The sequence below is a fragment of the Alteraquisediminimonas sediminicola genome (assembly GCF_019740335.1).
GTDB classification, from domain to species: Bacteria; Pseudomonadota; Alphaproteobacteria; order Sphingomonadales; family Sphingomonadaceae; genus Alteraquisediminimonas; species Alteraquisediminimonas sediminicola.
The window spans coordinates 1-57,144 of record NZ_JAHXZS010000007.1; the positions used below are offsets into that span (position 1 = coordinate 1).

The 57,144-nt window shown below is 58.9% G+C and carries 58 protein-coding genes and 1 tRNA gene (1 of these 59 only partly in view); 23 read left to right on the top strand and 36 right to left on the bottom strand.

Features of this window, described 5'->3' with window-relative positions:
- Nucleotides 1-387 precede the first annotated feature (387 nt).
- Nucleotides 388-1,419 carry a glycosyltransferase family 2 protein gene (locus K6117_RS12475; protein WP_221795653.1) on the top strand — a complete coding sequence of 344 codons (1,032 nt, stop codon included), beginning with the start codon at nt 388-390 and terminating at the stop codon, nt 1,417-1,419.
- A 40-nt stretch (nt 1,420-1,459) separates the two neighbouring features.
- Nucleotides 1,460-2,941, top strand: coding sequence for an oligosaccharide flippase family protein (locus tag K6117_RS12480; RefSeq protein ID WP_221795655.1), 1,482 nt, complete (start codon nt 1,460-1,462; stop codon nt 2,939-2,941).
- Between the two features lie 15 nt (nt 2,942-2,956).
- Here the strand turns inward: K6117_RS12480 and K6117_RS12485 are convergent, their stop codons facing one another.
- Nucleotides 2,957-3,385 (bottom strand): CBS domain-containing protein, encoded by a 429-nt coding sequence (locus K6117_RS12485; RefSeq protein WP_221795658.1) that lies wholly within the window; start codon nt 3,383-3,385, stop codon nt 2,957-2,959.
- Nucleotides 3,386-3,475: 90 nt separating this feature from the next.
- Between K6117_RS12485 and K6117_RS12490 the strand changes: the two genes are divergently transcribed.
- Nucleotides 3,476-3,742 carry a hypothetical protein gene (locus tag K6117_RS12490; protein ID WP_221795661.1) on the top strand — a complete coding sequence of 89 codons (267 nt, stop codon included), beginning with the start codon at nt 3,476-3,478 and terminating at the stop codon, nt 3,740-3,742.
- A 95-nt stretch (nt 3,743-3,837) separates the two neighbouring features.
- Nucleotides 3,838-3,911 (top strand) — tRNA-Gln (locus tag K6117_RS12495).
- Between the two features lie 156 nt (nt 3,912-4,067).
- On the opposite strand, the gene K6117_RS12500 is transcribed toward K6117_RS12495, so the two are convergent.
- From K6117_RS12500 to K6117_RS12520, 5 genes are all read right to left on the bottom strand, one after another.
- Entirely contained in the window at nt 4,068-5,213 is a 1,146-nt protein-coding gene (locus K6117_RS12500) for a phage portal protein (protein ID WP_221795664.1), read from the bottom strand.
- Nucleotides 5,200-5,745: an HK97 family phage prohead protease gene (locus K6117_RS12505; RefSeq protein WP_221795665.1), complete on the bottom strand. Its 546-nt coding sequence runs from the start codon at nt 5,743-5,745 to the stop codon at nt 5,200-5,202. Before K6117_RS12505 ends, K6117_RS12500 begins: the two co-directional genes overlap by 14 nt.
- The gene (locus tag K6117_RS12510) at nt 5,745-6,965 is read right to left on the bottom strand and encodes a phage major capsid protein (protein WP_221795668.1); all 1,221 of its coding nucleotides are present in this window, start codon (nt 6,963-6,965) and stop codon (nt 5,745-5,747) included. Before K6117_RS12510 ends, K6117_RS12505 begins: the two co-directional genes overlap by 1 nt.
- 167 nt (nt 6,966-7,132) lie before the next feature.
- The gene (locus tag K6117_RS12515; RefSeq protein ID WP_221795671.1) at nt 7,133-7,924 is read right to left on the bottom strand and encodes a hypothetical protein; all 792 of its coding nucleotides are present in this window, start codon (nt 7,922-7,924) and stop codon (nt 7,133-7,135) included.
- 112 nt (nt 7,925-8,036) lie between these two features.
- Complete coding sequence (locus tag K6117_RS12520; protein ID WP_221795674.1) at nt 8,037-8,387, bottom strand: hypothetical protein; 351 nt, start codon at nt 8,385-8,387, stop codon at nt 8,037-8,039.
- Nucleotides 8,388-8,425: 38 nt separating this feature from the next.
- Between K6117_RS12520 and K6117_RS12525 the strand changes: the two genes are divergently transcribed.
- Nucleotides 8,426-8,704: a hypothetical protein gene (locus K6117_RS12525; RefSeq protein ID WP_221795677.1), complete on the top strand. Its 279-nt coding sequence runs from the start codon at nt 8,426-8,428 to the stop codon at nt 8,702-8,704.
- A 2-nt stretch (nt 8,705-8,706) separates the two neighbouring features.
- Here the strand turns inward: K6117_RS12525 and K6117_RS12530 are convergent, their stop codons facing one another.
- From K6117_RS12530 to K6117_RS12555, 6 genes are all read right to left on the bottom strand, one after another.
- Nucleotides 8,707-10,296 carry a terminase large subunit gene (locus tag K6117_RS12530; protein WP_221795680.1) on the bottom strand — a complete coding sequence of 530 codons (1,590 nt, stop codon included), beginning with the start codon at nt 10,294-10,296 and terminating at the stop codon, nt 8,707-8,709.
- Entirely contained in the window at nt 10,296-10,676 is a 381-nt protein-coding gene (locus tag K6117_RS14665) for an HNH endonuclease signature motif containing protein (RefSeq protein ID WP_425514716.1), read from the bottom strand. Before K6117_RS14665 ends, K6117_RS12530 begins: the two co-directional genes overlap by 1 nt.
- The gene (locus K6117_RS12540; protein WP_221795685.1) at nt 10,669-10,881 is read right to left on the bottom strand and encodes a hypothetical protein; all 213 of its coding nucleotides are present in this window, start codon (nt 10,879-10,881) and stop codon (nt 10,669-10,671) included. The genes K6117_RS14665 and K6117_RS12540 overlap by 8 nt, the downstream gene beginning before the upstream one ends.
- A gap of 58 nt (nt 10,882-10,939) precedes the next feature.
- Entirely contained in the window at nt 10,940-11,896 is a 957-nt protein-coding gene (locus tag K6117_RS12545) for a hypothetical protein (RefSeq protein WP_221795688.1), read from the bottom strand.
- Between the two features lie 170 nt (nt 11,897-12,066).
- On the bottom strand, nt 12,067-12,342 hold the full coding sequence (locus tag K6117_RS12550; RefSeq protein WP_221795692.1) for a hypothetical protein: 276 nt from the start codon (nt 12,340-12,342) through the stop codon (nt 12,067-12,069).
- Nucleotides 12,339-12,518: a helix-turn-helix domain-containing protein gene (locus tag K6117_RS12555; RefSeq protein WP_221795695.1), complete on the bottom strand. Its 180-nt coding sequence runs from the start codon at nt 12,516-12,518 to the stop codon at nt 12,339-12,341. Before K6117_RS12555 ends, K6117_RS12550 begins: the two co-directional genes overlap by 4 nt.
- Before the next feature lie 106 nt (nt 12,519-12,624).
- On the opposite strand from K6117_RS12555, the gene K6117_RS12560 reads away from it, so the two are divergent.
- Complete coding sequence (locus K6117_RS12560; RefSeq protein ID WP_221795699.1) at nt 12,625-13,248, top strand: hypothetical protein; 624 nt, start codon at nt 12,625-12,627, stop codon at nt 13,246-13,248.
- Nucleotides 13,232-14,398: a tyrosine-type recombinase/integrase gene (locus K6117_RS12565; protein ID WP_221795704.1), complete on the top strand. Its 1,167-nt coding sequence runs from the start codon at nt 13,232-13,234 to the stop codon at nt 14,396-14,398. Before K6117_RS12560 ends, K6117_RS12565 begins: the two co-directional genes overlap by 17 nt.
- A 131-nt stretch (nt 14,399-14,529) precedes the next feature.
- On the opposite strand, the gene K6117_RS12570 is transcribed toward K6117_RS12565, so the two are convergent.
- From K6117_RS12570 to K6117_RS12605, 8 genes are all read right to left on the bottom strand, one after another.
- Nucleotides 14,530-16,908 carry a TonB-dependent receptor gene (locus K6117_RS12570; RefSeq protein WP_221795707.1) on the bottom strand — a complete coding sequence of 793 codons (2,379 nt, stop codon included), beginning with the start codon at nt 16,906-16,908 and terminating at the stop codon, nt 14,530-14,532.
- Nucleotides 16,862-17,848, bottom strand: a complete 987-nt coding sequence (locus tag K6117_RS12575; protein WP_221795711.1) for a FecR family protein — start codon at nt 17,846-17,848, stop codon at nt 16,862-16,864. The genes K6117_RS12570 and K6117_RS12575 overlap by 47 nt, the downstream gene beginning before the upstream one ends.
- A gap of 64 nt (nt 17,849-17,912) precedes the next feature.
- Entirely contained in the window at nt 17,913-18,494 is a 582-nt protein-coding gene (locus K6117_RS12580) for an RNA polymerase sigma factor (RefSeq protein ID WP_221795714.1), read from the bottom strand.
- A gap of 63 nt (nt 18,495-18,557) precedes the next feature.
- Nucleotides 18,558-19,229: a class I SAM-dependent methyltransferase gene (locus tag K6117_RS12585; RefSeq protein ID WP_221795717.1), complete on the bottom strand. Its 672-nt coding sequence runs from the start codon at nt 19,227-19,229 to the stop codon at nt 18,558-18,560.
- A gap of 6 nt (nt 19,230-19,235) precedes the next feature.
- Nucleotides 19,236-19,895, bottom strand: a complete 660-nt coding sequence (locus tag K6117_RS12590) for a hypothetical protein (protein ID WP_246605085.1) — start codon at nt 19,893-19,895, stop codon at nt 19,236-19,238.
- Nucleotides 19,896-19,908: 13 nt separating this feature from the next.
- Nucleotides 19,909-20,676 (bottom strand): SDR family NAD(P)-dependent oxidoreductase, encoded by a 768-nt coding sequence (locus tag K6117_RS12595; protein ID WP_246605086.1) that lies wholly within the window; start codon nt 20,674-20,676, stop codon nt 19,909-19,911.
- Nucleotides 20,660-22,741, bottom strand: coding sequence for an AMP-binding protein (locus K6117_RS12600; RefSeq protein ID WP_221795720.1), 2,082 nt, complete (start codon nt 22,739-22,741; stop codon nt 20,660-20,662). Before K6117_RS12600 ends, K6117_RS12595 begins: the two co-directional genes overlap by 17 nt.
- Nucleotides 22,738-23,307, bottom strand: coding sequence for a thermostable hemolysin (locus K6117_RS12605; RefSeq protein ID WP_221795723.1), 570 nt, complete (start codon nt 23,305-23,307; stop codon nt 22,738-22,740). The genes K6117_RS12600 and K6117_RS12605 overlap by 4 nt, the downstream gene beginning before the upstream one ends.
- 176 nt (nt 23,308-23,483) lie before the next feature.
- Between K6117_RS12605 and K6117_RS12610 the strand changes: the two genes are divergently transcribed.
- Both K6117_RS12610 and K6117_RS12615 read left to right on the top strand, forming a co-directional pair.
- Nucleotides 23,484-25,058, top strand: coding sequence for a CYTH and CHAD domain-containing protein (locus tag K6117_RS12610; protein ID WP_221795726.1), 1,575 nt, complete (start codon nt 23,484-23,486; stop codon nt 25,056-25,058).
- A 162-nt stretch (nt 25,059-25,220) separates the two neighbouring features.
- Nucleotides 25,221-25,763, top strand: coding sequence for an OmpA family protein (locus K6117_RS12615; protein ID WP_221795729.1), 543 nt, complete (start codon nt 25,221-25,223; stop codon nt 25,761-25,763).
- Nucleotides 25,764-25,950: 187 nt separating this feature from the next.
- Here K6117_RS12615 and K6117_RS12620 read toward each other — a convergent pair whose 3' ends face one another.
- The gene (locus K6117_RS12620) at nt 25,951-26,235 is read right to left on the bottom strand and encodes a hypothetical protein (protein ID WP_221795732.1); all 285 of its coding nucleotides are present in this window, start codon (nt 26,233-26,235) and stop codon (nt 25,951-25,953) included.
- Between the two features lie 439 nt (nt 26,236-26,674).
- On the opposite strand from K6117_RS12620, the gene galU reads away from it, so the two are divergent.
- Complete coding sequence (gene galU, locus K6117_RS12625; protein WP_221795735.1) at nt 26,675-27,541, top strand: UTP--glucose-1-phosphate uridylyltransferase GalU; 867 nt, start codon at nt 26,675-26,677, stop codon at nt 27,539-27,541.
- 6 nt (nt 27,542-27,547) lie between these two features.
- Here the strand turns inward: galU and ribA are convergent, their stop codons facing one another.
- On the bottom strand, nt 27,548-28,618 hold the full coding sequence (gene ribA / locus K6117_RS12630) for a GTP cyclohydrolase II (protein ID WP_425514718.1): 1,071 nt from the start codon (nt 28,616-28,618) through the stop codon (nt 27,548-27,550).
- Nucleotides 28,615-29,412 carry an exodeoxyribonuclease III gene (locus K6117_RS12635; RefSeq protein WP_221795740.1) on the bottom strand — a complete coding sequence of 266 codons (798 nt, stop codon included), beginning with the start codon at nt 29,410-29,412 and terminating at the stop codon, nt 28,615-28,617. Before K6117_RS12635 ends, ribA begins: the two co-directional genes overlap by 4 nt.
- Before the next feature lie 137 nt (nt 29,413-29,549).
- Here K6117_RS12635 and K6117_RS12640 point away from each other — a divergent pair, with 137 nt between their 5' ends.
- On the top strand, nt 29,550-30,185 hold the full coding sequence (locus K6117_RS12640; RefSeq protein WP_246605087.1) for an ankyrin repeat domain-containing protein: 636 nt from the start codon (nt 29,550-29,552) through the stop codon (nt 30,183-30,185).
- Nucleotides 30,186-30,214: 29 nt separating this feature from the next.
- Nucleotides 30,215-31,489, top strand: coding sequence for a L,D-transpeptidase family protein (locus K6117_RS12645; protein ID WP_221795743.1), 1,275 nt, complete (start codon nt 30,215-30,217; stop codon nt 31,487-31,489).
- A 63-nt stretch (nt 31,490-31,552) separates the two neighbouring features.
- Here the strand turns inward: K6117_RS12645 and K6117_RS12650 are convergent, their stop codons facing one another.
- The 6 genes from K6117_RS12650 to K6117_RS12675 all read right to left on the bottom strand — a co-directional run bounded on the left by K6117_RS12650 (nt 31,553) and on the right by K6117_RS12675 (nt 36,730).
- Nucleotides 31,553-32,164: a murein L,D-transpeptidase catalytic domain family protein gene (locus tag K6117_RS12650; RefSeq protein ID WP_221795746.1), complete on the bottom strand. Its 612-nt coding sequence runs from the start codon at nt 32,162-32,164 to the stop codon at nt 31,553-31,555.
- A 118-nt stretch (nt 32,165-32,282) separates the two neighbouring features.
- Nucleotides 32,283-33,596 (bottom strand): methyltransferase family protein, encoded by a 1,314-nt coding sequence (locus tag K6117_RS12655; RefSeq protein ID WP_343211791.1) that lies wholly within the window; start codon nt 33,594-33,596, stop codon nt 32,283-32,285.
- A gap of 75 nt (nt 33,597-33,671) precedes the next feature.
- Entirely contained in the window at nt 33,672-35,024 is a 1,353-nt protein-coding gene (gene accC / locus K6117_RS12660) for an acetyl-CoA carboxylase biotin carboxylase subunit (protein ID WP_221795752.1), read from the bottom strand.
- A gap of 13 nt (nt 35,025-35,037) precedes the next feature.
- Nucleotides 35,038-35,505, bottom strand: coding sequence for an acetyl-CoA carboxylase biotin carboxyl carrier protein (gene accB, locus K6117_RS12665; protein ID WP_221795754.1), 468 nt, complete (start codon nt 35,503-35,505; stop codon nt 35,038-35,040).
- Nucleotides 35,506-35,549: 44 nt separating this feature from the next.
- Nucleotides 35,550-35,990, bottom strand: coding sequence for a type II 3-dehydroquinate dehydratase (gene aroQ / locus K6117_RS12670; RefSeq protein WP_221795757.1), 441 nt, complete (start codon nt 35,988-35,990; stop codon nt 35,550-35,552).
- A gap of 77 nt (nt 35,991-36,067) precedes the next feature.
- Entirely contained in the window at nt 36,068-36,730 is a 663-nt protein-coding gene (locus K6117_RS12675) for an HAD family hydrolase (protein WP_221795760.1), read from the bottom strand.
- A 166-nt stretch (nt 36,731-36,896) separates the two neighbouring features.
- Between K6117_RS12675 and K6117_RS12680 the strand changes: the two genes are divergently transcribed.
- Nucleotides 36,897-37,085 (top strand): YnbE family lipoprotein, encoded by a 189-nt coding sequence (locus K6117_RS12680; RefSeq protein ID WP_221796115.1) that lies wholly within the window; start codon nt 36,897-36,899, stop codon nt 37,083-37,085.
- Between the two features lie 8 nt (nt 37,086-37,093).
- The gene (locus K6117_RS12685; protein ID WP_221795763.1) at nt 37,094-37,498 is read left to right on the top strand and encodes a DUF1318 domain-containing protein; all 405 of its coding nucleotides are present in this window, start codon (nt 37,094-37,096) and stop codon (nt 37,496-37,498) included.
- Nucleotides 37,499-37,610: 112 nt separating this feature from the next.
- On the opposite strand, the gene K6117_RS12690 is transcribed toward K6117_RS12685, so the two are convergent.
- The gene (locus K6117_RS12690) at nt 37,611-38,330 is read right to left on the bottom strand and encodes a TorF family putative porin (protein ID WP_221795766.1); all 720 of its coding nucleotides are present in this window, start codon (nt 38,328-38,330) and stop codon (nt 37,611-37,613) included.
- A gap of 430 nt (nt 38,331-38,760) precedes the next feature.
- On the opposite strand from K6117_RS12690, the gene gltX reads away from it, so the two are divergent.
- The 4 genes from gltX (at nt 38,761) to K6117_RS12710 (ending at nt 45,314) form a co-directional block, all read left to right on the top strand.
- A complete protein-coding gene (gene gltX / locus K6117_RS12695) occupies nt 38,761-40,098 on the top strand; it encodes a glutamate--tRNA ligase (RefSeq protein ID WP_221795770.1) in 1,338 nt (445 codons plus the stop codon).
- A 97-nt stretch (nt 40,099-40,195) separates the two neighbouring features.
- On the top strand, nt 40,196-42,721 hold the full coding sequence (locus tag K6117_RS12700) for an SPOR domain-containing protein (RefSeq protein ID WP_221795773.1): 2,526 nt from the start codon (nt 40,196-40,198) through the stop codon (nt 42,719-42,721).
- Nucleotides 42,718-43,890 carry a deoxyguanosinetriphosphate triphosphohydrolase gene (locus tag K6117_RS12705; RefSeq protein WP_221795775.1) on the top strand — a complete coding sequence of 391 codons (1,173 nt, stop codon included), beginning with the start codon at nt 42,718-42,720 and terminating at the stop codon, nt 43,888-43,890. Before K6117_RS12700 ends, K6117_RS12705 begins: the two co-directional genes overlap by 4 nt.
- Nucleotides 43,891-43,970: 80 nt before the next feature.
- The gene (locus tag K6117_RS12710) at nt 43,971-45,314 is read left to right on the top strand and encodes a hemolysin family protein (protein ID WP_221795778.1); all 1,344 of its coding nucleotides are present in this window, start codon (nt 43,971-43,973) and stop codon (nt 45,312-45,314) included.
- Nucleotides 45,315-45,364: 50 nt separating this feature from the next.
- Here the strand turns inward: K6117_RS12710 and phaR are convergent, their stop codons facing one another.
- The gene (gene phaR, locus K6117_RS12715) at nt 45,365-45,946 is read right to left on the bottom strand and encodes a polyhydroxyalkanoate synthesis repressor PhaR (RefSeq protein WP_221795781.1); all 582 of its coding nucleotides are present in this window, start codon (nt 45,944-45,946) and stop codon (nt 45,365-45,367) included.
- Nucleotides 45,947-46,049: 103 nt separating this feature from the next.
- Between phaR and K6117_RS12720 the strand changes: the two genes are divergently transcribed.
- The 3 genes from K6117_RS12720 (at nt 46,050) to K6117_RS12730 (ending at nt 50,798) form a co-directional block, all read left to right on the top strand.
- Nucleotides 46,050-47,105, top strand: a complete 1,056-nt coding sequence (locus K6117_RS12720) for an alpha/beta fold hydrolase (protein WP_221795785.1) — start codon at nt 46,050-46,052, stop codon at nt 47,103-47,105.
- 39 nt (nt 47,106-47,144) lie between these two features.
- A complete protein-coding gene (locus tag K6117_RS12725) occupies nt 47,145-48,320 on the top strand; it encodes an acetyl-CoA C-acetyltransferase (protein ID WP_221795788.1) in 1,176 nt (391 codons plus the stop codon).
- Nucleotides 48,321-48,449: 129 nt separating this feature from the next.
- On the top strand, nt 48,450-50,798 hold the full coding sequence (locus K6117_RS12730; RefSeq protein ID WP_221795791.1) for a putative bifunctional diguanylate cyclase/phosphodiesterase: 2,349 nt from the start codon (nt 48,450-48,452) through the stop codon (nt 50,796-50,798).
- A gap of 3 nt (nt 50,799-50,801) precedes the next feature.
- On the opposite strand, the gene K6117_RS12735 is transcribed toward K6117_RS12730, so the two are convergent.
- Genes K6117_RS12735 through K6117_RS12745 form a run of 3 tightly spaced genes read right to left on the bottom strand, consistent with a single transcriptional unit; the run spans nt 50,802 to nt 53,182 of the window.
- Nucleotides 50,802-52,112 (bottom strand): sensor histidine kinase, encoded by a 1,311-nt coding sequence (locus K6117_RS12735; RefSeq protein ID WP_221796118.1) that lies wholly within the window; start codon nt 52,110-52,112, stop codon nt 50,802-50,804.
- A gap of 46 nt (nt 52,113-52,158) precedes the next feature.
- A complete protein-coding gene (locus tag K6117_RS12740; protein WP_221795794.1) occupies nt 52,159-52,827 on the bottom strand; it encodes a response regulator transcription factor in 669 nt (222 codons plus the stop codon).
- Between the two features lie 25 nt (nt 52,828-52,852).
- Entirely contained in the window at nt 52,853-53,182 is a 330-nt protein-coding gene (locus K6117_RS12745) for a hypothetical protein (protein WP_246605088.1), read from the bottom strand.
- A gap of 110 nt (nt 53,183-53,292) precedes the next feature.
- Between K6117_RS12745 and K6117_RS12750 the strand changes: the two genes are divergently transcribed.
- A complete protein-coding gene (locus K6117_RS12750; RefSeq protein WP_221795797.1) occupies nt 53,293-55,083 on the top strand; it encodes an ABC-F family ATP-binding cassette domain-containing protein in 1,791 nt (596 codons plus the stop codon).
- Between the two features lie 53 nt (nt 55,084-55,136).
- Here K6117_RS12750 and K6117_RS12755 read toward each other — a convergent pair whose 3' ends face one another.
- On the bottom strand, nt 55,137-55,820 hold the full coding sequence (locus K6117_RS12755; protein WP_221795801.1) for an EF-hand domain-containing protein: 684 nt from the start codon (nt 55,818-55,820) through the stop codon (nt 55,137-55,139).
- A complete protein-coding gene (locus tag K6117_RS12760; RefSeq protein WP_221795805.1) occupies nt 55,817-56,002 on the bottom strand; it encodes a hypothetical protein in 186 nt (61 codons plus the stop codon). Before K6117_RS12760 ends, K6117_RS12755 begins: the two co-directional genes overlap by 4 nt.
- Here K6117_RS12760 and K6117_RS12765 point away from each other — a divergent pair.
- Nucleotides 55,986-57,144 carry the 5' portion of an argininosuccinate synthase gene (locus K6117_RS12765; protein WP_221795809.1) on the top strand. The gene runs 59 nt beyond the window's last position, so the window shows 1,159 of its 1,218 coding nt (coding positions 1-1,159); the start codon lies at nt 55,986-55,988; the stop codon falls past the right edge of the window. The genes K6117_RS12760 and K6117_RS12765 overlap by 17 nt on opposite strands.

The window sequence follows — 57,144 nt, forward strand, 5'->3', positions numbered from 1 at the left end:
GTTTCCCGTCGTTTCGTTGCCGATCCGTGGGCCGTTCCGTGCAGTCCGTCGCTGCGGTGAACAGGCCTCTAAGACCACCCTCGATTCGGGTCAACCTCTTTGTTGCATATTTTTGACGAGAATTGACTTTGTTGAGTAAAAACAATAGCTTCATTATATGCTGTCACCCACTGCCGCACCGATGCGCATGCAAAGGGACATTACATCTCATGCGGGGTACTTCATGACGTTCGCGCTGATATATGGCTGATTTCCGGGCTTTCCCACGATATTACCCCACAGAACGGGACAAAAGACTCACCTCTTTTCTCCCCGCTGATATGATTCTTACCGACAGATGGGACGGCATAGACCGATGTTTAACCACCGATCAGTATCAATGATCTCATGTCCATAGTTGCACCGCTTACCCAATCCGGCCGCACACCGCGTGTTTGCGTTATCGTGCCTGCCTTTGGTGTTGCCCATTTATTGGCAGATGCGCTTGATTCGATGCTGGGTCAGCACTTCACCCAATGGGAGTGCATTGTCATTGATGATGGCGCACCCGATGATGTGGCAGGCGCCGTCCGCCCTTATCTGGCAGATCCGCGCATTCGCTTCCTTACCACCCCGAACCATGGCGTATCGGCTGCGCGCAATGCCGCCATCGCCGCCAGCCACGCGCCATTGATTGCGTTACTGGATGGCGACGACCTGTTCCGCCCTGCATATCTGGCGACCATGGTACCTTTATTGGAAGCCGATCCGGCGATCCGGTTCGCGACTTGTAATGCGATGATGTTTGGCGCTGTGTCTCAGCCGCGTTTATGCCTTCATAAGCCACAAGGCAGCAGCGATGGCGTACGGGGCAGTCTGACCGATGTACTGGATCGCAGCTTTGGCGTCTATATCGGCACCTGCTTTCGCCGGGTGGATTTCGATCGTATCGGCGGGTTCGACACCAGCATGACCCAAGCCGAAGATTTGGACCTGTGGGTTCGACTGATGCAATTGGGTGGCCATGCCTATTTCGTAGATCAGATATTGGGGGATTATCGCGTTCGCGCCAATTCCGCTTCGGCCCATGCCGGACGGATGTTGATCGGCAATATGCGTGTGTATGAAAAGGCCCGCGCCACGCTGCCCGTGGACCATGTGGCGCAGCCACTGATCACGCAGCTGATCAACCATACCCAGTGCGCGATTAGTTTCGAACATGCGATGGACCGTGTCATCGATGGCGAAATCCAACGCGGATTGAACGAGCTCCGCCAAGTACGGACACTGGTCAATGGTCCGGTCTGGGCATGCTCATTCGCATTGTGGCGGATATTCCCGCAACTGGCGCAGCCGATGCTGCGCTGGCGGCGACGCTCGCATCGCCGGGGGGCGCAGCACAATGGCATATTGGCCGGTCGGGCCGACATCCCATCATGATGACCCAAATGACAGGATATGCCGCACCGGAGCCTAACCCATGCATATAATCTCGGTTCGCACGGCTGCGGCGTGGGCGCTGGTTTCGCAATATACGTCATTCACGTTGCAATTCATCACCAGCCTCGTGCTGGCGCGGTGGTTTATCACACCTGAAGAATTAGGATTGTTCTCGATTGCCTTTGCGGCAATCACTTTGGTCGCTTTCTTGCAGGATTTTGGTGTCACGCGTTACATTACCGGGGAGCGCGATCTATCCCTTGAAAAGCTGCAAATGGCTTTCACCGTTTCTGTCTGCTTTGCTTGGGGGATAGCGCTGCTCAGCATCCTGTCGGCTTGGCCGATCAGCTGGTTTTATGGCGATCCCCGGATGTTGCCGGTGACGCTGGTTATTTCCACCTCCTATATTTTCGTGCCGCTGGCGATTGTCCCACAGGCCATGTGCCAGCGACGGCTGGACTATAAATCGAACGCCATGATCGAAATGGGGGCGGCATTGGCTAATATGATCGCCGCATTGGGGCTGGCGATAGGTGGCCATGGCGCGTTGGCGCTGGCATGGGGCGCATTCGCACAACAAGCGGCACGACTGGTCATCAGCCAGTGGCGATCACGCGGCATGTGGCCATGGCCATTGCGGCTACATGATGCACAACCAATATTAGCCATTGGCGGCACCAATAGCATGCAGGCGGTGTGCAATTCTGTGATCGCCCGTGCGCCGGAACTGATGATCGGCCACCTGATTGGCAATGTCGCGGTCGGGCTGTTCGCCCGCGCATCCGGGCTGGCGCTGCAATTGCGGTTGCTGGTGTCCGGCGCAGTAACCGGCGTATTTTACCCCGCCTTCCGACAGGTCCGCGATCGGGGCGAACCGCTGGGTGCGCCATATTTACGCGTGGTCGCCGCCTATACCGGGATCAGCTGGCCCGCGTTGGCCGGGATCGCGACACTGGCCCAGCCGCTGGTGATGACGCTTTATGGCCAGCGATGGATGGAGGCTGCGCCCCTGCTGATCTGGCTCGCGCTGGCGCAACTCTGCTATGTCGCCCTCCCTCTTCATGCCGATCTGCCGATCCTGTTGGGCCGCATGCCCGCCATGATCCGACGGTTGCTCGTCGATACACTGGCCTCGATTCTGTTACTGGCACTGGCCGCGCCCTTTGGCATTGAGTGGGTCGCAATATCGCGGCTGGTTCATGGTCTGGTGTGGATCATGATCTACGCGCCGTTCATGCGCGCGATTTTGAACTTCAGTTGGCGAGACCTGATGCGTATTTACGCCAAAAGCTTCATCGCCACGCTGGCAGCGATTGTCCCGCTGCTGATGAGCTACGGCCTATGGCACGGCCCCCATGATGCCGGGCTCATGCAGGCATTGGGCGGGGCGATGGCGGGCATTGGCTGCTGGCTTGTGACATTATATGCGCTGCGTCACCCACTATTTACCGAGATCGCCTTGATGCTGGGCGATCTGCGTCAGGCATTATCAACGCCTCGCCGCACACGCGCCCAGCCATAAGCAACAGATGCCGCATCAAGCACTCGTAATATATTCGCGCATGGCAATGGCCTCGGCCTCGATCTGATCGATGCGGCGTTTGACGAGATCCCCGATCGACACGAAACCGACCATCCGATCTCCTTCAACCACCGGCAAATGCCGCATCCGGCGACGTGTCATCAGGCTCAGCGAACCGATCACCGTCGTCGTTGGTTCGACCGTCACCACCGGCGTGGTCATCAGGTCTTTCGCCTGAAGGGTGAGCGCACTCGCCCCATCCCGTGCGAGAATGCGCAGCACATCGCGTTCGGACAAGATGCCGACAAGCTTGGCGCCATCCAGCACCGGCACAGCGCCGATGCGCCTTTCCGCCAGCAGGCCGACCACATCCGACACCAAAGCCTCTGGCGCAACGCTGACGATTGAATCGGTACGTCCTGCGATGATGGCTGCAATCGTCATATGCGTCTCCCCTCAGAGTCATTACTGGAAATACGGAGCTGAATCGCATTTCCTGCTTGATGATCACATGATCGGCGCGCAAATGAAAGCATGGAAAATCCAATTCCCGCATCCCAAACCGCCCTTCGTCGCCGCTACAAACGCATGATGGCGTGGATGGTGCTTGCCACCATTGCCACGGTGATCGGTTCTCTCGGCTTTCTTTATATGGCGATTGGCGCACTCCCTATACATATGGTGATCGCCACCTGCGTCGGCGTCGGCCTTTCGGTGCTGCTTGGTTCAGTGCTGATGTTGCTGGTGTTCATCAGCAATGCATCCGGCCATGATGCGGATGTGAACATGCCTGAAGAGTGAGGCAACCCGCTCGCCTCACCCCATTTCATCATCCCGCTGCGCAAAAGCGCGTTGACAGCTTTTGCAACAGCCCTTATCGGGCAACCCAACAGCGCTGCCCTGTCGTCTAATGGTAAGACCACGGACTCTGACTCCGTTAATTGAGGTTCGAATCCTCACGGGGCATCCAACTGTTACTCCACAAAATCATATACTTACATCAAGCCGAATCGCAAATGATCGGCAATCCCGTGTTGCATCCTTGTCGCACGCTTTTCTGCCGATTTCCGCCATTTCCGATAGGCTCCCGGCGGCTCCATGCAACAAATCCGCAACATGGAAGTGGTCATAACGCCTTTGATTCGCCGCGTTTGTTCCAGCCTTCAATCTGGCGAACTTCATCAGGATCAAGCACGCCGGTTTCGAGCGCGATCTTATGCGCGTTCCAACGGGTTTCTGGATCACCGCGCAGGAAGCCCGAAAGATCCAGTTCCAGTTCGAAATTGTCACCGGCAGGGAAAACAGAACGGGCGAACTCTGCCTCGATCTTGCGTGCCCAAGGTGCCAAGCAGAACGTAGCGAACCACAGGCCCGCTTGTGCGGCATTGGTAAAGGTGTTGTTCTCATATGCCTGCACAATCGGCGGGGGCACCTGAAACAAGCGGCAGATCTCGACCACGCCGAACTTGCGGGTTTCGAGCAGTTCCGCATCCTCTGGCGAGATTTGCGACGGCTTCCACGTCATGCCGCCATCAAGAATGAGCGTGCGGCCCGCATTTTGTGCGCCTGCATGTAGGTAAGTGAATGCATCCCGCACCCGCTCGCGTTGTGCCGCACCCATTGCTTGGGGCACCTCGATGACGCCGCTAGGGCTAGCGCCATTAGCAAGGAAAAATGACGCGTGCTGATTAGCGGCCTGCACCCCTGCAACCGTCTCAGCGGCCCGTGACAGGCGCGAACGGCCAATGATGCCATCATCAGTCCTATCGCGCAGGTGAAGCACCTCGCCTTCCAACAGGCGACGGGTGCGGCCCTTGCCATCCGATACATCATAGGCCAGCCGCCCGCTTGACAGTTCGGAAACGGTTACAAAAGACCAAGGGATATGACGAAAGCCCGAAAGCTGCCCGGTGTCGCCCCGCACGATCTCCGCAAGTCCGTTGCCGGTCAGCAGCGACGATGCGATGAAGTGTTCCAGAAAGTCGGGCCATGTCATGCTTGAATTGGCACCGGCACGCACAATCTTGCCCAATGGATGCGCCGTTGTCTCAGTCCGATTACCGTCTTGGTCACGACGATAAACAAGCGCAGGGACATAGGCCAAAGCGGTCGAGATGGCGTTGACGCACGCCAGCACCGTCGAGAGGTTTTCAGCAGCGCGTGCAGAGACATTAGACCCAGCACCGACATTTGACGCCAGCGCCGCCCATGACGGGTCGTGAGCGCGTTTTTCATAGCCCATGCGGGCCAGCATGTTGTCAATCAACTGCACGGCTCACCTCCGCCAGAATAAGCGCCCGCTTGCGTCGATTGGCTTCCGCGCCGGTCATCAGCGCACGAAGGGCAATCTCAGTGTCGGGATATGCGGGCCATGCCTGCACGATAGAGATTTCCCGCAGCGCAATCTTGCTCAGGGTGCGAATATTGCCGTTCCAGCTTTCGCCGCCTTTGGGAATCATGAAGCCAAAGCTCATCCCGCCCAGATCATCCCGTTCGGCCAAAGCGAGAATATCACGCCCCGCCTGAGTGTCGGGAAGGTCGAGCGAGAACTTGAGGCCCTTGCTATCCTCAGACAGGCGCAAGGTGCCGGAACGGGTCCGACCAAGCACTTTGCCGGGGTCATGGTCGAGCATGGCGAGAACATCGCCCGCCAATGCGTCACGGAACGCACCGGGGGCGATTGTCTCTTTGAAGCTGCCCAAGTCAGCCTCAGACCCGAAGGTGGCGGCATACCCCTCGATACGCCGCCCAGCGGTGCGAACCTCCGTAAAGGCCCGTCGTTCAAGAGGTGCCGCCACAGTCATTACGCGATGCCCACAGCAGCAGTCGTCACGTCCTCAATGGAGACGAACGCCTTAGGGTTGCGAACAGCAGTATCAACCGTTGCCATTGCGCGAATGCTGATATTGCCCTTGCTGTAGGCGGTTGCCTCATAAGGGTTCACCAGAATGTCGATTTCCGACCAAATGCCGATAAGCAGTTCCGACCAATCGCCATAGATCAGGCCATGTTCCGTGCCAGCGCCAAGCGTTTTGGGCATCTGGTTAGTGAACGTCACCGCCTCATTGTGGAAGATGGCAGGCACGCCCACCGGCAATTTATTCGCGTCCAGTTCCTTAAGACAGATCTCGCGAACTTCCGGGGTTGTCAGGAAGGCCCGACGCGCACCGACGTTTTCAATATCAGCCTTGCCGATGGCAACTGCCGTGCTCGTGAACAGGTCGGTTGCATAAGCGTGCGTCTGGATATTGGCAGTCGAAAGGACGCCATCAGGTTCATTAGCACCGCCGCCCAGGATTGCAGCACGGTCGATAGCCAGGGCGAGATTGCGGGCCAGCATTTGACGCAACAGGGCTTCCACGTCTGGCGATGCCTGCATCAGCATATTACGCGACCATTCGGACATTGCGCCCGCATGTTTTGGGGTCAGCGATACCTTGTCAAAGTTCGCATCATCCGGGGTCAGTGCAGCGTTTTCAGCCACCCAGCCAATCGCAGGCGAATCCGTCTCGCGGGGAATGTCCACATTGCCGACAAGACCCGACAGGACGCGAGCACCAAGGCCACGAACGACGGATGAAGCCACCAGCGCGTTGATATACTGGTCGGGGCGATGATCGGTCGAGACAAGCTCAGCGCCCGCCGTCGTCGTCAATACCCGCTTTTCCATCACTTCCATCGGAATGTAGATGCCTTGCGCCGAACGGCCCGCACGCTTGGCAAGTTCCACCTGCACTTCGCGTTCAAAGCCCCAATCAACACCAAGGCCAGCAGCGCCAGCAATGGCACGCCCGATATTAAAGCGGGTGCGGATTTCGCTTTCCAACTTGGCATCGCCATTGATCGGCTTGCCCGGTTCCGAGCGGTCGGCGGCATCAATCTTGCGTTGGCGGTCAAGTTTGGCGTCATGGAAGCGCAGTTCATTTTCCGCTGCCGTGAACGCCTCGCCATTGTCCGATTCATGGGCGGCAGTCATGCGAGCGACGATTGCCGCCCGTTGTTCAATCAAGTCACTCGTTTTCATGGTATCACTTTCTATCGAGCCGGGGGTTTTGAGGCCCCCGGCGTTGAGATTGCCGACGTCTCCCGACGTGAGCGGAACATGCGCGAACGCTGCAACCGGCAGGCAGAACAGCCAAACCGACAGCAAGCGCCGCGCAATCTTGTTGGATATGTTGGCCTTGCGGGCCATTAGGCGGCATCATCCGTGCCGTCGTCGTCACCAGCGAGGGACGCCGCGACATTTTCCAGCGCCCCGATGATTTCATTCTTGCGGGCGTTGAAAGCCTGAATATCGTCCGGGGTGTTCGGCAGGTTTTTCGCCATCTCCGCGATGGAGCGCAACTCAGATTTGACGTCTTTTGCCGTCGCTTCGTCGGCCCGGATAATGTCCCGAACTACGTAAAACAGCACTATGCCCGAAAATGAGACGCTCCGTTTAACGTCATTCTGCCAATGCCCGGCGAGTGGGGTGGTTTCATGAAAGCGAGTCGTGCAAAGGCCATCTGGCGAGCCGTGATCATCAAACAGGGGAATGCTTGCATAAAATTCGGGCCAGTTGGTGCAAACCTCATAAATTGCATTCGCATGGTAAGGGCGGAAAGTTGGAACGGTTGAGGCATCATTGGATATTTGATCGTAGGTCAGCCCAATAACCGTCGCCAAGTAATCGCCCGCAAGGTGGCGTGCAGCGCGGTTGACTTGATCATCAAGAGAAGCGGCAACCGAAATTTCGACCATGCCATTTTCGCGCAGATCGGCATAAAGCTGAGCAGTCCGGGTTGCCTCTTTGACGTTCGGTGCAGCGAGCACTGCAAAAATGGCAAGGGCGATATGATGCTCGTCAACATGCGGCACGGCACGGCCAGAGGCCACCGGCAACAGGCCATCGTCCTGCAACTGGCGCAGCTTTTGACGCACCGTTGCAAGCGGCTCTTTAAGCCGTTCGCTGAGAATCTTTGTCAGTTGTGATACAGTCGCCATGCCTAATCTCGCTTTGATTTAGATTCTGATAACCGAAAACAAAAAACAAGTCAAGCGAATTGGAACAGGTGCAGAACGTTCCCCCGCCCGCCAATGCGGGGGACAATCTTAATCAGTGGCGCGCCAGTCGGTGCCCGTCTAGAGCGAGAACGGCCACGATCTCTTGGCACTTATACCAGCCCTCATGTATCGCTTCTTCGTGAAAAACGGCCAGCTTCTGGGCGAGTCCCCGCAAGTCTGTAGCAGGGGACAGCAGCAGCCGATTAAGAGCCGTTGAGTGCGCGGCACTGAGGCGGTTCTCTAACTCTTGTGGCAAATCTTCCCTGAATGTGGCGGGATTATAGAAAGCCATCTCCAGTTCCGCTTTCGCATAGCGATACGCAGCATAAAGCTCATCGGCAGATGGTTCGGCAATTTCATGAATTGTGCAGACGGATTCCGCCTGTAGAGTATTGGTAGCCATGATTGATCTCCATAGGATCGGTTGTGGTTAGGTCCGGCATGGCGTTGGCGCGCCGTGTCGGGCCGTTTGGATTAGCGCATAAATCAGGGAATCCGTCAATGTTTGAAGTGGGTAAAACATACCGCATTACTACAGGCACCGGTGATGCAGAGGGGTATTCAAGCTACACGGTGCTAGATTATGATGCTCCGCTTCTTAAAGTCGAAGGGGGTGCTGGTATTTCGATTTTTAATACGCATAGCCCTAGTTTTGTGTCGGCTGAACTACATCAGAACGATGCCAATCCGCAGTCGACCATTTTTATTGACCTTGACTGAGGTTAAATCCACATCGGCCCATCGCCCTGATAGACTTTCGGCCCCTCATCGGTAGCCGCTAGTCCGCAGGCCATGATTGCCGCAACAATCCCGTCGATCCGGTCAAGGCTCTTAGCCTTGGTCGGCTTGCGGTTGCCGGTTGGATCAGTTTCCACAATGACATTGCCAGCTTGCCAACGCAGCAGCGGGTTTTCGTTATGCTGCATCTGCCGGTTCAACACGGCCCGTTCGAACGCATCCACCGCAGACGCGTAGGATTTAAAGCCCGGAATGAATGGTGTCATCGGCAGGTCAATGCCTTCATCACTCAGCAGCTTGCCCAAGTCCTCAAAGCGCCAGCGATCATAGGCGATGCCCTGCACGTCATAGGCCTGCCGGATCTCTGCCAACTGGCGAGCGATAGCAACGCGGTCGGTTGCGCGTCCCGGTGTCCGTTCCATCCATCCGGCATCGGCCCAGCGATCATAGGGCACCCGGTCACGCTCGACGCGCTCGCCAATGGTATCATTCGGCACCCAATGCCAGACAAGCAGCTTGCCTTCATCGGGGAAGTAGAGAGCCAGCGAAGTTAAATCGCGAGTCGAACTCAGATCAAGCCCGCCATAGCAACGCTTGCCTTCCAACTCGTGCACGTCGAACGGCTCGCCGTTGGCATCCCAATCGGCCTGTTCGATGAAACGGCCTTCCGCTGCAATCCGTTGATTGAGATTCAACAGGCGAAACGATGGCGCGAATGATGGCGAGCGCATTGCACGCGATGCCGCATCGGCGAACTGTTCCTCATTCAGGAAGGCACCAAGCGCAGGATTCGCCGCCTGCCATGCTGCCGAGTCGTCAAGGGCGCAGTCTTTCGGTGCGGTGTGTAATTGGACATAAACGGTCGGGTTAGGCTCAGCGTCGAGCATTTCGGAAAAGAAGTGCAGGTCATCCGCCGCTTGGGTCGAGATGGTCACGCCAAGCGCCGATGCACGCTTGCCCATGCCGGTCGCCAGATTGTCCCAAAGTTCACGGCTTCGCCATTGCGCCACCTCGTCGGCAATCCAGAACGACGGGGCAAGGCCATGCGCCTTCCGTGCGTCCGACGTGAGCGCCCGCCAAATAGACTGCGATTCCTCGTCAATGATTTCCTTGTGCCAATCCTTGATGTTTACCCGCGCAGCCATCCAAGGCACCGCCTCGATATAGGCCCGCGCCATGCGATACAGGACGCCCGCCTGTTCACGGTCAAGCGCAGCGGCATAGCATTCGCCATAGGGTTCGGTCATCGGGCCAAGCAGGTGCGCCAGTGACAGGCCCGCAAGGATTGCAGATTTGCCATTGCCGCGTGCGACAGACAGCGCAGCGAGCCGAACACGACGACGCCCTAAATCATCCACATCGGAATAGATCCCACGAACGAACTGTTCCTGAAAGTCGAGCAGCTCCATCGTCTCGCCAGCCTTCAAGCCGGAGACAATCGGCAGACTCCGCAGGAAGGCCAATACCTGTTCAGCAGGCGGCATCCCCTCTTGCTCCCAAGGATGCGACACTATCGCAGGTGCAGCTTTAGCAGCGGCTCGCAACCGGCCCGCGCCGGGTCCACGCTTGCCCATTAGCGACGGCCCTTAGAAACTAATTGATTTCGAAGGTTCCGTGTCGGTCCTATGTCGCCAGCCCTGAGCGATTTCCAAGGGTGCGCCGGGTCGAGTGGCGAGCCGTCCGGGTTGCATCCCTTCCTTGGCTTTGTACTCTTGATTGCGCCCGCCTCGATGCCGCGTGCCGTCTTTGCTGAGTGACAGGCAGGGCAATATGACGCCAAGCCATCATGATCGGGGAAGGCAGAGCCGCCGTCGCTGATAGGCTTGATATGGTCAACGGTATTCGCCACGACGAGACGCCCGATTGCATGGCACCCGCGACACAGTGGTTCAATCGACAGGTGAGCACGACGAAGCCGCGCCCATGTTGACGTATTGTAAGGCCAATCAGCCATTCTCACCGCCCACAATGGCGATGACGCCCAATTTCTTGATGGATGCCGCAATGATCACCGCACGCGACTTTGGCACGCCATGCAAGCGAAGTGCGCCCTCGATCTCGCGAACTGTTAGGGGTCGGCTGATATGGTCGAGCATCGTCAGGGCACCGTCGCGCTGGTCGGTATTCATCCCCTCGATAATGGTAATCGGTTCAATCATTCGGGTCGCTCCATTTTGCGAGCCAATCAGGATCTTTGCACAATCTCAGTGAGTGCGATCATTGATAGGCGGTGCGATTAAGGTGGTTCAGAAGCGCGGCCATCTTTGGTGCAGGCAGTTCAAACGTGCCGCCAATGACGCTAGACAGGTCCGATGCGTTGACGCCGATCGACGATGCCAGTGCCTTGCGCTTGCTGCTATTGGACTTGGACAAGAACTCGGTTAGTCGGTTGTGCAGCAGTTGCGATATGTCCGCTTCACCGGCTCGCAGGCCAGCCGCCGCCTTGCCGCCTTTAATGGCGTCGGCGTCTGGCAAACCGTCACAGCATGCGCTGCCAGATGGTATATCTATATGTGTAGCGAAATCCCGGACGATATGATTTGGCTGTTTTCCGCCATTTCCTGAAAAACGCGTAGCGGATTCCTGCACGCTATCATTATCAACAGGCCCATTATTAGGGGTCAGCGTATGGAATTTCGCTACGCGTTTGCTTTCGAGCGTAGCGTTTTCCGCTACCGTGCTTTTTTGTGAAGTTACGTTTTGCCGATGACGTTTCAAGACCCTGCAACCGGCTTCCATGCGCCTGATTGCCTTTTTGTTTTCCGGGTCCGGCATGGCGTTCAGATAGTCATTCGTCGGGCCAGCCTTAATGCAGGGAGCACTCTCCCACGTCAGACGCCAGCACCTAGCGCGAGAGCCATCACCGGCCTTGCGTGCGAAGTGCGCATCCTGAGTGCAGGAGATAAATCCCATTTTCTCCAGTTCATCGAAAGCATTGCTTGCGGCAGTGGTGTCAGCAACGCCCATTCGGTCGGCGGCATCGCGCACCGACAGGAACAACTCCCCATTGTTCCTGCCATTGTGAATCATCTTAAGTTCGACAAGCAAAGATCGGGCATTAGGGGAAAGTGTCCGATATGCTTGCGTCTCTAAAAATGAATGATCGAGTTGAACAAAGCGCCGACTGGATGGATTGCGTCCTTTGACGTTGGTCCGCCTCTTAGGCTCAGCCATCAATCACCGCCCATCTGGTTCACGCCCATCATGTTCCGCATCGGCGCTATCAGAAAAGCGAAGTTGCAGCTTTTTGCGTGCGGGAGTATGAACTTTGGGTCGCGCTTCCATAGACGACACAAGGGCTGTCAGCGTTGCCGCGCTGGCAGTCCTTTTTTGTGGTTGATAATTCATGCGGCACCCCCAATCGACAGCGCCTCATTGATCAGCCCCTTGATGACATCGCTGCCAAGCGATTCGAACTCGTCGTCCTGAGTGCAGATATGCGACAGCTTCCGAACGAACTGGTCGCCAGTGGATGCGCGGACATTGATCAGGCGTTGGTAAGCCGCGATGTAGTCACACTGCACACGCTCGCCCGCTTCGCTATCTTCATCCTTGCAGGTGTTCAGCGCGTGTTCGGCCAGCCTGTAATCAGCCAGCACTTTCTCAAATTCGCCGTTCATGCCGCCACCTCCGAGCGGAACGCAGCTTCCAATTCAGACTTGCGGAAAAACAGGCGCTTGCCCTTGCGAATCACCGGCAACCGGCCATCCTCAGCCATGTGATAAATCTGGCGCTCAGTAAGCCCCGTATATTCAGCGGCCATCTTGGCCCCTGCAATAAGATCCTGTTGAAGCACTTTGAAACCTCCTAATAGTGAAAGGGTGCCGTTACCTTATTGTGGCACTTGAACCATGTCAATGTTAAATGGTAACGGTGCCTTATCGTTATTACCGGAGAGTGCCTTGGAACTGACATTTGCCCAAGTCGAGCGAGCCTTGGCGCTCACATATAACATCGCAGATGATAAGCGAACTGCATTCAGCGCACGCCTTAAGCACCTGCAAAAGTTGAAATTTCCACCGGGAATAAATACCGGGCGAGGACGTGCCGCGACATATAATGTTGGGCATCTCTTTCTAATGGGCGTTGTGCTAGAACTTAACCAACTTGGCCTAAATCCCGAAAGAGCAACTTTCGTCATCAATGATGATATGCGGGCAGTAGCGCAAGCAGCCGCCATGGCAGCGCGGGCTGGGCCACCCCAAAATGGATATGAAAATCCGGTCTTACTTTATTTGGACCCAGCCTGTTTGAGCGATCTTATGATTGACTCTCCAAGGGGAGATAGAGCCGCATCATCATTTTTTTATGCTGGTCTTGGCCTCGCGATGGAAAGCTTCTCATCATGGCTAAAACAAGGAATGACCAGAATTGCGTTCTTTAGTGTTTCAGCTTTGATATATGATCTGGCATCATATCTATCCCCCCAGACAGAAACGACAAAACAAGACTTCTACGCAGAATTACAAGCATGGGCTTATAACCAAATCGACGTTGAGGACGGATTGAATGACAGCAATCCGTAAACGCGCATGGACCACGCCAGCCGGTGAGGAAAAAACCGCTTGGCAGGTCGATTATAAAGACGGTGCAGGCAAGCGCCGGTCAAAGCAATTCGCCCGCAAGAAAGAGGCTGAGGCTTGGCTCGTCAGCGCCGCTTGGCAGGTCAGCCAAGGAACACACACGCCAGACAGCCAATCAATCACCGTCGAAAAAGCCGCCGATTTATGGTTGGCGCGGGGTCGTCGTGAAAAGCTGGAAGGCTCGACCTTGGCTGCATATGAACAGCATGTCCGTCTCCATATCCTCCCACTATGTGGCGATAGGAAACTGTCTCAGATCACCCGGCCTATGGTTGAGGAATGGCGTGATAAGTTGGTTGATAATTTATCGCGCCCGATGGCATCGCGCGTCCTACGGTCCCTAAGCGCGATTGTCGCAGAAGCGCAGCGCCGGGGCTATGTCGCGCAGAATGTCTGTGCTGGCGTTCAAGTCCGCAAGGCGCAGCGCGATAAGGTCAAGGCCATCATTCCACCTAAGACCGAACTCAAGGCGTTGATTGAGGCTGCAAGGGCATCAAACGCGCCAATGGCTCCCCCGCTCGTAATGACGCTCATATTTACCGGCTTGCGTGCGTCTGAATTAAGAGGGTTGGCTTGGCGGTCGATTGACCTAAACAATGCGACACTGACAGTTGACCAACGCGCCGATGACAAAGGCGTGATAGGCCCGCCAAAATCCGCAGCGGGTCATAGGACGATACCCCTGCCCTCGGTCCTTGTCAGCGCATTGCGTGTCTGGAAACTGCAATGCCCTGCATCAGACGCGGGACTTGTCTTTCCTTCCATTGCCTCAAAAGTGATGACGTATCGCTATATGTCGCTGAACGTGCTCGCGCCGGTCCAGATCAACGCGGGACTGTTCACCGCGATCAAGAATGACGATGACGAACTGGTTAAAGATCCGCGCTACACAATGCACGACTTCCGCCATGCCGCCGCCTCTTTGTGGATTGAACAGCGGGTCAATCCAAAGCGGGTCCAAAGCTGGATGGGGCATTCATCAATTCAGGTCACATTCGACACATACGGCCATCTGTTTGATCAGGCAGATCAGGATTCAGCAGTAGCAGAGGCAGTTCAACGCGAGGTGTTAGGCGACACACTTGCAACATAGATGCAACATGGAGCCTATTTTTCCCTGTTTTCCGTTGGGTATTAGCGGACTCTGACTCCGTTAATTGAGGTTCGAATCCTCACGGGGCATCCAACTGTTACTTTCCCAAGCATTGCGCGCAACGCACCGATTTAATGCCAGCGCAGGTTGAGCATCACCGCGCGTGGCCGCAGCATCACGCTTTGACGCGCCTGCGGGAATGAGAACGGATTGCCATAAGCGAACGTCTCGGCATGGCTGTTCAACATATTCTGCACCGTCAGGCCAATGTGCCATGGGCCGCGCGTGGCATAAGTCGACAGGCTGAGCGTCCCGTACGTCCCCACCCGGCGATCAAGCGCGGGATCAAGGCTGAGATGCGTCGGCCCGACGATCACCCCATGTAGCCCCACATCACCCCGCCATGCACCAAGCGGAAAACCGCGCTCAATCGACAGATGCGCCTTATAGGCCGGGACCACTGGCAATGGGCGATCCGCCGCGATCTCCAGTCCGGCCGCCGGCTTCTCAACCCGTGCATGCTGCCATGATACGCCGCCCGACAGGTCCCAATCCTGCCGGAACGTCCATTTGGCCAATGCATCAATCCCATAGATCAACGCGCGGCCACTATTGCGGGTGGCCACCAAACCGCTCGGCAACAGGTAATCCGACTGGATATCCTTCCATCGGCTGCCATAGATCACGCCTTCCGTCGAGAATGTGCGGTCAACACTATGCCAGCGTCCGCCAAGTTCCAGCGACCGCAATTCATCCGAAGCAAATTCGGACTGGGACAGCGGCGCGAATGAACTCAAACCGCGCGGTCGAAACGCACTTGCGGCGCGGAGAAAATAATAATGTTGCGGGTTCGGCTTATAAATAAGCGATGCGCTGGGTGAAACGCCACGACGTCGCGATTTCAAAAGCCGCATCTCGGTCGCGTCGGTTTGTTCATTGCGAATATCGGTCGCAAACAGCCGCGTGCCCACCTCCACCGCCCATAGCGGCGACAAATCCACCCCCAGATCTCCGAATAGCGCCCATTCGCGCGCCTCCTGATCAAGTGTACCGACTGTCATGCTTGGCTGATTAGGACCTGTCAGTTCCGCTTCCATATCGGTCACCGCCCGCAAGAACGAACCGCCCAGCATCCAGCGCAGGCCATCGCCACGGCTGGTCAAGCGCAACTCCTGATTGAAGACATGGTACATGCGATCGTCATGGAACAGGATCGGCGCAGCCATGCCGAATGTCGCGGCGGCAGGGCTGGCATCCAATGCGCTGTCCACTTCATGCGCGGTCCAGCTCGTTGTCGAGAACAGATCGACATCGCCAATCCGCCCGGTGATGCCCAGACGGATATTGGTGAAATCATTATCATGGGGTTCTGGCAATATCCCGCTGCGCGACCGCTTAGCCGTCACATAGCCTGTATCCGGCACATATTGGCTATCCTTGACGCGCAGGCATTGCAGCGTTCCGCCCAGATCGACATTCCAATCGGCATCGGGCCGCCAGCGCAAGGCCAGACGCAGGCCGGACAATTTTGACCCATTATTGTTATCACCATGGGGCCGATCATTATCGATCCAGCCCGGTTCGGTCCCGCCATAAGCGACAGCGCGCATGGCCAGCGTGTCCTGCAATATCGGCAAGTTCAGCATTGCCGATCCGCTGACCCCCGCACCGCCATGGGACAAGGTCTCCACTCCGACCGAGGCGCTCGCGTCGATATTGTCGAATTGAGGCCGGGCAGGCACGATCCGGTACACACCACCCAGCGCCCCCGTGCCATAAAGCGGCCCCTGCGGCCCTTTAAGCAATTCGATCCGGTCAATGTCGATCAGCCGCAAATCAGGGTCGGGCGCGTTGAACGTCACCCGCGCATCGTCCAGCAGCACCGCCACCGTGGACTGCGTTTCCCCGTTGAACGGGCTATCCCCCACCCCGCGTAAAAACGGGCGATTGCGGCCCGGGCCGATGTTGCTGAGCGCCAGACTGCTATCAAGGCTCGCCACTGCTGCCGAATCCGGCAGGCTCGACAGCCGCGATAGCATCAGGCCCGAAATCACCGCCGAATCAATCGGCGTCCGGTCCAGCGGATCGGATCGTTTGGCCGCCGTCACGACAATATCGGCTTGCGGCACGGGAGCAGGGATAATGCCCAAGGACGTCCCCGCCTCTGGTATATGACGGGGAATGGGCGTGGTCAGTGCTGGTGCATGTTCCAGCCGCCACACATTCGGCCCGGCCGCCACCGCGACATAGCCCGTTCCGATCAGCAAGCGCCGCAGTGCCTCATGCACCGTCAGGCTACCCCTGATCGCCCGGACCTGAAGATGTGGTAGACTGCCCGGCATGCCAATCGACACATGGACCTGCTCGGCAAGGCTGATCAGCGCGTCTTGGAGCGTGCCCGCAGGGAGGGAAATCTGTTGTTCGACGCCCACCGCCTCGGCAGGTAGCGCGAAGGCGACAGATTCAAGGCATATTGCCAGCGCCAAGGCGCGCATCGCGGCCCTGCTCATCCAACGGCAAATCCATGAGGTTCGCGAGATTTGGGGCAAGCTGGCTACCATCTCCGATCGTCAACACCCCTGAGAAACGACGCTCCGCATGCTGCGGCACGACAGTAATCCTGTTCGGCGCATAGCGGTTGATATCTGCCACGACCAGACGCAAAGGTATATTATCGTATATCAATCGACCGTTACGCCAACTGGCGACACTATCGGGATCGACCTTGAACCGCTCGATCCTTGCTTGTCCGCCCTCTTCGGCCACATCGATTCGATCGCCCGGCAAGGCTTTCAAACGCGCCATGCCCGGCCCTGTGATGTCAACCGAACCGCTGGCCACGCTGATCGTCAAATGGCCATGGCCGCGACTAACCGCGAATTCAGTGCCGAGATCATGGATCTGATATGCCCCGGCGGACACATTGAAGGGATGAGCCGCATCATGCTTGACCGTAAACATCGCGCTGCCCTGTGCCAGTTCAATCGAGCGGGGATTATCATCGGCATAAGTGATCCGGCTATTGCCATCGAGGGCGATATTGCTGGCATCCGCCAGCTGCACGACCCGGCTTTCACCGCGCCCGGTCTCGACCTCGATCCGGCTGGACCATGGGTTGCTCACCAGCAATGATGCACTGCCCACCAGCACCGCAACCGCCGCGGCAACGCCTGCACGCCGCCAAAGCGGGATCATCGGCATATCGTCATTGGCGGCAATCGGCTTGGATGGCGCTGTCGGTGCAGGCGTCGGCAACAATGTCACTACATCGGCCATAGAGGCGAGATGCTGGTCCACCAGTATATCGAGGGCAATCACTTGGTCATAGGCAGGACGATGCAGCGGGTCCGCCTCCAGCCATGCGGCAAAGCCGTCATAGTCTGGCGCGTCACCTTCCAGCCGCACATGCCATTCGGCTGCGCTGTCCAGAATTTGCTGCGAAATCGACATGCCTTGATCCATTAAACGAAAGCCCCCTTTCCAAAAACCATGACGCCACCGCGCCGCAACCACCTCATGTCGAATCCGGATTATTGAGCGCCCGCAGCAAATATTTCATCGCGGTCGCCATGTGCTTTTCCACCGCGCTCCGGGAAATTCTCATTGCCTCAGCCACTTGGGCGTGACTTTGCCCCTCGATCCGGTGACGACGAAAAACCTCGCCCGCCCGCGCTGGCAATTGCCGCAACGCCTCACGCACCCGCGCGAGTTCGATCTTGTCGCCCAGTGCCTGTTCCGGCGAAGGACCGGGATCGACCGCAACAACGCCCTCTTCCGCGACCATCACATCGCTATAGGCCGCCTCGCGCCCCCGGCGACGAATGCGTTCGCGCACCAGATCATTGGCAAGGTTAAGCGCCATGCGATGCAGATAGGCGCGGGGATTATTGATCTCATTATTCTCTGGCGATCCATTCTCCACGACACGCGCATCGGTAGTGGCGAGCTTCAACCATAATTCCTGCAGCAGATCCTCCGCATCCGTCCGATTGCCAAGCCGCGCCGACAACAGCCGCAGCAGCGACGCCGCGCAGTCGTCGAAATGGGCCTTTAACCCGGCGCTTGGTGCCGCCGCAGGTTGGTCATGCGATTCCACGCGTCATTCTTAGCACGATCCATCGCCACCGCTAGCCTTTGAAAAAGCAACAGGACCCACCGATCAATCGGGCGTCACCATCGCCAATAATCCCGGCACCGCACCCGGCAATGTCACCGGCAGGATACTGATCTGGCTGGTGCCCAATCCCCCCTCCAATAATGCCGCCCGCATCCCTTCCGCATCGAACAGGCGATGGGTGGGGGAACCCGCAATTTTCCAGTGGTTCATCGCATCGGCGCTGGTGACATAGATCACGATCCGGCCACCGGGCCGCAGCACCCGGCGCAATTCCGCCAGCACCTTGGGCGCATCATGCCAGAAATACATGACATTGCTGGCCAGGATGCGATCGAACATCCCCACTTCAAATGGCAGTTTTTCAAACACGCCCTCGCACAGGATCAACCTGCCCGCCCGCACCGCCGCGCGGTTTTTGCGGCTGGCCTGACGCAGCATCATGGCCGACTGATCGAGGCCATAGACCATGCCATTGCCGACCTGCGGCAATATCAGCGCGAGCGCATCGCCCGGCCCGCAACCCAGATCAAGCACCCGATCCCCTGGCTGTAGATCGAGCGCATCAACGCCCAGCCGGTTGGGACGGCGATTGGCCAGCCCCATCAGCCACCCGACCAACCGGCCTGCCCATCCTTGTGGATGGGCAAGCTGGCGGGCAAAGCCATGCCAGAATTGCTGTTGCACGGATGGCTGGGTCACGGATGGCTGCGGCACTGGCGCTTATTTACCCAATTTGCCGATCAGCGCCCGCACTTCGGCGCGACGACCGGCATCCCAGATCGGGCGATTGGGATCGCTTGGCGCCTGCAACGCCTTGAGCAAATAGCTCTTGGCCGGGCCGGTCTGGCCTTGGAGATTGAGAAAATCACCATAAAAATAATTGGCGTCCAAACCATTGGGGTCCTGCGCCAGCGCCGCCAGCAAAAAGGCCTTGGCCTTGGTCACATTACCAAAACCGATCGGAAAGCCCGGCACGCGATAATAGAGCACGCCAAGGCTCATCGGCACTCCGCCATTGGCCGCTTTGGCATCGATCTTGCGCGCCTTTTCCAGCATATCGCGCGACTTGGTGGCATAGCCCATGCGCTGGAACATGCTGGCGGTGCGCGCTTCTTCGCTGGTGATGATCCCCTGCCACAGCAACGGTTCGGCATAGGTCGGATATTTGGCTGCAATCGCCGCCGCCTGATGCGACAACGCATCGAACTGGGTGAATTGCTGGTCCTTATCCGGCACACGGAAACGAATACGCGCCCAATCTTCGCTCAGATGATTGATCTGGGCATCCATGGCCGGATTATTGGACGCAAAGGCCACCTGATGCATGGCAAGGCTCGCCAGCATCAAACCGGCCATCCGCAGATTTTTCAAAAACGTCATGGCAACTTCCTTGTTATTGATCTGATGAAAATAATTGGCGTCCCTGCGCCGTCTGCCCGGCAAGCCCGGCATCGATCAGGCGCGGGAACAGGGCGTTCAGGCGCACGAACAGCCGTTCGCGAAAACCGATGAACGTCTCTTTGCGCCGCTTGAGGATCGCCTGCACAATCCTGTCGGCAACAAATGCCGGGTCATCGGGATGCATCTTGGTCATTTCCATGAAACGCATCACGGCGGCATTGTTAAAGGCCGTCCGCACGGCACGCGGCGCAATATAGCTGACATCCACGCCAAGGCCCGCCATCTCCCGGCGCAAGCCTTCGCTCAAGCCCCGCACACCCGCTTTCGCGCTCGAATATGCAGCGAAAAACGGATAGTTGATCGACCCCATCACCGAACCGATATTGACGATATGGCCGGATTTACGCTTGATCATCTGTGGCAGCACTGCCCGGGTCAACGCGGCGGGCGCAATCAGGTTCACGGCATAGCCCAGCCAGATATTCGCCTGATCCTGCCGTTCATATGGACCGAAATATTGAAAGCCCGCGATATTCACGAGCATGTCGACCTTGCGCGCACCAAGGGCATCGCCAATGCTGGCCAAACCCTGTTCGGACGAAAGATCGGCAATGATCGTCTCGTCACAGGCGGGGCAATCGACCCGGTCGATCCCGATCAACCGTGCGCCATGCGCGCGCAGCCGGGTCGCGACCAGCGATCCGATGCCGCCCGCCGCGCCCGTCAGGACGATCTGTTTTCCTTCAAGCTGCAAGATCATTCTCCATGGAAATGGATGCAAACACGCCGCCGAACAGGCCGAACATATCCCGCGCCATATCGATGATGGCCTGCTGGTCCTCGGCATTGTCGAGCTGGTTCATCAGCCCTTCAAAAAAGCGCAGATGGTCCTGATCCAGCGCACCATGCGACGTCAGATAGGTAAAGGCTTCTGGTGGCAGCCCCAAGGCCTGTTGCACCGCGCCTGCGCCATGGCTGGCCATGGCGACGCTTGTGCCTTCCAGCACATAGACCATGCCGAAAAATGCCGCCGGATTGCCATTGCGGATCACGTCATAGGCATGATCGACCATCGCCTTGGTGGCGGGCGCGGGCGCACTGGCCCCGGCCCCCGCGCCATTGCCGCCCGCCGCATCGATATCCGCGAGAATCCAAGCCTCATGCCCGGTTTCTTCGGCGATATATTCATCCAGCGCCGCGATCAGTTCGGGCCGATGCGACAGCCGCGCACGCGCTGCCTGCATCAAAGGCACGGTGTGGCGCACATGGTGATAGGCTTGGGTAAGATAGTCGATATAGGCCTGTCGCGTGATCTGCCCGGCCAGCCCGGCATTCAATTGCGGCACCATGAGAAATTGCTGCTGTGCCTCACGGGTTTCCGCCACCAGTCGATCATAAAAGGGCAAGGCTTCGGCTCCTTTCAAATAGCATGACGCAATATCGGCGCGTTTCAGCCGGCCATTGCCGGTCAATTGGCCGTTCATCGGGGTAAAGGGGGCGACCAGTCGTACATGGTCGACCTGCGCATAAGCGGGCAGTTGCGCATTGGCCGCCGCCACCGCCGCCGCGACATCTGCACCCGCGTTGGCAGGCACGATCAAGGCGCCAAGGCGCGATTGATGGTCGCCATGCACCATGGCCTGCGCGATGCCGGGCTGCGCCAACAGCGCGCCCTCGACCCATTCGGGCGAGATGTTGCGACCAAAAGACGTGATGATCAGGTTCGACTTGCGCCCTTCGATCCACAACCGTCCTTGATCGTCGATCCGCCCGATATCGCCGCTATGCAATATTCCCGGCGCCTCTGCCTCGCCAATTGCGCCGAGATAATGGGGGCCGATCAGGATCACCTCGCCATCATCCGCGATGTCGATGCGGTTGAGGCCAAGGCTGCGACCCACGCTACCGCGACCTTCGGCGCTGGCGGCATCGGCGTCGCTTTCCAAGGTCACGACCGATGCGCATTCCGTCAGGCCATAGCCCTGCCGCACCGGCAGGCCGAGCGCGACCGCCCGTTCGATCAATGCTGGTGCGAGCCTTGCCCCGCCCACCGCCAACAAGGTCAACGCAGGCAATCTGATGCCGGTCATCTCCATCACCGTCACAAGTCCGGTCAGATATTCCGGCACCAGAATCAGTGACGTGATCTGCTGGTCACGGATGACATGGATCATTTTCAGAAAATCTGGGCGAAAGGCCTCGGCCAGCCCGATATCAGCCTGTGGCAGCGCGACATATGTCCCGCCCGCCAACATCGTCGCATAAAAGCCCGCGACATTTTCCAGTAATATGCCGGGCGGCAACAAGGCAAGATGACGGCCCGCATGATGACTGCCAACCCCATCGACCACCGACTGCGCAACGCTGAACAGATGATCCGCCGACAGGCAAATGCCCTTGGGCGTGCCGGTCGAACCGGAGGTAAAGCTGATCTTGGCGGTGTGATCTGGCAGGCGCGCCGCCGCATGAGGCAGTGGCACGATCTCGCAAAAATGTGCCACATCGTCCGTTGCCGCCAACATCGCCTGCGCCCCGGAATTGACCAGCGCATGTTCGCATTGGGCGGGGGTGAAGAATGCGGGCAAGGGAATGGCCGGGATCGCCGCCTCGATCAGCGCGAGGTCGATGATGCAATGGGCCATGCCATGATCGAAGCGCGTGGCCACCGGCCTGCTTGTATCTGGAAAGCGAGCGCGCAGCACCTCCGCCACCCGCATTACCTGCGACCGCAGATCGGCCCAACTCAGTTGCTTCTCGCCATCAATCGCCAGTACATCCGGGATATTCGCGGCATGGGGCCGCAACGCCTCAACCATAGCCTTCATGCAGTGCGCGCCTTCAAACGATTGGAAAAGCGGGCAAGACAGGCCTGACCATCGGCAATCGAACTCGCGCAAATGATCGGGTCTTGCCTATAATATTGGCCCCATTGCCGCGCGGATGCGCCGAGGCGCGCCGGATCAGCCCGGCCAAGCTCCGTCAACTTCACCCCCAAGCGGCCAAACATGCCGCGCAAGGGCGCGGTCAGCACCGCCACCGCGATTTCGGCTTCATGGCCAAGGTCATTCGATGCCTCGGCCCAAAGCGCGATCATCGCCGGGGCAGTCTCCGCCGCCATATTGCCAATCTCGACAATATGGCACCGCGCATAATCACGACCAAAGGCCGAGCCGACCGCTTGTTCGACCGGCACATCAAGATAATTTTCGAGAAACAACGGCCCCGTATCGGCACGGCGATAACCCAGCCCTGCGCCGACCTTGCACCCCGCCGCATAGCCGCGAAACACAGGGTAGCCGAGATCCGGCACCGCGCCATGTTCCTGCGCGTAACGGGCGCTGATCAATTCAACTATCGCAGTGCGGTCCATCGTTTTTTCCTTCAGGTTCATGGCTAGGACGCCACGACCCGACCGCCACCGCAGTCCATGCCGATGAATTTTTTAAAAGGGCCGCCCCTTGTCGTCCAAATCGGGGGCGCATCTTATTTCCCAAGACATTGTCATCTTTGTGATACACATCCGCATCAAATAGCATTTCGACCCATAAGGGACAGGGCAGGCGCGCAATGTCGATTGAGCGGGAAATCGAGATCAAGCTCATCCTCCCTGATGGTGATCCTGCGCCATTATTGGCGCTTGCGCCTTTTCGGCGCGCACCCCGCATCCTGCATTTCCACACCCGATATTATGACACGCCGGATTGGAGCCTGAGTCGGGCCAGAGCGATTCTTCGCATCCGTTGTTCGGGCGATCAGATCATCCAATGCGTCAAAATGCCGGCCAGCAATGCGCGACCGACCGATCGGGCCGAATGGGAACGACCGTTAGAGTCCGATCAATTGGCGCTGGAACTGCTGCCCCCATCACCGCGCCATCGTCTGGAGCAGTTGATCAATGATCAGCCACTGCGCCCCTTTGCCACACTCGAAGTCACGCGCCGCATCTGGATCGTGGCGCATCGCGGGTCACAGATCGAAATGGCGCTCGACAGCGGCACGATCAACGCCAATGGCCAGCAGGTACAAATTGCCGAGCTCGAACTTGAACTGGTTGATGGGCGGGTGGACGACATGATCGATTTCGCGCTTGGCCTGCCGCTCGGTCCCGGTCTTGCTTGGTCGATGTGCAGCAAGGGCGCGCGCGCGCACATGACCGCACGCGGGTTACACCCTGCCGCCATCAAGGCCAGTCCCGTCACTTTGTCGCCCCACCTCACTTCCGCACAGGCCTTTCAGGAAATTGCATGGCACTGCCTGGGTCATCTGCTTGGCAATTACAGGCTGGTGATCGACATGGGCGATGCCGACGCCCTGCACCAAAGCCGGGTGGCGATTCGACGGATGCGCGCGGCGTGTTCGCTCTTTTCATCCATGCTCAACGATGCGCCTTCACGCCTGATTCGGGCCGAACTCCGGGCGGCGGCCAGCGCGCTCGGACCTGCGCGCGATCTTGATGTCCTGATCGCCCGCATCCATGAAGATATAGGCGCAGTAGCTGATTATGCGCCGCTCATGGCGCAGTTGGAACAACAGCGCCGCGCGGCTTATGAACATGCCACCGCCCTGCTCAACTGCGCATCCTTCCAGCGACTATTGTTTCAACTCGCCGCATGGATCGAGAATGGCGCATGGCTGAACGGCTTGAAAGCCATTGATTCAGTGGAACAGGATTTGCCTGTCCCCATCGCCAGCCCCAATCTAGCCAGCACTTGCGCGCATGAACTCCAATCACGCTATCGCAAGGTGAAAAAGGCGGGACAACATTTCCAACAGCTCGACGCACCCGGTCGCCATCAATTGCGGATCGAGATCAAGAAATTGCGTTATGCGGCGGATTTTTTCGGCTCGCTCTTTCCCGGATCGGCGCAATGTGATGAACAGCGCAAGCCGCATCAGGCTTTTGTCGATGCGCTCACTCGGCTGCAAGACCTGCTTGGCGAACTCAATGATCTGGCAACGGGGCGCGAAATCGATGTCGGCGCCATGGACAGCATCAACGAGATCGAACAGGCGCGGCTGACACTGATGCTGGATCAGGCGCTACGCACCTCGGGTCGGACGGAAAAGCAACTCATCAACGATGCCACACATGATTTGGACCAAGCCCTGCACCTGCCGCGTTTCTGGCGCGATCAAGCGTAGCGTCGCATTCGGGCGCCATGATTGGCCCGCCAATGTGCCAATCATCAACCCATCCTGACTGAAAAAAAACGACATTATTCAAAATTTATGAATATGCGCGCGCCAAAAATGGATTATGGCAGATGCCGTTATCAATTTCGCTGATTGTCACAGGAGCCATTTATGAAGTTTCATCTCCCCTTGATCGCCATGTCGGCAATTGCCCTGTCTGGCTGCGCGACCGAAAAATACGTCAATACGCGCGTTGCCGATCTCGAAGGTCGTCACGCTGCCCGCCTTACCGCCGTTGAAGGCACGGCCCAAGGCGCACTCGACCGCGCAAATGCGGCCTTTGGTCTGGCAGAAGGCAAGTTTGTCTTCTCGACCGTGCTGAATGCCGATCAGGTCAAGTTCGATGGCGGCAAGGCTGTCATTTCGGAAGAAGGCAAGGCATATCTGGCCCAGCTGGCTGAACAGCTGAAAACCGAAAACAAGAATGTCTTTCTTGAAATTCAGGGCCATACCGATTCGGGCCAAACCGCTGAGAAGCGCCTCGCCCTTGGCCAGCAGCGTGCAGAAGCCGTGCGCCTGATCCTCAATCAGCAGGGCGTTGCGCTCAACCGCATGTCGACCATTTCTTATGGCGGCACCGCACCGGTTGCCCCGAACAACACCGCCGAAGGTCGCGCTTTGAACCGTCGCGTTGTAATCATCGGCGTCAAATAATCTGAAAAGCCGGGCGCGGTCGAGATCATTCTCGCCCGCCCGCTTGCAGGTCATTGGCCATAAAAGGCCGGGGATATCGATGATGTCTCCGGCCTTTTTATATGGCCGAAAAAGCGCCCAGACATAAAAACGGCGCCAGCGGGATGATCCGCACTGACGCCGTCTTCAAACGCAGGTGGCGCGCCGATTAACGCAGCTTGCGCACATCCTTCTTCGACAGCGACGTCACCGCACCGCCCTCAACAACGGTCAGCGTGTCGGCAGGCACGGTCACAAAGCGTGATTCGAAGATGATCTTCACCGAACCATCGGCGTTGACGCGATCGATCGTGCCAAGGCGGACGGCATTTGCATCGCGCAACACCTTACCAGCACGAATCTGAGCAACAGCAGCAGGCGCAGCGGCGTCCTGCGCCAGAACCGGGGTGGAAGCGAGCAAGATCGCGCCAGCGATCGACAATGTGATGCGCATAATAATTCCTTCTTCGTGACGGATAAGATGCATGAGATGAAACCCAGCACCCGGAGATCTGTGCGCATATTGCAATGCAACATTCGCTAAGCAAGCTCACTAAATACCCCCTGCATAGTGTCAATTCGCATTTGAGGTGTCGTAATTGCATTATTAACAACTGAACCAATTTCGTCCCCGCTCGAGCGCGTCGCCTTGGCGGATAAGGCGGCATTGGCCGTTCGCTGGCCCCGGCGGAAACCACGCCTTGGCCGGGGCAAATGGGGCAGTCCAAAGCAGGTCGCCACGTATCGCCCTAAAATCACGCTGACCGACGGATATTGCGCCAGATTGTCCCCTGCAAATATTTCTCGCGCAAATCTGGGCATATTGTATTGCACAATCTCCACGCCCGATGCATCCGCATCGCTGTCAGATCATTCTGCCGGAGTTTTGATGCATGCCGCCTCGCGTTCGTAAAGCCGTCTTCCCCGTTGCAGGCCTTGGCACCCGCTTCCTGCCCGCCACCAAATCGGTGCCGAAGGAAATGCTGCCGGTCGTCGATCGGCCCTTGGTCCAATATGCGGTGGACGAGGCATTGGAAGCCGGGATCGAACAGCTGATCTTCGTCACGGGCCGGGGCAAGATGGCGATCGAAGACCATTTCGACGTCGCCTTCGAACTCGAAGCCACGCAGACCAGCCGGGGCAAGAAACTGAACGCGCTCGATGGCACAAGGATGAAACCGGGCAGTTGCGTGTTCGTGCGTCAGCAGGAACCGCTCGGCCTTGGTCATGCGATCTGGTGCGCACGCGAAATCGTCGGCAATGAGCCGTTCGCGATCTTCCTGCCCGATGAATTCATGGTCGGCGCGCCCGGCTGCATGAAACAGATGGTTGATGCCTATGACAAGATCGGCGGCAATCTGATCTGCGCGCTGGAAGTCGACCCTTCCGAAACCCACAGCTATGGCGTGATCGATCCGGGCGCGCGCAATGGCGCGCTGACCGAGGTCAAGGGTCTGGTGGAAAAGCCCGCCCCCGGCACCGCGCCCTCCAATCTGATCGTGGCGGGCCGCTATATCTTGCAGCCCGATGTGATGCGCATCCTCGAAAACCAGGAAGCGGGCGCTGGCGGTGAAATTCAGCTCACCGATGCGATGGCCCAGATGATCGGTTCACAGGCCTTTCATGGCGTGACCTTTGATGGCGATCGTTATGATTGCGGATCGAAACTGGGCTTTGCGCAGGCTAATCTCGCGCTGGCGATGTCGATGCCGGATATTGGCCCGGCGTTGAAGGATTTCGCCCGCAAATTGGTGTGCTGATCGCACTTAATCGAGCATATGCCCGGTACGATCCTTCTTCGTCGCCAGATAGGCGGCGTTGAACGGGTTGGACGGCAATTGATGCGGCACGCGCTCGGCCACCGTCACGCCCATCGCTTCCAGCACAGCAACCTTATTGGGATTGTTGGTCAGCAAGCGCACCTCGCTTTGCCCCAATAAGGCCAGCATCCGCGCCGCAATCCCGAAATCGCGCGCATCGACCGCCAGTCCCAGCCGGACATTGGCATCGACGGTATCGAAACCCTGATCCTGCAACGCATAGGCGCGCAGCTTGTTGATCAGGCCAATGCCGCGCCCTTCTTGCCGCAAATAGAGCAAAATCCCCCAGCTCGCCGTCGCCATTTCATGCAACGCCGCGTGCAGTTGCGGCCCGCAATCGCATTTGAGCGACCCGAACACGTCGCCGGTCAGGCATTCGCTATGCAGTCGCACCACCGGCAGGCTGCCATCCGGCTGGCCGATCACCAAAGCGACATGCTCGGACGCATCCGATGCGCCGCGAAACGCGATAATCTCGCACTCGGTCGAGGCTTCGACCGGCAGGCGGGCACGGGCCGCGATGAACAGATCGCCCGCATCGGCATAGCCCGCGATCTCGTCCACGGTCACCGTGACGGCGACGGCGACATCGGCCCCCGTATCTCCCCAGAAAAATGCCGGCAGCATCCCGGCATGACGCGCCAGCCGCATCGCCGCCGCCGCAATCGCCTCTTGTTCCAGCGCCACCGCGCGAAACGGGCCTTTCAACGGGGTCGCAAGGTCCAGCACCGGATCGGCCATCGCCGTCGCCACATCAAGGTCGATCCATGGCGCGCGGTCGACCAGCACGGCGCGATCCGGCTCGGCGGCCTCGATCTGGTTGGTAAGGCGCAACGTCTCTGCCCGCCCTGCGGAAATCAGGATGCGCGCCGGGGTCTCTGGCTCAAATGCAGCCAAGCGCTGCGCATCCGCCGTCTCAATCGCCAGCAGATCCACCCCGATGCCGCCCGCGCAAATCCGCACGGGCCAACCCCGGCGAATGGCGTCAATCGCTTGGGCGGGATGGCGTGACATCAGTCGACCTTGAACGTCGTCATGATCGGAATGTGATCGGAGGGCTTGCCCCAATTGCGGCAATCCTCGAACAATTGATGCTCGACCGCCTGTGCAGCGACCGAGGGGCTTGCCCACATATGATCGAGCCGCCGCCCCCGGTTGGACGCCTTCCAATCCTTGGCGCGATAGCTCCACCATGTGAACACATGGGCCGGTTCCGGGATGAACTTACGGCCAAGATCGACCCAGTCATGGCTTTGTTGCAAACGGGCCAATGCCTCGACCTCGACCGGGGTATGGCTGACCACACCCAATAATTGCTTGTGGCTCCACACGTCGGTCTCGCAGGGCGCGACATTGAAATCACCCACCAGCAAGGTCGGCTCATCCAGTTGCGCCGACCAATTGGTCATGCGCTCGATAAAGGCGAGCTTCTGGACGAATTTCGGGTTGGTCTCCGGGTCCGGCGCTTCGCCGCCCGCCGGGACATAGACATTTTCAAGCCGGATGCCGCATTCCAGTTGCGCGCCGATATGCCGCGCCTCGCCATTATCCTGCCAGTCATGGCGATTATCAGCGACCATCGGCACGCGCGACACAATCGCCACGCCATGATGCATCCGCTGGCCATTCAACACCTGATATTGATAGCCGAGCTTGTGAAACATCTGCGCCGGGAAATCACGGTCGATCACTTTCGTTTCCTGCAAGCACAGCACATCGGGGCCGACCTCCTGCAAGAAGCGCTCGACAATATCGAGCCGGAAGCGGACCGAGTTGATGTTCCAGGATGCAATCGAAAGTTTTTGGGACATGGCGGATGCCATAACCACAAAATGGGACCTATTGCCATGATTGAATTTTGTCGCGTTTAGATCCAGTGACGTTCATGATACATGCAGTTGGCACACGCTATCATGATCGCCACAGATTGATTTACAGGGGTAAGCACATGGGAATTCGGATCGGACAGCTGCGCAAGGTGCGCGTGGCAGCAGCCCTTATCATGGGCCTTGCCATGTCGGTCGGCCCGATGGCGACGATCCCGGCTTATGCCCAGTTTTCCGAAAGCTATAAATTCCTCAAGGCCGTGAAGGATCAGGACGGCCAAAAGGTCACGGATATGTTGAGCAGTTCGGCATCGACCCTGATCAACACGCGCGATGTGACGACGGGCGATTCCGCCCTGCATCTGGTGATCCAACGCCGGGATGCAAGCTGGCTCAGCTTCCTGCTCTCCAAGGGGGCCAAGCCCGATATTCGCGACAAGGCAGGCAACACCCCGATCTTGGCCGCAGCGCAGCTCGGCTTTGTCGATGCCGTGCCTATGCTGGTCAACTACAAAGCCGATGTGAACAGCACCAATGGCCGGGGCGAAACCGCGCTGATCATCGCGGTGCAGCGGCGTGATATTGCGCTGGTCCGCCAGTTGATCAGCCTTGGTGCCAATCCTGCGTTGCGTGACACGGTCATCGGACTTTCGGCGCGCGATTATGCCGAGCGCGACAAAAGATCGGGCGCTATCCTGAAAATTCTTGATGAGGCCAAGCCCGCGGTGGCCAAGCCCGTCTCTGGACCCAAGTTCTGATTCACCGATATTTCTGGGACATGCCGTTGATGAAGCGTATGAATTTGAACATATCGGCCTTGGGAACGTTGATACTGGCCAGTCTCGCCGTCAACCTTGCCGCCGTTCCCACTGCCCGCGCGCAGGACATCGACCCCGAAGGCGTGCGCGAAGCCACCGTGCCGGTCGAAACACCCGCCGAACTGGCCGCGCCGACCGTGCCGCCACCCGCCAATGAACTGTGGACGACGGCCTCGCTCGATGTCTTGATGGCGGTGATCAAGGATGTCGCGTTGGAAGGGCTGAACCCCGCCAGCTATGCACCGGACAAGCTCCGTACCGCGATCGATTCCGGCGATGCCGCCATCTATGGTCCACTCGCCACGCAGATATGGCTGCAACTGGCGCATGACTTCGCCTTTGGCCATGCCCCGGCGGCGGCCCGGCTTGATTGGCACATGGACACGCTCGCAGGCGATCCGAATGAGGCGATGACCTCGCTGAACAATGCGCTCGCCACCGGGCAATTGCGCGCAACATTATATGCCCGCCTGCCCAATAGCCCGCAATATCAGGCACTCCGGGACATGCTGGCGAAAACCCCGGCCAGCAAGACCGAGACCATCGGCCAATTGCGGGTCAGCATGGAACGTTGGCGCTGGATGCCGCGCGATTTCGGATCGTCCTTTATCTTCGTCAACGTCCCGGCGTTCAATGTCGCTTTGGTGCAGGACGGGCGCGCACTTGCCCGCCACAGGATCATCGTCGGCAAGCCCAAAAACCCGACTCCGCAATTGTTCGTGCAGGCGACCGGCGTCATCATCAACCCGACATGGACGGTGCCGCAAAGCATCATCCGTGAAAGCGTGGGGGAACTGGTCACGCGTCACCCAAAAAAGGCGCGCGCCCAAGGCTATGTCACAACGATCGTCAACGGCCAGATGCAGGTGGTGCAAGGGCCGGGCCCCAGCAATGCGCTGGGCGCGATGAAGCTGGTCATGCCCAATCCTTATTCCATCTACCTCCACGACACCCCCGCCAAGTCGCTATTCGAAAACAAGGTCCGCGCGTTCAGCCATGGCTGCATCCGCACGGATCAGGCGCTGCGTTTCGCATCGGTGATGCTGCGCGAGGTGCCGGGCTGGACGCGGGCCAAAATCGATCAGACGGTAGCGGGCCGCAAAACCACCAAGGTCGACCTGCCCCGCCCGTTCAACGTACTCATCACCTATTTGACGGCGGTGGCAGAGGATAATGGGAAATTGAAAACCTATCCCGACATCTATGGCCGAGACATACCCGTGCTGGAAGCGCTGGACGATTAACGAAAAACGCCGGGCAGATGGATATCCATCGCCCGGCGTTTTTATCTGATGCGCTGAATGCGCTTACAGCTTGGTCGCGTACAACAATCGGCCCGGACCAAGCCGGTCCAGCACGCGCGGCAAATCATGCTCGGCAAAGGCGAAACAACCTTCCGACCGCCCGATCTTGCCCTTGTCGCGCGCCATCTCATCGCTGACATACCATGCGCCATGCACGACCACGGCACGCGCCTCGGCATTGCTGTTGCTATGTTCCAGCCCCATCAACCGCATCGATTGGCCATGTTTCCCGGTATAATAATCCCCGGTGAGATAGGCCCCCGGCGATGATGCCAACGAACCGGGATCATTCGAAAATTGCTGTACCCAGCCGGTATGGCTTGGGTCCGACCCACGGCCATGGGCGACAAGAAAGCTCGTCACCTGACCCGACATCATATCGACGAGATAGAAACGCGGGTCACGCGATGCGGCGGCAAAATCGGTGACACCGACCACATCACGGTAACGCACCACCCCGGCATTCGCATCAAGCGCACGCCGCGCGATACGGATAATCCGGCTGTTGTCAGACCCGATCATCGGGCCGACCGCCCAGCTTGGGATCGCAGGCAATGCCGCTGCTGCTGCCAGCGACGCAAAACCCCGACCTAAAAATTCGCGACGATTCACCATCTAGAGCTTCGACCTCTGTCTGCATGAACGAGCCTGTTCAAACACTGCAATAGCAGAAAGTGCCGATTCGGGCCAGTCATCTGTCGTAATAATGGCGCGCCTCGCCGGATTCACCCTCCTAAACCGCGTCACCTACCGCCGTGCGATAGATCGGTGCACGCATTCCCATGGCCCGCCGCAACCGGCCAATCAGGCGTGGCACCGGCCCATGGCGTTCCATCCAATCGGCATAAGCGACATATTGCGGATCACGGAGCAAATGCCGCTCTTCAGTCCGCGCACGCCAATAATAGACGCCGCTCACCACGGCCATCAAGGCGCAGGCGCGGATCATATCGACCCAAGTACCGGTCGTCAGCAGCGGCATCATCGACAGCCACCAGAACAGATTCTTCGACACATAGGCCGGGTGCTTGCTCCACGCATATGGCCCATGAGTCAGAATACCGCGATGGGTCAGATTGGAAAACCGCAGGCCGAACACCATCGTCGCCCATGCGTAAATCGCGGTCAGCACCACCAACGCACCACCGACCAACGCCAGCAACCACGGATGACCCGCCAGCCAATAAGTCCATTCCGCCGTCCCCGGATGATAATCGAGCGGTCCGCCATCGCCCATCAGGATAAAGGGCGGATAGCAGATCAACGCCGCCACCCAGCCGGCTGCATAGGGATTGGCGGTGCGAATATGCGAATCGAGCGGCTTGCAGGTCAGGACATAGCCGACCGTGGCAAAGGCCACATCGAACAGGAACATCATCGCGATCAACCAGCGCGAGATGCCGACCGGATCGGTGATGCTGTTGGATTCATGCCAGCGGATCATCTCGGCCCAGTTACCCGGCACAATCGCGATCATGAACGCGGTGAAAAACGCCTTCACCCCCCATGCGCGCAGATGATCATAGAGCAATTCATCATCAAGAGGATCATGCCGCCGCAACAACCAGCGGCCAAAGACCAGCAAGCCATCCTTGGGGCTGGTCATCCGCCGATCAACGAAAATAACATAAGGGATCGACAGGATCAGCATGAACGGCAAGGCCGCGATCAGCAATTCCATCACGGCCAGATAGGCATCACGCCAATACCAGCGCCCCATGCCGTAAAAAACGGCAATCAGCGCCCATGTGGCCCATAGGCCCAGCAACTTGGTGACCGCACTATCGAATACATCGCCCCAAGGCCGCCCGGCCCCGTCCCAATCCATGCCGGTCGATGGGTTGCGATGGACCTTATCCATCAGCACCGACCACAAGATCATCGGCACGCCACAGGCGAAAATCGCGATTGTCGCCGCATAAGGCCCATCCATGCGGTGAAGATGGGCGACCAATATCCAGCCGAGCAACCCGGCCAACCCCGCCAAGCCAACGCCATGGCTGACGGCGGATATGGGGCGCGGGTCTTGATCGGCACTATCGTTCACGGTTCGCCTCATTTCAGGTGCGGATGGGCATTGCCCACCCGCAATCTGATACCATCAAGCCGTGAACAAATAGGATCAGGCCTCATTATCCTTGGCCAACCATTCTTCCAGCCATTTGATCGTATAATCGCCAGACTTGAATTCGGGATCTTCGATCAATTTCTGGTGCAATGGGATCGTCGTCGTCACGCCCTGAATCACAAATTCTTCCAGCGCGCGCTTCAACCGACGGATGCAGCCATCACGGTCGCGGCCATAGACGATCAGCTTGGCGATCATGCTGTCATAATATGGCGGCACGCGATAACCTGCATACAGGCCGCTATCGACCCGTACATGCATCCCGCCCGGCGCATGAAAACCGCTCACCAACCCCGGCGACGGCGCAAAGGTGCGCGGATCTTCGGCGTTGATGCGGCATTCAATCGCATGGCCACGGAATTGCAATTCTTCCTGACGGACCGACAAGGCCTCACCACCGGCGATTCTGATCTGTTCGCGGACAAGATCCATGCCGGTGATCATTTCGGTCACCGGATGTTCGACCTGCAAACGGGTGTTCATCTCGATGAAGAAGAACTCGCCATTTTCGTAAAGGAATTCGATCGTGCCTGCGCCGCGATAACCCATATCGGCCATCGCCTTGGCGACGATGCCGCCCATGCGTTCGCGCTGTTCGGCGGAAATGACCGGTGACGGCGCTTCTTCCAGCACCTTTTGGTGGCGGCGCTGCAACGAACAATCGCGTTCACCGAGGTGGATCGCATTGCCCTTGCCATCGCCGAACACCTGAAATTCGATGTGACGCGGATCACCGAGATATTTCTCGATATAGACCGTGTCATCGCCGAATGCCGCTTTGGCTTCCGACCGGGCCTGGCTGATCAATGTTTCCAACTGATCTTCCGACGGCACGACCTTCATGCCACGCCCGCCGCCACCCGATGCGGCCTTGACCAGCACCGGATAACCGCAGCGATCCGCGACTTCGCGCGCTTCCTCGATGGTGTCGACCGCACCCGGCGAACCCGGCACCAATGGCAAGCCCAGCGCACCAGCGGTCCGCTTCGCCTCTACCTTATCGCCCATCGTGCGGATATGTTCCGGCTTTGGCCCGATCCAGATGAGATTGTGCATCTCGACGATTTCGGCAAAGCGCGCATTTTCCGACAGGAAGCCATAGCCCGGATGGATCGCATCCGCGCCGGTCACTTCTGCTGCCGAAATGATGTTCGGAATGTTGAGATAGCTATCGGCGGCCGCCGGCGGGCCGATGCACACCGCCTGATCGGCAAGGCGCACATGCATGGCGTCGGCATCGGCGGTCGAATGGACCGCCACCGTCTTGATCCCCATTTCATGGCAGGCGCGATGGATACGCAGCGCGATTTCGCCACGATTGGCGATCAGGACCTTCTTGATCGTCATATCAAGGGGCCTGTTATTCAACGACAATGAGCGGCTGGTCGAATTCGACCGGCTGACCAGATTCGACGAGGATCGCCGTCACCTTGCCCGCGCGCGGCGCAACGATCTGGTTCATCACCTTCATGGCTTCGATAATCAGGACGGTATCGCCCTGCTTGATCGTATCGCCAACGCTGACGAAATTGGCCGCATCAGGTTCCGGCGCGAGATAAGCCGTGCCGACCATCGGCGATTTCACCGTGCCGGGATGATCGCCCGCAGGCGCCGCCGCCACAGGGGCCGCAGCCACCGCCACGGGCGCAGCCGCCACAGGTGCAGCCACTGCCACCGCAGGAGCCGCCGTCATGGTCCGCGCGACGCGGATCTTGCGATCACCGTCCTCGACCTCGATCTCGGTCAGCTGAGTTTCGTTCAGCAGCTCCGCCAACTGGCGCACCAGTGCGGGATCCACCTGCATCGAACCGGCATTCTTATCGCTCATTCGACCCCCGAATGTAAAAAATCGTCATGTGTTTGACGTTATGGTCAGAGCCATACCGCCGCTTGCAGCGCCAGCGCGTAGCCCATTGGACCGAATCCGGCAATGGTTGCCGTTGCTGCCTGCCCAACAAAACTGTGATGACGGAATGATTCCCGTTGGTTCGGGTTGGATAAATGCAGCTCGATCACCGGCACGGAAATCGCTTTGACCGCATCCAGCAGCGCGACCGACGTATGGGTATAGGCCGCCGGATTGATAATCACCGCCTTCGCACCACGGGCATGGGCCTCATGCAGCCAATCGACCAGATGGCCTTCATGGTTGGACTGGCGCACATCGACCTCAACGCCCAGTTCAAGCGCCTGATCCTCCAGCCGCCCGGCAATATCATCCAGCGTGTCATGGCCATAAATGGCCGGTTCGCGCGTGCCCAGCAGGTTGAGATTAGGCCCGTTCAGCACGTAAATCAGCGGCCTGTCAGCCATATTATCGTTCCTCGTTACAAGCGTGCGTCCCATAAATGGGCGCGCTTATTTTCAAGCGTGACGCGCATCATGCCCGATTACCACAGGATTGGCCAACCTTGTTCTGCTGCAAGTGCGGCCATTTTCGCATCCGCGTTGACGGCATAGCCCTCATCCGCCCATTCCAGCACGGGCCGATCAGAGGGGTGATCGGAATAAAAACGCACATAAATCTGATCGCGCGCCAGAGCCTGCGCCGCCAGCCAATCCTCGATCATCCGCAATTTTGCCGGGCCATAGCAATTTTCGCCATCGATCCATGGCAGGATCATATTGCCATTATCCCGGCAGCTACGCGTCGCAATCGTCTCGAATCCGAGCAATTCCCCGACCGCCGTTGCGTAATAGGCATAGGATGCCGTCGCCATGACCATGCGATAGCCCTCGGCCCGATCCTGCGCGATCCGCGCCAGCGCCGCATCGAAAAGGCCATCCGCCGCCAGTTGCGCGGCGAAATCTTCCGCCACCTCGGCCAAGCGCGCCGGATCTTGGCGCGGCCCCAGCAACAATCGGTGCATCAATTCTTTCAATCGCGCGCGATTGACCAGCTTCAGGCCATAGCCCAGCAGGAGAAAACCCACCAACGGCCACAATAATTGCCGTGCAGGCGCCACCCGCATCCCCGCAAAACGCAGAAACCCCGGCAAGGTCGCATGCCGGGTGATGGTCTTGTCCATGTCATAAATCGCAAGCTTTTGCATATCATACGCTGTGCCAAGCCCGAACCGTGCTGACAACATATTTCGCGGATTAGGGAATATCCGAGACCGCAATTGCCAGCCAGCCGTTCAGCCTAATGAAAGCGGCGCACTGCTATCCATGCTTTGATATTGACGAACGGTCGGTTCGATGCGTAGCGTTACGGGCATGCAAGGAAAATTCGCTCTTTTGCCCATGATATGCGGCATCGCGCTCGCCGGGTGCATTCAAGTGTCGGCACCCGATAAGCCCATCGAAATCAACCTGAACATCAATATCAGGCAAGAAGTGATGGTGAAGCTCGAAAAAGATGTCGAGACGCTCATCACCGATAACCCGGAATTATTTCCGCAATGAGGTTGAAGATGGACCGGAACAAGACATTATTGACCAAGTCGTTGTTGGCAGGCGCACTCTCCCTCAGCCTTGCGGGCGGCGCGATAATGGCATCGGCGCAGGGCGTATCCGCCATCGAAACCGCCAAGTCGCAAGGCGTGATCGGGGAAACATGGGAAGGTTATATCGACTTTGCCAAAACCCCGTCCGACGCGGTGCGTGACGAGGTCGAGGCCCTGAACATCAAACGGCGCGCGGCCTATACCCAATTGGCCAGCCAGCGCGGCGCGACGGTACAGGAAGTGGCGTTGAAAACCGCCTGCCAGATTTTCGCGGCCAAGATTCAGGTGGGGCAGGCGTATTTGCTGCCGGACAAGATCTGGCGGGTGCGCGAAGGCGCCAGCCCGATTGCCCGTCCGGATTATTGCAACTGACCTGAACGTATCTCATCGACCGCAACAAAAAACGGCCCGGCATCACTGCCGGGCCGTTCTTGTTTGTGCGGAAGGCGGCCCCTGTAAGGCCGCCCTCCATTAAACGAGGCTATTAGAACGCAACGCCGAGCGACAGGACAACGCCCGCCTTGGCATTGGAATAAAGGCCCGACAGAACGTCGGTCTTCGAGATGTCGGTATCGACATAGGACAGGCTCGCGCTGACTGGGCCGAGCGTGGTTTCAGCACCGATCTGCCATTCGTTGTACGACGTGAAGCCGAGATCCTGCACGCCGAAACGGCCACGCAGGGTGAACGGGGTCGTCGGCACCGGTGCCGACACTTCACCATAAGTGTAGATCAAGTCTTCATTGCCGGTCGCCTTACGCGACGGGGCCCAATTGGCGCCAACCTTGACCGCAGCCACACCGAAGTCATGCTTCAGCGACGTGCCGACTTCCATATAGTCAGAATCGGTGCCGTTGTCCGAATCCGCATAGATGAAGAAGGTCGAATTGATGTCGAAGGTCGTGCCCGGCGCGATTTCGCGGCCATAGCCGATGTAAAGATCGACTTCAGCATCGCCATAGGTTGCGGTGTCCTGCAGGTTCGACACCCAGGTACCAGCATAAAGACCGGATTCATGGCTGAGGGTCAGCGTGCCCTGTGCAGCCGGATCCTTGTCCGTGAGCGAAACACCGCGGAAGCGATAGTCGGAAACAGCGGTTGCGCCGCCGGTCGCCGAGATGCCGTTACCAAGATCGATAGCTGCGGCTGCCGGGGTAGCCACGGCGAAAAGTGCGGCCGAGAGACCAATGAGAGAGGTGCGCATATTATATTCCTTAAGATGTTGGTCGCGTTTCTGCTCATCCTACATCCGTTGCGTTGGCATCTATCGATCAACCATCAACTGGTCGTGCGTGCCGTTTTGCGCATCGGACCCCCTCAAGATGCGTAATTTTCCGCAATGCACAATGCTTTTATGACACCGACAGGCTGGTTGAGGGTCAAATCGGGTAAATTTACCAGCACATGTTGCCATATTGCAACAAAACCCCGCCGATTTGCCCGAAACTGCCGTAAAGTGCGCTATTTGCTGATAATCCGGGCATCACAACGCACATCAGCCAATAATGCGCCTCCCTTCATCAAAGGGCGATATGTGCCAATATATACGCAGTGCATCATGGCTATTTCATCCGATGACAGGAAGGGTGACGGGGCGGGTGACGGGACGGGTGCAATCGGCTAACAGCCAAAGAATGATCAAAACACGCTTCGCCCCCAGCCCGACCGGCACATTGCATATCGGCAATATTCGCACCGCCTTGCTGAACTGGATGTTCGCGCGCCAACAAGGCGGGCTATTCCTGCTGCGGCTGGACGATACCGATGCCGAACGCTCGACCCAGGCATTTGCCGATGCGATCATCGCCGACCTTGGTTGGCTTGGTCTCAAACCCGATGATCAGGTCCGCCAGTCCGACCGCTTCGCCTTATACCAGAAGCGCTTTGACGAATTGCGCGACAAGGGCCGGGTCTATCCTTGCTATGAAAGCTCGCAAGAGCTTGATCTCAAGCGCAAGGTGCTGCTCGGTCGCGGCCTGCCGCCGATTTACGATCGTGCTGCGCTGCAACTGACCGATGCCGACCGCGCCGCGCTGGAGGCCAGCGGCATCGCGCCGCATTGGCGGTTCAAGCTCGATCAATCCACCCCGCTGATTTTCGACGATCTGATTCGCGGTAGCCAGCGCTTCGATCCGGCGCTCTTGTCCGATCCGGTCATTCGGCGCGGCGATGGAAGCTGGCTCTATATGTTGCCCAGCGTCATCGACGATGTCGACATGGGTATCACCCATGTCGTGCGCGGCGAAGATCATGTCACCAACACCGCGCTCCAGTTGCAAATGTTCGAGGCGCTGGACGCCCCCGCCCCGCGCTTTGCCCATGCCGCCTTGTTGACCGGCGAAGAGGGTAAATTATCCAAGCGGCTCGGCTCACTCGGCGTCGATCATTTCCGCGACACAGGGATTGAGGCACTGGCAGTCAAGGCGCTGCTCGCCCGGATCGGCACGAGCGACCCGGTGATCCCGGTGGCCGATATGACCGCGCTGAATGAGAGCTTCAACTTCGCGCATTTTGGCCGCGCCCCGGCCCGGTTCGACGAAACCGAACTGGCCGCGATCAACGCCCGCATCCTGCATTTGCTGCCTTTTGAAGCCGTGTCCGGCCGCCTGCCCGAAGGCATGGATGCGCAAGCATGGGCGGCGATCCGCCCCAATATTTCCACGCTCGGCGATGTCGGTATATGGTGGAGTCTTGTCCGCCACGCCCCCGCAAATCCGAACATCGACCCGGAAGATCGGGCCTATCTGGCGGATGCCGCCGATATTGCCGCAACCCTCGATTGGGCATCGGACCCTTGGCACGGCCTGACATCAAGGCTGAAGGACAACTCGGGCCGCAAGGGCAAGGCGCTGTTCCTGCCGCTGCGGCGCGCGCTGACCGGGCTTGACCATGGCCCGGACATGGCGGCGCTTCTGCCTCTCATTGATCAGCAGGATGCGGTAGCCCGGTTGCGCAACAATAGTGCAGCATAATCATTAAAACCCGTTTCATCGCCAGCCCGCCTCGTTTTGCCCGCCTATGCGGGTGGCGGGGCTTGCATTTGGCGGCAAATGCATCACTTAGGTTTTCATGAATTTCGGGTCGTCCAAATTACGCTATCTCAATATGATGACGAGCGGGCTGGCATTGCTGCTGGCTCCCGTTGTCAGTCATGCCGCAAAGTCCGACAGGCAGGAGAAGTCTGGGCAGGAGAAGAGCAAGGCCGTTGCCGCGCCTTCGAATGACGCCAAATCCTCGCCCGCCTCCTTGCTCAAGCCGCCCGTCCCTTATTCCCCGGTCCCTGTATCGAACACCCGCGAGTCCGAGGACCCTCTCGAATCTACGTCCGTCCCCGCGCCCGCGCCCGCGCCCGTCGATCCATTCCAGAGCGCGCGGCAGGCCGAAAGCCGGGGCGACCCGACCGAGGCGCTGACCTCTTATATTCGGGTGCTGGCCTCCAACCCCCGCAATATCCGCGCGCTGGTGGGTGCAGGACGTGCTGCACTCAAGGTTGGCGATGCCGAGGCCGCGATCGGCTTTCTCGCCCGCGCCGATGAAATCGACCCTCGTTCCGGCCCGACCAAGGCCGCGCTCGCCGCCGCATTGGTGATGATGGACCGGCCACGCGATGCCATGCCGTTATTTGATGAGGCCTTGCGCTATGGCGTCCGCGATGCCGACATCGCGGGCGACAGGGGACTTGCCTATGATCTGATGGGCGACCCGGTGCGCGCGCAAAAGGAATATGCGCTCGCGCTCAAAAACGGGCCGGATAGTGAAATCGTCCGCCGCCTTGCCATTTCGCAAGGGGTAGCAGGCAAGATGGCGCTCGCGCTCGACACGCTCGATCCACTGCTGCGCAAACAGGACCGCGCGGCGTGGCGTGATCGCGCCTTCATCATGGCGATGAGCGGCGATGCGCGTGGTGCGCAGCAATCGGCTGCGCTGATTCTCCCGCCGTCGCAGGTCAATGTCCTCACCCCCTATCTGGGTCGGATGGCGACATTGTCCCCGACCGAACGGATGCGGGCCGTGCATTTCGGCGTCTTCCCCGACACCGGCAACGCCGCCTCTGCGGAAACCATCGCGATGATCGAGGAAGGCAACACGGCCACCGCCAGCGCCGCCACAACGGCGAACGCCGCAGATGAACGCATGCGGCAGGAATTTCAGGCCTCGGTCGCCGCCCGTACCCGGGCTATGGCGGTGGAAGCCGCCCGTGTGAAAGCACAGGTAGAAGCAAGGGCGCGGGCCAAGGCGGAAGCAGAGGCAAAGGCCAAAGCGAAGGCGGAAGCCGAAGCGCAAGCAAGAGCGAAGGCGGAAGCCGAAGCGCTCGCCCGCAAGGCCGAACAAGATCGCCTCACGCAACTCGCCGCTGCCGAGGCCGCGAAGGCCAGCGCCGCTGAGACTGCAAGGCTTGCCGCCGCCGCGCCCGTCGCGCCAGCAACTATGTCGCCCTTATTGCCCAGCGCATCACCACCTGCGCCCAGTGCGACACCAGCCAGCCCGGCCAATAATAGCCAGTTCAGCAATATCGTTGCCGCCCAGAATACCGCCGCTGCGCCTATTGCAGCCCCGGCGACACCCCCATCGTCCATATTGGCCGCGCCCGCCACACCAGCGGCACCCGCGACAACGGGCCGGGCGTCCATCGCCGGGCCGTCCCCGGACGGATCGACTTTATGGACCAAGGCAGCACCGACTCCGGCGACGATTCCTGTGCCGAAGCCCGCCCCGGTCTCGACATCGGCCAGCGCAACCGACCGCCTGCAAATCGCCTTGCCAGACCTAGGCACGGATGAAGAAAAACCGGTCGAAACCAGCGCGGTCGTTGCCGCTCTGGCCAGCGAACGCCTGCCCAAGCAACTTGCCCAACCACCGCGCCCGGCCCCGGCCATGACGGCGGCTGTCGCGACCACCAAGCCGGTCGCGGACAAAAAACCGTCTGATAAGCTGACAGACAAGAACGCGGATAAGGCTACCGACAAATCGCCGGACAAATTGGCGGACAAGAACAAGCTCGACTGCACCAAGGACCCCAAGGCCAAAAAGGGTGCGCCCGCCAAGAAGGGCTGTGACACCAAGGACGCCAAGGACAGCAAAAATAGCGAATTGGCCAAGGCGGATTGCAAGCCCGATCCCAAGGCCAAGAAAGGCAGCAAGACCGCGCTCATTTGCGATACGCCCAAGCCTGTGTGCAAGCCGGACCCCAAAGCGAAAAAGGGCAGCAAAGCCCAAATTTGCGAGGACCCGAAGGCGCTGCGCGAAGCCGATGCCAAAAATGCCAAGGATAAAGCCAAGGACAAGGATGCCAAATCCAAAGACGGCAAGGGTAAATCCGATACCGAACGCTATTGGGCACAGGTCGCGAGCGGACCGAACAAGGCCGATCTCGGCAAGGTCTATGCGAAAATCAAGGACAAGGCCTCTGCATTGGTCGGCAGCAAATCCACATGGACCTCGCCGTGGCGCGGGTCCAACCGGCTATTGATCGGCCCGTTCTCGTCGGAAGATGAGGCGCAGGCCTTTGTGAACAAGCTGGCTGGCAAGGGCGTATCCGCCATCCAGTTCACCAGCCGCGCTGGCGTGCCGGTCGAACAGCTTCCCCTCAAATGAACCACGGCATTCTGGCGAGCCTTGCCTGCGACCCCCATCACAGCCGGGGGCGGCGCTTCCCTGAGGACTCCTGCGGCAATCGCGGGCCGCGCACAGTATTCCAGCGCGACCGCGACCGGATCATCCACAGCGTTGCCTTTCGTCGACTGCGGCACAAGACGCAGGTATTTATCGCGCCTGATGGCGATCATTTCCGCGTCCGTCTGACCCATAGTCTGGAGGTCGCGCAAATTGGCCGTACCGTCGCCCGCGCGCTGGGGTTGAATGAGGATTTGACCGAGGCCTTGTGCCTTGCCCATGATATTGGCCATCCGCCATTCGGCCATGCGGGCGAAGACGTGATGCACCGCATCATGGCCAATGCAGGCGGTTTCGATCATAACGCCCATTGCCTGCACATATTGGCGCAGTTGGAATCGCCCTATCCGGGCTTTGACGGGCTTAATCTCAGTTGGGAAATGCTGGAGGGGCTGGCCAAGCATAATGGCCCGGTCCGCAGTCCCAATTGGGCGCTGGCCGCGATTGATGCGGCATTTCCGCTTGAACTGGGGCAATGGCCATCGCTGGAGGCACAGATCGCCGCGCTGGCCGATGACATCGCCTATGACAATCACGATATGGACGATGGGCTGCGCGCAGGGCTGATTAGCTTGGAAGAATTGGCGGAGGTGCCTTTTGTCGCCGCCAACCTCGCCCGTATCCGCCAACGTCTGCCCGATCTTGGCCGCGACCGGCTGATTGCAGAACTGGTGCGCGACCAGATCGGCCTGATGGTCAACGACCTGATCGAAACAACCATTCAACAAGTGACCGATGCCGGTGTCACATCCGCCGATGAAGTCCGCGCGGCGGGACGGATGCTGGCCGGCTTCTCGGATGAAATGGCCAAGGCAGAACGCAGCCTCAAATCATTCCTGTACCAGCGCCTGTATCGCCACAAAGACGTGATGGCCGTCTCTGAACGTGCCGCCGGGGCGCTGGATGAACTATTTCGCGCCTATCTTGCCCATCCGGAACGCATGCCCTCCGAATGGGTCGCAACATTGCCCACAAGCGAACCGGCGCGCACCCGCCACATCTGCGACTTCATGGCGGGCATGACCGACCGTTACGCATTGTCGCGCTATCGCGACTGGATTGGCCCGATTGACATGCCCGCAGGGGTTTAGAGCGCGCCATCATCGGCGGCGGATCAACTGCGGCCTTGTCGGAACTAAGATTTCCGACTATTCTGCCGCTTCTGACCGATATGGACATCCCCCTCGCCCCCTTTCCCTGGCTCGATCTCGCGATCATCCTGGCGCTGATTGCGCTCAACGGGGTGTTCGCCATGTCGGAGCTAGCCATCGTATCTGCCCGCAGACAACGATTGGAGGCGCTTGCCGCACGGGGTGAACCCGGCGCGCAGACGGCTTTGTTGCTGGGTGCCGATCCGGGACGCTTCCTATCAACCGTGCAAATCGGAATCACGCTCATCGGCATTATCGCGGGCGCATTTTCCGGCGCAAGCCTTGGCCACCCCACAGCCTTAAGGCTCGCCTATCTTGGGTTTGAGCCGGAACTGGCCGAAACATTGGGCTTTATCATCGTGATCGGGGCCACAACCTATGCCTCGCTGGTGATCGGCGAACTGGTGCCAAAGCAATTCGCGCTGCGCGCGCCGGAACCGCTGGCCTGCATCATGGCCGTGCCGATGCTGTGGCTGTCCCGTCTGACCGCGCCCTTGGTCTGGCTGCTCGACAAGAGCAGCGCGCTCATTTTCACGCTACTGCGGCTGGAACGGGAGTCGGAGAACAAGGTCACCGCCGAGGAACTCCATCTCGTTGTGGCCGAGGCCAGCAAATCAGGCGTGATCGAGGAAAGCGAACGCGCGATCATTTCCGGGGTTGTGCGTCTGGCCGACCGCCCCGCGCGCGAGGTGATGACCCCGCGCACCGAGGTGGACTGGCTGCCGATCGATGCGACGCCGGAACAGTTGATCGAGGCGCTGGGCAATATTCCGCACAGCCGTATTCCGGTCGCGGACGGGTCGGTCGATAATATCATCGGCATCGTCCAGTCGCGTGATCTGTTGCTGGCGAGCCTAACCGGCAAAACCATCGACCTGCGCGAGATGCTGCGCAAGACGTTGGTCATCCCCGATCAGATCGATGCGATGGACGCGCTTGATGCCCTGCGTCAGGCCGAAGTGCCGATGCTGCTGGTCCATGATGAATATGGCCATTTCGAAGGGCTGATCACCCCCGCCGATCTGTTGATCGCGATTGCAGGCAGCTTTGCCTCTGATGCCGATCTTGGCCTTGATCCCGCGATCAGCGTACTGGACGATGGGCAATATCTGATTTCCGGATCAATGGCGGCGGATGCCATGGCCGACAGACTCGGCTTTGAACTGCCGGAAGATCGCGATTATGCGACGGCGGCTGGTTTTGTGCTGGATATATTGCGCCATTTGCCGAAAACCGGTGAGCGGTTCGATCATCAGGGCTGGCGGATTACCATCGCCGATATGGATGGTCGCCGGATTGATAAGCTGCTGGTCCGCCCGATGGAATCCAAGCGGCACGAAGCGGCGGCGGCAACGTCCAACTAGCGCCGCAAAAGGCCCGCCGCGCACTGCGTCAACGGGCCTTTATGTGCTGCTTATTTGTCGATCTTGTCGATCTTGTTCTGCAATGATGCGATCTGCGCCTTCAGCGCTTCAAGATCATCCTGTTCCGCCTTGGCGCTTGCTTTAGAGGCCGGCTCAGGCTTGGCCTCTACGCCACCGACCGTGCCACCCGCCGCACGAAAGGCAGTGGTGGCGGCATCGAAGAACGCCATGTTCTGGCGGGCGAGTTCAGCGAACGGGCCGGTGCCGAATGCGCCCTCCATCGCCGAACGGAATTGCTCCTGATTGCGGCGGAACGCATCCATCGACGATTCCAGATATTGCGGCACGAGCGACTGCATCGAATCACCATACATCGAGATCAATTGGCGCAAGAAATTGACCGGCAGCATGTTGGCGCCACGGGCTTCTTCGTCCATGATGATCTGCGTCAACACATTGTGCGTGATGTCATCGCCACTTTTGGCGTCTACCACTTTGAAATGGCGACCTTCTCGTGTCATGTGCGCAAGATTGTCGAGCGTGATATAGGTTGAGGATTCAGTATTATAAAGTCGGCGATTGGCGTATTTCTTGATAACCACCACATCGTCGCTATTGGGCGTTCCTGACATGCAACAACCTTCCTCTAAATTGTCACCCCTCATAGCATCAAATTATTCCGCACCGCAACAAATAGCCGCGCCGGGGCCTCGCCCCTTGCCGCTGTTCCTTGAAATGGTACGCGCGGAAACCGCTGGATCGCCTGATAAACAGACCCGCGTGCTGGAAGGATTGCGCCGTTATCAACAGGCCGCACGGGAAACAGAACCCACGTCGCATCGCAGCATTGCTGCGCAGCAAATGGATGCGAAATTATGGCACATCCCACCTTTGCGAAAGCGACCCAAGAACTGGCCCGTTCGGCCACCGGTCGTCTTGATCCCCTCGATCATCAACGCGCATGACATTCTCGATTTGGGGCGCGAACACAGCCTTGCGCGCTTTCTCGCCGGGCGCGGCCATCCGACCTATCTGGTCGATTGGGGATCGCCCTTAGCGGAAACAGAGCAGCTCTCCATCGATAGGCTGATCACCGACCGACTGTTGCCTTTATTGGCCAGCCTGCCGGTGCCGCCGATCCTGATCGGCTATTGCCTTGGCGGCACAATCGCAATCGCTGCCGCCACACACCTCCCGATCCACGCATTGGTGACGCTTGCCGCACCTTGGCATTTTTCCCGTTATCCGGAGTCCTTCCGCCAAGAGGCAGCAGGTGTCTGGTCGCAGGGGCAACAGGCGATCTCGCAATGGGGCGTGATGCCGATGGAGGTGATGCAACAAGGCTTTTGGTCCATCGACCGCACCGCGACCATCGCCAAGTTCGAACGCTTTTCCCAATTTGAGGAAGACAGTCCCGCGCACAAATTATTCGTCAAGGTCGAGGATTGGGCCAATGGCGGCGCACCTTTATCCAGCCCCGCGGCGACACAATTGTTCGAAAATCTGTTCGCCTGCGATGATCCGGGCCAGGGCTACTGGCACATAGGCGGGCAATTGATCGACCCGCACAAGATCACCTGTCCAATGCTGCACATCGTGTCGACCCAGGATCGCATCGTACCACACGCCAGCGCCCCCGATTTCGGCACACGCCGGGATATTGCACTTGGTCATGTCGGGATGATTATCGGCAGTCGCGCAAAATCCATTCTGTGGAATCCTTTAGCCCGATGGCTGGCGAAAAATCACACGCCTCCACAGCAAAATATTTCGCAAATGCACAAAAACTGATAACCATAGCCCAGCAATTTATAGCAAGAGGATCTATCAATGACCGGTGTCGTGATTACCGCTGCCAAGCGGACTGCTGTTGGCAGCTTTCTGGGCGGCCTTGCTCCGCTGCAATCCCATGAACTCGGCAAGCTCGTCATCGCGGCAGCCCTTGAACAAGGCGGAGTCGCGCCGGAAGAAGTCGATGAAGTCATCCTCGGCAATGTGCTGACCGGCAATCTCGGCCAAGGCCCGGCGCGTCAGGCGGCAATTGGCGCGGGCATTCCGGTGCAGGCAACGGCGCTGACGATCAATCAGATCTGCGGTTCGGGCTTGCGCGCGGTCGCGCTCGGCGCACAGGCCATTCAGGCGGGCGATGCGAAGGTCATCGTCGCGGGCGGGCAGGAAAGCATGTCCAACGCCCCCCATGCCCAGATGCTGCGTAATGGGTCGAAAATGGGCAATGTGGCCTTTGTCGACACGATGTTGCGCGACGGCCTGTCCGATGCCTTTGATGGTGCGCATATGGGCGTGCACATGGACAAGACCGCAGGCGAACTCCAGATCACCCGCGAAGATCAGGACCGCTTTGCAGTCCAGTCCCAGAACCGCGCCGAAGCCGCCCGCAATGCCGGTCGCTTCAAGGACGAAATCGTGCCCGTCACGATCAAGGGCCGCAAGGGCGACGTGATCGTCGACACCGATGAATATATCCGCGACGGCGCGACGCTGGAATCCTTGGCGGGGCTGCGGCCTGCGTTCAACAAGGAAGGCACGATCACCGCCGCCAATTCATCCGGCATCAATGACGGTGCTGCCGTCGTCGTGCTGATGTCTGCCGAAGATGCCGCTGCACGTGGCGCAAAAGTGATGGGCCATATCCGCAGTTGGGCCACATCGGGCGTTGAGCCGACGAAATTCGGCCTTGGCCCGATCCCGGCCGTCCGCAAGGCGCTGGCCAAGGCGGGCTGGACGGTCGCCGATCTCGACCTGATCGAAGCGAACGAAGCCTTTGCCGCACAGGCCATTGCGGTGGCCCGCGAGCTCGGATTCGATGATGCCAAGGTCAACGTCAATGGCGGCGCCATCGCCATCGGTCATCCGATCGGCGCATCCGGCGCGCGCGTATTAACCACGTTACTCTATGAAATGGCGCGGCGTGACGCGAAGAAAGGCCTTGTGACCTTGTGCATCGGCGGCGGCATGGGCATTGCCATGTGCATTGAACGCGACTGATTACCGCCGTTTTCAGCGCCGATGCCCAACAATACGGCATCGGCGCTAGAGATTTTAGGCATGTTTACTCTTCTTCAAACATCGTCGGCGTAGAAACGAGACTTCACTCCAACGGAGTCCTCGGCAGATATGGCGCGCGACACGAAGACACAAACAGCGAAGCCGGATACGGCCGTCAATGATGCCGATGGCTTCATCCTCCCTCTTGAGGCCCGCAACGGCCTCAAAATGGAGAATGAGAACCGGCTGCATCAGATCGAGGCGCTGACGCGGTTTATGCCGCTTTATGCCAGCACGTCGATTATCGGCGCGTTCATCATCAGCTGGTGCATCTATGCCGCGATGCCGCCCATCCTGCTGTTCGCATGGCTTGGCGTCTTGATCGCCGCCAATCTGCGTTCTTCGCGCTGGGTCAGCCAATTGGCCATTGGCCTCGATACGGATGTCGCGACCAAGGGTCTGGCGATCAAGCTGATCGCCGATAATATCGGTCGCGCCCTGTTGTGGATTTCCGCCCCCGCTTATACCATCGCCGCCCTGAACAACATCGACCAGATCACGTTGATGCTGGTGGGCGCGGTGATGATCTGCGCGGCACTGTCGCTCGCGGCCATGCCCATCATCGGCAATAGCTGGATCGTCATCATCACCCTTGGCCTGATCGGCGGCCTGTTGCGTGGGCCGATCGATCTGCCGACCACGATCCTGTGCCTGTTTGCATTGGTCCCCTGTTTTGCGAGTGCGGGCGTCGCCATCCTTGGTCAGGTCTTGCAATCCAACGTCAACCAGCTTGCGATTGCGAGTGAAAAAGGGACGGCTGCCCATAATCTGTTGCGCGAATATGAAGAGCGCGGCGGCAGCTGGCTGTGGCAAACCAATGCCAATAATGAAATCACCTTCGCCTCGTCCCAGCTTGGGCAATTGCTGAATCGGTCGAGCAAATCACTGATTGGCCAGACCCTGCCGGGCGTATTCCGTGGCCATGCAACGCTCGCCGACAGGCTGGCTGCGCGCCGCGATTTTATGGGCGTGGAATTGCAGCTGCACACACAAAACGGCATCCGCTGGTTTGCCATGTCCGGTTCCGCCATCTGGGACAAAAGCCCAAGCTTCAAAGGTTTTCGCGGCGTTGGCGTCGATATTACCGATAGCAAGATCGCCCAGCACAAGCTCCAGCATCTCGCCAATCTCGACACATTGACCGCCCTGCCCAATCGCCAGCGCGTGCGTGAATTATTGGGTGAGGCGCTGCAACATTCGGCAGCGACATCGACGCCATGCGCGTTGGTGTTCCTCGACCTCGATGGCTTCAAGCCGGTTAACGACACCTATGGCCATGCGCGGGGCGATGTCGTGCTGCGGATTGTCGCCGAACGCCTGCGCGTACAGGCGGGCCAGCAAGGCACGGTCGGACGGATCGGCGGCGATGAATTCGCCATCGTCGTTCAGGATGCTCGCAGCCCCAAAAGCATTGAACAGCTCGCCGCACGGGTCATCGCCGCCATCAGCGAACCCTATGTGATTGACGACCTCAACATCCGCATCGGTATCAGCGCAGGCGCGGCTTATGGCCCGCTCGATGCCGATAATGTCGATGAGTTGATCCGCAAGGCCGATTTTGCCCTCTACAGCGCCAAGGCGCAAGGCCGCGGCAATTATCGCGCATTCGAACCGAACATGCAGGTCGCAGCCGAAGACCGTATCTCGCTCGAAAACGAGATGCGCGCCGCCATTGGCACCAACCAATTCTATATCGCTTATCAACCACAGGTGAACAGCGAGACCCATGTCGTCACCGGTTTCGAGGCCTTGTTGCGCTGGCAGCATCCGACCCGCGGCTTCATTTCGCCAGTCACCTTCATCCCGATTGCGGAGGAAAGCGGGATGATCGTCCAATTGGGCGAATGGGTATTGAAGACGGCCTGTATCGACGCCGCGCAATGGCCGGGTCATATTACCGTTGCTGTCAATGTTTCGCCGGTCCAGTTGCTGCACCCCGGCCTGCCCAATGCCGTCGCCGAAGCCTTGCGCCGCTCCCGCCTGCCCGCCAATCGGCTGGAACTGGAAGTGACCGAATCGATCTTCCTTGGCGATTCCGATTATTCGATCGGCGTGCTCAAGCGGTTGCGCGACATAGGGTTGAGCATCGCGCTCGATGACTTTGGCACTGGCTATTCGTCGCTTGGTTATCTCAACAAGGCGGTGTTCCACAAATTGAAGATCGACGGCAGCTTTGTCCGTGAATCCGCCACCAATGGGGAATCGACCGCGATCATCAAGGCGATGGTATCGCTGGCAGAGGCATTCCGGATGAGCGTCACCGCCGAATGCGTCGAGACCAAGGAAGATCTGTTGCGGATGAGGTCGCTTGGCTGTCACCAGATACAGGGCTTTTTGTTCGGGCGACCGATGACGCAGGACAAGGCGCTGGAGCTGCTCACCGGCGCACGCGGATCATTCAAGGATCGCGCGGCTTAAGGATCAGACCGCTTTGGGCAGATGGAGACGGACCTGCAAGCCGCCAAGATCTTCGCTTTCTTCCAGCGCGATCGTCCCGCCGTAAATCTCAACCACATCGCGCACAATCGCGAGGCCGAGGCCCGTGCCGGGCTTGCTGGTATCCAGCCGCACCCCACGGGTGAACAACTGGCCGCGCTGCTTGGCGGGGATGCCCCGGCCATCGTCCTCGATCAGGATTTCGACATTATCGCCGACCGGGCCAACCGTCACGAACACCCGGCTGCCGCCATATTTGGCCGCGTTTTCGATCAGATTGCCGAGAATTTCATCAAGGTCCTGCCGCTCAACCCGCACCGCGAGCGTTTTTTCGCCCGCCACATCGATGGTGACATGGCGATGCATCCGCGACACCGCGCGTTCGACCGCCTGCAATGACGGCCAGATTTCGGTGCGCGCCTGGCTGGTGCCGCGCCGCCCGATGGCGCGCGCGCGGGCGAGGTGGTGATCGACCTGTCGGCGCATTGTCGTCGCCTCGCGAATGACTGTGGCGGCAAGATCCGGGCTTTGCGCCGTGGCCTCGTTCATGATGACGGTCAGCGGGGTCTTGAGCGCATGGGCAAGATTCCCGGCATGACGCCGCGCCTCTTCCGCCTGCCGTTCATTATGCGCGAGCAGTTCATTCAATTCCTGCACCATCGGCGCGATTTCGGTCGGCAAGACCGCATTGACCCGCGCCGCGCTGCCATCGCGCACCTGTGCAATCGCGCGGCGCACCCGGCGCAGCGGCCATAGCCCGAAAAACGCCTGCATGGAGGACAACAGGATCAGGCCAAGGCCCAGAATGGCAAAGGACTTGATCAGCGTCGAGCGCAGCATCCGGATCTGTTCATCCAGCCCCGCCCGGCTTTGCGCGACCTGAAAGCGCCAGGTGACATTCGACCCCGGCAACATCACATCACGTTCCATCACCCGCAATGAATCATCCGGAAATTCGCTGCTGTCATAGATGAACGGCGCGTTGGTATCGGCCTGTTCATTGCCCGGTTGCAACCCGCGATCCCATAAGGAGCGCGAACGAAACGGCTCATGACCCTTGCCCGCCACCTGCCAATAGAGGCCGGAATAGGGTTCGAGAAAACGCTGATCACCCAAGGGGCGATTGAAGCGCACCTCGGTATCGGGGCCGATTTCCGATGAGGCGATCATCGCGGTCAGCACATATTCAAGCTGGCCATCGAAATTGCGGGTGACCGCATCACTCAACACCCGGTCCAGCGCGACCCCGCCACCCAATAGCAGCAGCAATATCCAGACCGTCGCAATGCTCAGCATCCGCCGGGTCAATGACCCGGTGGTGCGCGCCTCAACGGTGTCCGGTTCAGGCGGTGGGTTGATCGACAAGGCTGTAGCCCAGCCCACGAATGGTGGCGATCACATCCTGGCCCAATTTCTTGCGGATACGGGTGACGAACACTTCGATAGTGTTGCTGTCGCGGTCGAAATCCTGATCGTAAATATGTTCGATCAATTCGGTGCGCGATACCATCTTGCCCTTATGGTGCATCAAATAACTGAGCAATTTATATTCCTGCGCGGTCAGCTTGACCGGCTCGCCCTTTAACGACACCCGCCCCGAACGCGTATCGAGCCGGACATCGCCCGCGATCAATTCGGAACTGGCATTGCCCGAGGCGCGACGGATCAGCGCGCGCAACCGGGCAATCAGCTCTTCCGTCTGGAATGGCTTGGCGAGATAATCATCGGCCCCGGCATCAAGCCCTGCGACCTTATCCGACCAGCTATCGCGCGCCGTCAGCACCAGCACCGGCGTCTGCCGGCCTTCCTTGCGCCAGCGATCCAGCACGGTCAGCCCATCCACCTCGGGCAGGCCGAGGTCGAGCACGACCGCATCGTAATTTTCGGTCGCGCCAAGGAAATGGCCGTCCTCGCCATCGGTGGCAAGGTCGATGGCATAGCCAGCGCCTTCCAGCGTGGACTTTAACTGGCGGCCCAGATTGGGTTCATCCTCGACGATCAGGACGCGCATAAATTTCCCTTATTTGCTGCCGACATTATCTGCCGGACTTGCGAATGATGTTGCCGGAACGACCGTCGACATCCACCCAGATGACCGAGCCTTGCTGCATGAATTTAAGCCGATAATTACCGGAATCGCTATCGAATTCTGGACCAAGATAGGAGGCCCCGCCCATTTGCGGACGGACACGGCGTTCAATGACAGGTAGCGGCAATGGCCCATGGCGATGCCCGGGTGCGAGCACATCAGGCTGATCCCCGCGCTGCCATGCATAGGCCGTTGCGGCGGGAACCCCCACTGCACAAGACACGGCCAGCGCCAGTCCCATCATGATTCGCTTGATCATTGCATTCATCGTCATCATGGCTATTGGCATAGGGGTCGGGGTTTGAATAGGCCATGAATGGCTTAGGTTCACCTCAATAAAATCTATCCTCGTGGGAAAACCACGCCTCATCGGTTACGAAAGACTCCATGGCTGCGCCCATTCTTGCATATGAAGACCTTGGCCTGATTCAGGGGTCGGGCTGGTTATTTCGCAACCTCGACATCTATGTCGGGGAACGCGACCGGCTGGCGCTGATCGGCCGCAATGGCGCGGGCAAGACCACATTGTTGCGCCTTTTGGCCGGGCAGATCGATTGCGACGAGGGCAAGCGCATCATCGTGCCGGGCACAAGGGTCGTGCTGCTGGAACAGGAACCCTCGCTTGCCGGGTGCAAGACCTTGCGCGATTTCACCACCCAAGGCGATGATGCGCCGCCCGCGCATGAAGTGGCGGCGATTGCCGATCAGCTTGGCATCGACCTTGATCGCGATGCCACCACCGCATCGGGCGGCGAACGCCGCCGCGCCGCGCTGACCCGCGCATTGGCCCAGAATCCCGATGTGCTGTTGCTGGACGAACCGACCAACCATCTCGACCTCGCGGCGATTGAATGGCTGGAGGCATGGCTGGGCCGGTACAAGGGCGCGTTCATCACGATCAGTCATGACCGCACGTTCCTCACCCGATTGACCCGTCAGACCTTGTGGCTCGACCGCGGCAATGTGCGCCGCAACGAGATCGGGTTCGGCGGTTTCGATGCGTGGATGGAACAGGTCTATGCCGAAGAAACCCGCGCGATGGAAAAAATGGATGCCAAGCTGAAGCTTGAACTCCATTGGCTCGCGCGCGGCGTGACGGCGCGGCGCAAGCGCAATCAGGGCCGTTTGGCCAAGCTCCATGACATGCGCGCCGCGCGCAAGGCGATGATCGGCGCGGCGGGCACAGCCAAGCTCGCGATTGCCACCGATGATGTGAAAACCAAATCGGTGATCACGGCGGAAAATGTCTGCAAATCCTATGGCGATCGCGTCATCATCAAGGATTTCTCCTTACGAATCCAGCGCGGCGACCGCATCGGCATCGTCGGATCGAATGGCGCGGGCAAAACCACCTTGCTGAAATTGCTCACCGGCGAAATTCCGCCCGATACGGGCCGTATTGCGTTGGCCAAGACGCTGGATGGTGTCATCATCGATCAGCAGCGCAAATTGCTCTCGCCCGAAAAGCGGGTGCGCGATGTGCTGTGCGATGGCGGCGACTGGATCGAAGTGCGCGGCGTCAAAAAGCATATTCAGGGCTATTTGAAGGAATTCCTGTTCGAACCCGGTCTGGCCGAGGCGCGGGTCGGCACCTTGTCTGGTGGCGAACGCTCGCGCCTATTGCTCGCCCGCGAATTTGCGCGCGCGTCCAATCTGCTGGTGCTGGACGAACCGACCAACGATCTTGATCTGGAAACACTCGATCTGTTGCAGGAAGTGATCGCGGATTATGAAGGCACGGTCCTGATCGTCAGCCATGATCGCGACTTTCTCGACCGCACCGTCACGGTCACACTCGGCCTTGATGGCAGCGGCAAGGTCGATGTCGTCGCGGGCGGCTATGCCGATTGGGAAGAAAAGCGCGACGAAATCCGCACGGCCAACAAGAAATCCGCGCCCAAGGCTGCCGACAAGCCCAACGCCCCGCCACCGCCGAAAGCGGCGAAGCTGAGCTATAAGGACCAGCGCGATCTCGATTTACTGCCCGGCCAGATCGAAGCGTTTGAAAAGGCCATCGCCCGTGATGAGGCGCTGCTGGCCGACCCCGATCTCTACACCCGCGACCCCAAAAAGTTCGATACGCTGATGAAGGCGATCGACAAGGCCCGGGCAGACCGCGATGCGGCGGAAATGCGCTGGCTGGAACTCGCGGAAATGGCAGAGAATTTAGGGGCGTAAAGCCAAAAAAGGCCGGATGCGGCTTCCCCCATCCGGCCCTTATTCAATGCGACTTAATGGCCCTGATGCGCCGCAGGGGCTACATCCGCATCGCCCTTCATGGCGCGCATTTTGTCCCACATCGCGGCGCGGGCAGCCCGGCGTTCTTCCGGGCTGATCGTGCCGTCCTTATTGCTGTCGGCAGCATCGAACATCGCGAGCGGATGGGCCGAGGCCTCGTCAAAGCTGATCTTGCCGTCCTTGTTCGCATCCAGCTTTTCCAGCGACATCATGCCGCCCATTGGGCCATGACCGCCCATCTTGCCATCCATTTTATGTCCGTCGGATTTCATATCCATCGGCCCCTTGGGACCATCGCCATGTGCGCCCATCTGGCCCTTCATGCCCTGATGATGGGCATCAAATTCCGCGCGGGAGATATTGCCGTCCTTATTCGTATCCAGCTCGGCAAAATGCGCGTCCATGCGCGCCTTATTCATCGCCTGATGCTCGGCCATCATATTGGCCTTGGCCGCGTCCAACTCCGATTGGACGAGAAAACCGTCCTTATTGCTATCGGCAGCAGTGAAATGGGATTTCAGCCGCAACAACAGATCCGCCCGCGTCGCCGGCCCCTTTGCGCCCATCATGTCCGCCATGCCCGGTCCGCCCATATGACCATCATGTCCGGCTTCTGCGGCCAACACAGGAATCGCCAAAAGCGCCGCAGCCGCCACGCCAATCATCAATTTCTTCATCTTCGAATCTCCGCATGATCTGCTGAACCGATGGACGAATGCGACCGGCCACAGGAAGGTTGAACTTGCTCTTCGAACTTCAGATAGCCAAGCGATTCTGTATGGTGCTTGAATAACGCGGCAAAAATTGGCAATGCGCCCGCGTCATACAAGGGAGCAACCATCATGTCGGATTCGATCAAGCGCGTCGTCCTCGCCTATTCGGGCGGACTGGACACCAGCGTCATCCTCAAATGGCTGCAAACCACCTATAATTGCGAGGTCGTGACCTTTACCGCCGATCTCGGCCAGGGCGAGGAAATCGAACCCGCCCGCCAGAAGGCCCGTCAGTGCGGCGTCAAGGAAGAGCATATCTTCATCGAAGACGTGCGCGAAGAGTTCGTGAAAGACTATGTCTATCCGATGATGCGCGCCAATGCGTTGTATGAAGGGCTGTATCTGCTCGGCACCTCGATCGCGCGGCCATTGATTGCCAAGCGCCAGATCGAAATCGCCAAGCTCGTCGGCGCGGATGCCGTGTCCCATGGTGCGACCGGCAAGGGCAATGATCAGGTCCGCTTCGAAATCGGCTATTATGCGCTGAACCCGGAAATCAAGGTCATCGCGCCGTGGCGCGAATGGGATCTGACCAGCCGCACCTCGCTCATCAACTGGGCTGAACAGCACCAGATTCAGGTCCCGAAGGACAAGCGCGGCGAAAGCCCGTTTTCGACCGACGCGAATCTGCTGCACACCTCGTCCGAGGGCAAGGTGTTGGAAGACCCATGGGAAGAAGTGCCGGATTATGTCTATTCACGCACCAACAACCCGGAAGATGCACCGGACAAGCCCGAATATATCACGATTGATTTCGAACGCGGCGACGCGGTGGCAATCAATGGCGTCGGCATGTCACCTGCGACCTTGCTCGCCAAGCTCAATGATTATGGCCGGGTCCATGGCATTGGCCGTCTCGATCTGGTCGAAAACCGCTTCGTCGGGATGAAATCGCGCGGCATGTATGAAACGCCGGGCGGCACGATCCTGCATCTGGCGCATCGCGGCGTGGAACAGATCACGCTTGATCGCGGCGCGGCACATCTGAAGGACGAACTCGCCCCGCGTTATGCCGAATTGCTGTACAATGGCTTCTGGTTCTCGCCGGAACGCGAAATGTTGCAGGCCGCCGTCGATTACAGCCAGCAAAAAGTGACCGGCACCGTGCGGATGAAGCTGTATAAGGGTTCGGCCAGCATTGTTGGCCGCAAGTCGCCTTACAGCCTCTATTCCGAAAAGGTCGTGACCTTTGAAGATGACGCGGGCGCCTATGACCAGCGCGATGCGG

Coding starts and splice junctions, on each gene's coding strand:
- K6117_RS12475 (WP_221795653.1), top strand. CDS start 388: ATGTCCATAGTTGCACCGCTTACCCAATCCGGCCGCACACCGCGTGTT.
- K6117_RS12480 (WP_221795655.1), top strand. CDS start 1,460: ATGCATATAATCTCGGTTCGCACGGCTGCGGCGTGGGCGCTGGTTTCG.
- K6117_RS12485 (WP_221795658.1), bottom strand. CDS start 3,385: ATGACGATTGCAGCCATCATCGCAGGACGTACCGATTCAATCGTCAGC.
- K6117_RS12490 (WP_221795661.1), top strand. CDS start 3,476: ATGGAAAATCCAATTCCCGCATCCCAAACCGCCCTTCGTCGCCGCTAC.
- K6117_RS12505 (WP_221795665.1), bottom strand. CDS start 5,745: ATGACTGTGGCGGCACCTCTTGAACGACGGGCCTTTACGGAGGTTCGC.
- K6117_RS12510 (WP_221795668.1), bottom strand. CDS start 6,965: ATGAAAACGAGTGACTTGATTGAACAACGGGCGGCAATCGTCGCTCGC.
- K6117_RS12515 (WP_221795671.1), bottom strand. CDS start 7,924: ATGGCGACTGTATCACAACTGACAAAGATTCTCAGCGAACGGCTTAAA.
- K6117_RS12520 (WP_221795674.1), bottom strand. CDS start 8,387: ATGGCTACCAATACTCTACAGGCGGAATCCGTCTGCACAATTCATGAA.
- K6117_RS12525 (WP_221795677.1), top strand. CDS start 8,426: ATGGCGTTGGCGCGCCGTGTCGGGCCGTTTGGATTAGCGCATAAATCA.
- K6117_RS12530 (WP_221795680.1), bottom strand. CDS start 10,296: ATGGGCAAGCGTGGACCCGGCGCGGGCCGGTTGCGAGCCGCTGCTAAA.
- K6117_RS14665 (WP_425514716.1), bottom strand. CDS start 10,676: ATGGCTGATTGGCCTTACAATACGTCAACATGGGCGCGGCTTCGTCGT.
- K6117_RS12540 (WP_221795685.1), bottom strand. CDS start 10,881: ATGATTGAACCGATTACCATTATCGAGGGGATGAATACCGACCAGCGC.
- K6117_RS12545 (WP_221795688.1), bottom strand. CDS start 11,896: ATGGCTGAGCCTAAGAGGCGGACCAACGTCAAAGGACGCAATCCATCC.
- K6117_RS12550 (WP_221795692.1), bottom strand. CDS start 12,342: ATGAACGGCGAATTTGAGAAAGTGCTGGCTGATTACAGGCTGGCCGAA.
- K6117_RS12565 (WP_221795704.1), top strand. CDS start 13,232: ATGACAGCAATCCGTAAACGCGCATGGACCACGCCAGCCGGTGAGGAA.
- K6117_RS12570 (WP_221795707.1), bottom strand. CDS start 16,908: ATGAGCAGGGCCGCGATGCGCGCCTTGGCGCTGGCAATATGCCTTGAA.
- K6117_RS12575 (WP_221795711.1), bottom strand. CDS start 17,848: ATGTCGATTTCGCAGCAAATTCTGGACAGCGCAGCCGAATGGCATGTG.
- K6117_RS12590 (WP_246605085.1), bottom strand. CDS start 19,895: ATGACGTTTTTGAAAAATCTGCGGATGGCCGGTTTGATGCTGGCGAGC.
- K6117_RS12595 (WP_246605086.1), bottom strand. CDS start 20,676: ATGATCTTGCAGCTTGAAGGAAAACAGATCGTCCTGACGGGCGCGGCG.
- K6117_RS12600 (WP_221795720.1), bottom strand. CDS start 22,741: ATGAAGGCTATGGTTGAGGCGTTGCGGCCCCATGCCGCGAATATCCCG.
- K6117_RS12605 (WP_221795723.1), bottom strand. CDS start 23,307: ATGAACCTGAAGGAAAAAACGATGGACCGCACTGCGATAGTTGAATTG.
- K6117_RS12610 (WP_221795726.1), top strand. CDS start 23,484: ATGTCGATTGAGCGGGAAATCGAGATCAAGCTCATCCTCCCTGATGGT.
- K6117_RS12615 (WP_221795729.1), top strand. CDS start 25,221: ATGAAGTTTCATCTCCCCTTGATCGCCATGTCGGCAATTGCCCTGTCT.
- K6117_RS12620 (WP_221795732.1), bottom strand. CDS start 26,235: ATGCGCATCACATTGTCGATCGCTGGCGCGATCTTGCTCGCTTCCACC.
- galU (WP_221795735.1), top strand. CDS start 26,675: ATGCCGCCTCGCGTTCGTAAAGCCGTCTTCCCCGTTGCAGGCCTTGGC.
- K6117_RS12635 (WP_221795740.1), bottom strand. CDS start 29,412: ATGTCCCAAAAACTTTCGATTGCATCCTGGAACATCAACTCGGTCCGC.
- K6117_RS12640 (WP_246605087.1), top strand. CDS start 29,550: ATGGGAATTCGGATCGGACAGCTGCGCAAGGTGCGCGTGGCAGCAGCC.
- K6117_RS12645 (WP_221795743.1), top strand. CDS start 30,215: ATGAAGCGTATGAATTTGAACATATCGGCCTTGGGAACGTTGATACTG.
- K6117_RS12650 (WP_221795746.1), bottom strand. CDS start 32,164: ATGGTGAATCGTCGCGAATTTTTAGGTCGGGGTTTTGCGTCGCTGGCA.
- accC (WP_221795752.1), bottom strand. CDS start 35,024: ATGACGATCAAGAAGGTCCTGATCGCCAATCGTGGCGAAATCGCGCTG.
- accB (WP_221795754.1), bottom strand. CDS start 35,505: ATGAGCGATAAGAATGCCGGTTCGATGCAGGTGGATCCCGCACTGGTG.
- aroQ (WP_221795757.1), bottom strand. CDS start 35,990: ATGGCTGACAGGCCGCTGATTTACGTGCTGAACGGGCCTAATCTCAAC.
- K6117_RS12675 (WP_221795760.1), bottom strand. CDS start 36,730: ATGCAAAAGCTTGCGATTTATGACATGGACAAGACCATCACCCGGCAT.
- K6117_RS12680 (WP_221796115.1), top strand. CDS start 36,897: ATGCAAGGAAAATTCGCTCTTTTGCCCATGATATGCGGCATCGCGCTC.
- K6117_RS12685 (WP_221795763.1), top strand. CDS start 37,094: ATGGACCGGAACAAGACATTATTGACCAAGTCGTTGTTGGCAGGCGCA.
- K6117_RS12690 (WP_221795766.1), bottom strand. CDS start 38,330: ATGCGCACCTCTCTCATTGGTCTCTCGGCCGCACTTTTCGCCGTGGCT.
- gltX (WP_221795770.1), top strand. CDS start 38,761: ATGATCAAAACACGCTTCGCCCCCAGCCCGACCGGCACATTGCATATC.
- K6117_RS12700 (WP_221795773.1), top strand. CDS start 40,196: ATGAATTTCGGGTCGTCCAAATTACGCTATCTCAATATGATGACGAGC.
- K6117_RS12705 (WP_221795775.1), top strand. CDS start 42,718: ATGAACCACGGCATTCTGGCGAGCCTTGCCTGCGACCCCCATCACAGC.
- K6117_RS12710 (WP_221795778.1), top strand. CDS start 43,971: ATGGACATCCCCCTCGCCCCCTTTCCCTGGCTCGATCTCGCGATCATC.
- phaR (WP_221795781.1), bottom strand. CDS start 45,946: ATGTCAGGAACGCCCAATAGCGACGATGTGGTGGTTATCAAGAAATAC.
- K6117_RS12720 (WP_221795785.1), top strand. CDS start 46,050: ATGGTACGCGCGGAAACCGCTGGATCGCCTGATAAACAGACCCGCGTG.
- K6117_RS12725 (WP_221795788.1), top strand. CDS start 47,145: ATGACCGGTGTCGTGATTACCGCTGCCAAGCGGACTGCTGTTGGCAGC.
- K6117_RS12730 (WP_221795791.1), top strand. CDS start 48,450: ATGGCGCGCGACACGAAGACACAAACAGCGAAGCCGGATACGGCCGTC.
- K6117_RS12735 (WP_221796118.1), bottom strand. CDS start 52,112: ATGCTGAGCATTGCGACGGTCTGGATATTGCTGCTGCTATTGGGTGGC.
- K6117_RS12740 (WP_221795794.1), bottom strand. CDS start 52,827: ATGCGCGTCCTGATCGTCGAGGATGAACCCAATCTGGGCCGCCAGTTA.
- K6117_RS12745 (WP_246605088.1), bottom strand. CDS start 53,182: ATGATGACGATGAATGCAATGATCAAGCGAATCATGATGGGACTGGCG.
- K6117_RS12750 (WP_221795797.1), top strand. CDS start 53,293: ATGGCTGCGCCCATTCTTGCATATGAAGACCTTGGCCTGATTCAGGGG.
- K6117_RS12755 (WP_221795801.1), bottom strand. CDS start 55,820: ATGAAGAAATTGATGATTGGCGTGGCGGCTGCGGCGCTTTTGGCGATT.